Raw genomic sequence first — 40,385 nt, 5'->3', positions numbered from 1 at the left:
ACGCGCAGGCCGGGCCGGCGTCGTACGAGAGCGGCGAGGGCGGGGTCCGCGGCGAGGTGGTCGTCGACGGCCACCGGGTCGGCGTCGGCGTCGACCAGCGCGCGCATCCGGGCGACGGCGGCGGCGGTGTCACGGAGGTCGTGGAGCTGCAGCCGCAGCGGGACGTACGACGAGCCGACCCCATCGGAGTCGGCCAGCTCGACGCGGGCGACCCCCGGCCCTTGCGGCAGCTCGAGAGTGCGGGCGTACCAGCCGGTGCCGTCGGCGCGGACGTCGGCGAGCTCGATGCCGGGCACCGCCCGATCGGCCAGGAACCGCAGCAGGGCCCGGCCGGCGAAGGGCGTGCGCACCGCGATCCGCAGGTCCATCGCACCGGGGGTGGGCCGGTTCCGCCCGCGGCGGCCGCGCAGCTGGCTCGGCGTCGCGTCGTACACCTCGCGGATGGTCTCGTTGAACTGGCGGACGCTGGCGAACCCGGCTGCGAAGGCGACGTCGGCGAACCCGAGCTCCGTGCTCTCGACGAGCGCGCGCGCGGTCTGGGCGCGCTGGGTCCGGGCGAGGGCGAGCGGGCCGGCTCCGAGCTCGGCCCTCAGCAGTCTCGACAGATGCCGCGGCGAGTAGCCGAGTCGAGCGGCGAGGCCGTCGACGCCCTCCCGGTCGACCACGCCGTCGGCGATGAGTCGCATCGCGCGGCCCGCCACGGTGGCGGCGACGTCCCAGTCAGGGCTGCCGGGTGTGGCGTCGGGAAGGCACCGCTTGCAGGCGCGGTACCCCGCTGCCTGGGCGGCCGCCGCGGTCGCGTGGAACGACACGTTGCGCGGCGCCGGCGTCCGGGCCGGGCAGGACGGTCGGCAGTAGATCCCGGTCGTGCGGACGGCGGTGTAGAAGACCCCGTCGAAGCGCCGGTCCCGCGACCGGACAGCTGTGTAGCAGCGGGTGAAGTCCAGCTGCTCGCGTCGGGTCGCTGTGATCTGCATGCGAACATTCTGCTGCCCGGCACCGACAATCACTGGCGGAAATCAGACACGACCATCACTGGGATGCCCCGGTGGCCTGCCCGGGACAGCCCGGCGCGCGGACGTTCCTCGGGGCCGAGTCATTTCACCCGGTCCGGTCGCCCAGTGTTTGCATCGCGTAAGGATTTCGGGCCCTGCAGCCTGCTGCTCTCGCGCGGGATGTGTCGCCCGTCACAGGATCGGCGGATCGTGTCCGCCACCTGAAGGAGCCCGCCATGACCAGCACCACTCTCGACCGCGCTGGGACCGCGCCGCGCTGGCGCCTCGTCGGACCCGGTCTCGTGGTCGCAGCCACCGGCGTCGGGGCCGCCGACCTGGTGGCCACCCTGATCGCCGGCAGCAAGTACGGCTATGCCTTGCTCTGGGCGGTGGTGCTGGGCTGCGTGATGAAGGTCGTGCTGGTGGAGGGTGCGGGTCGGTACAGCCTCGCCTCCGGTCGCACCCTCTACGAGGGGTGGAGCAGCCTCGGGCGCTGGACGCACGTGTACTTCGGGCCCTACATCGTCATCTGGGGCTTCGTGTACGGAGCCGCGGCGATGGCGGGAACCGGGCTGGCTCTCCACGCGCTGTTCCCGGTCCTCGGCGTGAAGGCCTGGGGCATCGCCTCCGGGATCGCCGGACTCGCGCTCGTCTGGTCGGGCCGTTACAGCGTGTTCGAGAAGGCCCTCAGTGTGTTCGTGCTGCTGATGTTCGCGACGATGGTGTTCGCCGCGGCGCTGACCGTGCCCAACCTGCCCGAGCTCGCCGCGGGTCTGGCACCCCGGATCCCGGACGGCGCCCTGCTCAACGTGCTGAGCGTCGCCGGCGGTGTGGGCGGCACCATCACGCTGGCCGCCTACGGCTACTGGTTGCGCGAGAAGGGGTGGCACACCCCGGCGTTCATGCGGGTGATGAGGCTCGACAACCGCGTGGCGTACCTGGTCACCGGCATCTTCGTCGTCGCCACCCTGGTCGTCGGCGCGGAGATCCTCTACTCCGCAGGCATCGCCGTCGAGACGGGGGACGCCGGCATGCTCGACCTTTCCCGGGTGCTCAGCGACCGGTACGGCGCAGCGGCCGGAACCGTGTTCCTCGTCGGGTTCTGGGCGGCCGCGATGAGCTCGCTCGTCGGCGTGTGGAACGGGGTCAGCCTGATGTTCGCGGACTTCGCCGGCCACGTCCGGGGCCAGGCGCCCGACCACCCCGACCGCCAGGCTGGGGGCCGCTTCTACCACGCCTACCTGGTCTGGCTGACGATCCCGCCGATCGTCCTGCTGTTCGCGGGCCAGCCCGTGTACCTGATCCTCGCCTACGGGGTCCTGGGCGCTCTGTTCATGCCCTTCCTGGCGATCACGCTGCTCTGGCTCCTCAACTCGGACCGAGTGCCGGAACAGTGGCGCAACACGGCGACGTCGAACGTGATCCTGGGGCTCTGCGCGCTGACCTTCATCGTCCTTGCCTTCGACCAACTGCGCTCCGCGATCACCGCGGTGCTCTGACCACGAGCGTGGACGGGCGTCGCTGCGCGGCCCCCGGGAAACGCCCACCGAGCCGTATCGTGACCACCGTGCGAGTGCTCGTGGTCGAGGACGACGAGGGAGTCGGCGAGGCTCTCGTCGAGACCTTCACGACCGCCGGGTGGGAGACCACCCTCTGCCGGCGCGGTGACGACGGTCTGCGCCGGGTGAAGGATGTCGATGTCGTGCTCCTCGACCTCGGCCTGCCCGATATCGACGGCTTGGAGTTCCTCCATGTGCTGCGACGCGCCTCAACGGTGCCGGTGCTGGTCCTCACCGCGCGGGACGGCGACGGGGCGATGATTCTGGGGCTGCGCGCCGGCGCCGACGACTACCTCGTCAAGCCGGTGAGCCAGGCGGTGCTGCTGGCCCGGGTGCAGGCCCTGATCCGCCGCAGCCGTGTCGCGGGCGACCAGCGACCGCGTCCCCCACAGCAGTCGCTGAGCTGGGGCCGCCTGGTCGTGGACCTGCCGGCGCGCACCGTCACTCGTGAGGGGCGGCCAGTGGCGCTCACCGCCACCGAGATCGACGTGCTGACGGCGATCGCCTCCCGGCCGGGCGAGGCGGTGAGCCGGGAGGAGATCCAGCTGCAGGTGTGGGGAGCGCCGGAGGTGGGAAGGTCCCGGTCGCTGGACTTCTTCGTGGCCTCACTGCGCAGCAAGTTGGGCGAGGATCTTCCCCTTCACACGGTGCGCGGCTTCGGCTTCCGGCTCGGTCGCTGATGGAGCGTCGGGTCCGTCTCGTGGTCGGCCTGCTGCTCCTGACCACCGTCCTGTCCCTGTCGGTCCCCCTCGCGCTGACGCTCGCCGAGCGGCGCACCTCCCGACTCGCTGTGGAGCGCGACCGCCAGCTCGCCGTCCTCGCGGAGGAGGCCGCCTCGGGTGACGCCACCCAGCTCGTCGAGCGCTACCACGCGGTCTACGGCGAGCCCGTCCTCGTCGTCGACGCCGACGGTCGGGTGATCGCTGCGGCAGGTGAGCTCGACCCGTCGTCGCCCGAGGTCGCGGAGTCGATCCGGCTCGGCCTGCTCGACGACCCGAGCCGGCCACTTCCCCTCGTGTTTCCGTGGACCACGGCCGACCCGCTGCGCGGAAGCACGAGCACCGAGGGCGGCGAGGTGGCGACGCTCGCTCTGACCCGGATCGGCACCGAGCACGCGGCCAGGGACGTGCTGCGGTACTGGGCCGTGCTCGTCGTCGTCGGCGTGGCACTGCTGCTCGCCGCCGCCGTGCTCACGAGGGCGCTCTCCCGCTGGGCGATGCGGCCGGTGCACTCGCTGGAGGAGACCGCGCGCTCGATCGCCCGCGGCGGCCAGGGCGCCGCCGTGCTGGCCACCGGCCCGGCCGAGCTCCAGGAGCTGGTCGCCGAGTTCAACCGGATGGTGGCGGCGGTGCAGCGTTCACTGGACCAGCAGCGGCGGCTGGTCGCCGACGCCTCCCACCAGCTCCGCAACCCGCTGGCGGCCATCCGGCTCCGTGCCGACAACCTGCGGACCCATCTCGCCGAGACCGGGGTCCGCACGCACGCCGGACTCCTGCGGGAGCTCGACCGGCTCGAGCGGCTGCTCGACCAGCTGCTCTCCCTCGCTCGTGCCCAGGAGGCTGCGAACACCCTGGCGGCGGGGCAGGCATCGGCCACCGACACGGCGCCGCTCGACGACGTCGTCCTGGACCGCATCGAGGCCTGGGGTCCCGTCGCCCAGGAGCACGAGCAGCGGCTGACCGTGGCGGGTGCACTGCCGTCGGTACCGGTGCCCCGCGACGACCTGGGTCAGGTCCTCGACGTACTGCTCGACAACGCCACGCGCTACGCCGGACGCGGCGCCGTCATCACGGTCACCGCCCACGCCGACGACGGTGTGCACTGCGTGGTCGCCGACGACGGCCCGGGCCTGCCGGCGGATGACTGGCACCGCGCGACCGAGCGCTTCTGGCGGGGCTCGACGAGCGGTGACGGATCCGGACTGGGTCTGTCCATCGCGCGTGAGATCGTCGCTGCGCGGCAAGGGACGCTCCGGATCCGACCGGGAGACAACGGGACCGGCACGATCGCGGAGGCCCGCCTGGGACCAGGCTCCGAGCCCAGCGGGGACGGCACGCAGCCATGAGCACCCGCCGTCAGTTCCTCTCCCTGGGCCTCTGGGCACTGGCGCCTGCCGTCGCCCCCGGGCTGCTGAGCGGGTGTAGTGCTGGTCCGCGCCGCCTGCGCATCGCGGCAGGCGACGAGGGCGGCATCTACGTCGCGTTCGCTCGCCTCCTGGCCGCGCGGCTGGAGAGACGCGTGGACGGCCTCCAGGTCGAGGTGCACATCACCGACGGCACGCAGGAGAACTACGACCGACTAGCCCGCGGCGAGGCGGACCTGGGCCTGGGACTCGCCGACAGCGTGGCTGCCGCCGCCCAGGGAGACCGGGGCGAACGCGTGCGCGCGTTGGCGCGCATCTACGAGAACTACCTCCAGTTGGTCGTCGCTGCCGACGGACCGGTCCGGACGGTGACGGACCTCGCCGGGCGCCGTGCGACGCTCGGCGCGGCCGGCTCCGGCGCGGCAGTCACCGGCGCGGTACTGCTGCGGGCCGCGGGCCTGGGCACCGACGGCCCACGCGGCGTGCACGTACGGCACTCCGGGCTCGCCACCTCGCTCGACGAGCTGCAGCGTGGCGAGACCGACGCGGTGCTGTGGTCCGGCGGCATTCCGACGCCGATCCTCAGCGAGGTCGACGCACGGTTCCCGCTGCGGATGCTGGATCTGGGCGGCCTCGTGCCGGCCATGGCGACGTTGTCGGGCTACCCCTACGTCGAGCGGCGGGTGCCGCGCGTCAGCTACGCGCCCGAACGCCTGGGGGTGACGGTCGGGGTCCCGAACTTCCTTCTCGCCCGGTCGGGACTCCCGCAACAGACGGCACAGACCGTCGTCGAGGTGCTGGCCGAGGACTCCGCCCGGCTGATGCCCGAGTTCGTCCTCGGCCTGCAGTACCTCACGCCCGGGCTGATGATCCAGACGTCGCCGGTCCGGCTTCACGCGGGTGCCGTCGCGGCCTACCGTCGTCTGCACGGCTGAGTGCGTGACGACACCCCAGGTCAGCCGGAGGACCCGGCCTGCTGGGGCTCCGGGACCTCTCGGGCGATGTTCTGGTCCGCCGCGGGATGCTCGACCAGCGCGAGGATGCGGGTCGCCATGAAGCGCGCGGTCCGGACCGGCGTACCGCTGCGGGTCACCTCCGAGACCGTGACCACGCCGCGCCCGGTCTCGATCTCGACCCGGCGCCCGTTCCGGGTGGCCTCGATCACGTAGGTGCGGACCTCGCCACCCGCATCGATCACGATCTCCACGCGGTCACCACGCATGGCTTCACCGTACGCCCGCCCGCTCACCCGGCGCAGTCACTCGTCGTCATCGGCTTCGGCCTCGAGGACGGGCTCCTGACCGCAGGATCAGACGACGGCGACCGGGTCTCCGACCCGGATCGAGCCGGGCTGGTCGACGACGCCGTAGGCCCCGGCGCACGGATAGCGAGCTCCGGGCTCGAGCTCGAGCCGGTTGTGGCGCACCAGCGTGTGGAGGATGGCGTTGTCCCGGGGAAGGTCGCCCTGCGCCAGGGTCGGCATCACGCAACGCGGATCAGGCATGGCCAGCTTGACGCGTGCACCGTCACCGAGCTGGAGGTCGCGTCCGATCCAGTCGTTCTCCACGAACCCGTCCCGCTCACTTGCGATGACGACGTTCATGCGGAAACGACGGGGCTCGAACCGGCTCTCGGGCTGGAGCTGCTGAAGACGGTCCAGCGTCGAGGTGGTGATCACCGACACCGGGAACAGATCGAAGAACGCGCCGACGGGCACCGGGGACGGCGCCCCGATCTCGTCGAAGAAGGCCGAGCCCAGCTTCTGGTCGACGACGGTGTCGCGATGGCCGGCTGGATCGGCATCGGGGACGTCGGGGATGTACTGGTCGATGGTGTAGTCCTCGGGCGCCACCGAGCTGAGTCTCACCTTCCGGCCGAAGAACCTGGTGAGCACCTCGTCCCGGTCCGATGCGTCGCTCGTCGTGGAGGCGCCGTCGGGGAACGTGATCCGCACCGGCGGAGCCTCGGCTCCGACCTCCGGCGGATCCAGGTAGCCGGCCCGACAGGAGAGGATGTCCGGGAACCGCTTCGCGCTCTTGGCGCTGACCACGTTGCCGGTCTCGACATCGATGAGGGCGTACGCCCGGTCACCCACGAAGCCGCGCGACGTCAGGTCCCCTGTCGACAGGTGCTCACCCGCCATGGACTTGACCGGAAACCGCCACAAGCCGGAGATGCTTCCCACTGCTTCGTCCATGTCTCTCACAGCCTCGGTCAGGGAGCGGTTCTCCACCATAGGCCCGTCGCGCACGGCGCATGTCCCGTTTCCCGATTCGTCCGCGACGACCGCCACGTACCCGGTCTGCCCTCCCGACGGCGCACGATCGCAACCAAGCCTTCACCGCACGGAAACAACAAGGCTGTTTCCTATGAGAGGACAATGTTTCCCCACAGGATGTGAGGCCGTCGTATGGAGATCGTCACCCAGGCACCGTTCCGCGTCGCCACCGAGAGGTGGAAGAACCTCCCGCGGATGTCCGAGGCCGAGTACCCGGGCACCGAGGGCTACATCGGCGACGTCTACGAGAACCCCGAAGGCAGCGTGATGTGCTCGGGATTCTTCGAGCTCCGGCGTACCGACGAGCCCCTCTATTACGAGTACGAGTACGACGAGATGAAGGTGGTGCTCGAGGGCGAGTTCCTCCTGGAGAACAAGGAGACCGGCCAGAGCGTCGTGGCCAAGGCGAAGGACGCGATCTTCTTCCCGAAGGGCTCGAAGATCCACTTCAGCACGCCGAGCTACGCGCTCGCCTTCTACGCCGGCCATCGCGACGCCAGCCTGCTCTGAGGAACCGGCCGTGACGCAGTTGGCACACACGAGCATGCCGCGGTGGGCCCTCCCCGGCGCACGTCGGCAGCCTGACGACGCGACCATGTCCGGCGACTCCACCGGCACCTCCTACCTGTTGGTCGGCGTCGGGACCGCTTCCCTCCGGGTGCTCGACGCATGGGCGACCACCCTCGCTTCGCAAGCGCACGTCGAGGACGTCCGGATCCTGCACGCCGACGACGCAGCCGCTGCCGGCGAGGCGCTGGTCGCGGCACTGACCCTGGCACGCGTCGGGGTGCGGGTCCGCCTGGCCGGCCCGGTCAGCGCCTGCCTGGCCCTCCGTGGCAGTGCCGTGAGCACCGGGGTGGAGGACGACGAGCTCCACGTGGAGCCCACCGGGGACGACGGGTTCGACGTCTTCTGCGCGCACTGTCGCCGTCTGACCTGGTCCCCGGCGAGCATTCACGACGTCACGCCGTGCGCTGGATGCCGTCGCGACCTGGTCGTCTACCACCACGTCTCTCGGCGCTCCGGCCACGTCCTCGGCTACATGGTCGACGCCGAGGAACGGACCGAGGAACGGGCCGAGGAACGGGCCGGGCAACACGAGGTCGTCGCATGACCGCGACCGTCGCGGGCACGCTGGAGCTCAGCGTCGCGGAGATCGTCGAGGCGGCTCCGGGCGTCCGCAGCATCACCCTCACCGCCGCCGACGGCGGCGAGCTGCCCGGCTTCGTGCCGGGCAGCCACCTCGTGGTCGACGCGGGCGGCCGCGCCAATGCCTACAGCCTCACGTCGGACGGGGTCGCGCCGACGACGTACTCCGTCTCGGTGCTGCGGGTGCCCGACGGTGCCGGCGGCTCGCGCTGGCTGCACGACGAGCTGCGTCGCGGCGACACCGTGACCGCACACCTCCCGCGCAGCACGTTCGCGCCCGTCAGCCGCGCCCGCCGTCACCTGCTCGTGGCCGGCGGGATCGGGGTGACCCCGATCGTGTCCCACCTGCGAGCCGCCCGGACACGGCGCCAGGAGGCGCAGGTGCTCTACGTCTTCCGCGAGGGGTACGGCGCCCACGTCGACGACGTCGTCGCACTCACCGATGGCAGCGCCGAGCTGCTCCACGACCGCCAGGCGTTTTTCGCCCGCTTGAGGCGGGTACTGACCGAGCAGCCGCTCGGCACGCACCTCTACGTCTGCGGCCCGGCCGCGATGACCGACGCCGTCCTCGAGACGGCCGCCGCTCTCGGCTGGCCGTGCTCGCGGATGCACCACGAGCGCTTCGGGGTTGACGCGCTCGACCCGGGCGACCCGTTCACCGTCGAGCTGACCTCTACCGGCGCCACGCTCGAGGTGCCCAGTGGCACCAGCCTCCTGGAGGCGCTCGAAGGCGCCGGGCTCGACGTACCCAACCTGTGTCGCCAGGGCGTGTGCGGCGAGTGCCGCCTCTCCGTCACCGCCGGCAAGCCCCTCCATCGAGACCTGTTCCTGAGCGAGGACGAGAAGGCCGCCGCCGAGTGCGTGATGGCCTGCGTCTCCCGCGCCGACGGACCGACCCTGGAGATAGCCCTGTGAGCACCACCGTTCCCGCCCGTGCCGGGTCACTGCCCGCGTCGCTGCGTCACTTCCCGTTCCCGTTCACCGACGACGTCTACCGCTACAGCACCAACGTCGAACCCGCCGGCCGTCCGGTGGCCACGGCGGCCGGGCAGTGGGGCGAGCCGCTGGTCGACATCGACGGGCACTACCGCGAAGAGCTCACCGAGCGGGCGGAGATCCTTCGCCGCGACCCCACCCGCCACGCGGTCCTGCCGCACATGCGCGTCGCCGCCTGGGACGCTGCGCTCACGCTCCTGCGCGAGCTGGCCGCGGCCTACCCCGACGACATGACCCTCACCCGCGAGGCCGACGGGCGGTGGCGGTGGGAGAACCGCCTCCTCGGCCTCACCCAGAGGTTCGTGTACGCCGACGACGCGTCGCTCCCCGACGAGCCGCTGCGGTGGGTCTCTGGCCAGGTGCAGGAGGACATCGTGCTGCTCGACCAGCGTGACCAGCTCTACGGCGACGCGGGGGTGGTCACCTTCGCTGCCGACTGGAGCTTCGGGTTCGACGTCGGGATGAGCTTCCTGGAGATCCACGGCCCGGTCCCCCGGATCCGCCAGGAGGGCGTGATCACCCGGGCGCACGAGTTCCTCAAGCGGCTCCAGCCACACCAGCCCTACCGCCGTACGAACTGGACGTTGACCGTCGGCCGCCGGCTCGACGTGTCCACCGAGACCTACCCCGACTGGGGTCCCGACCGCGAGCTGGTGCAGCAGGTCGACAACGAGACCTTCGGCCGACTGGTGCACCTGCGCGTGGAGGTGCAGCACCTGGTGCGGCTGCCCGACTCGGGCTCGATCATGTTCCTCATCCGGACCTACCTGGTCCCCTTCGAGGATCTGGTCGCGGTCGAGCCGTGGCGGCTACGGACGGCGATGGTCCTCGCCGAGCTGCCCGAGGACATGGCCGACTACAAGGGCGTCATCAAGTACAAGGATCGCGCCGCCCGGTGGCTGCGCGACCACGGCACGCGCGGCGGCGGCGAGCATCCGGAGGCGGTGTCGTGACCGCCGACCAGGCGGCGAGGACCGGGGTCGTGCACCCGCCCGCGCTGTCACTGCCGGTCTGGCCGGACACCCCCGAGCCGGTCGACCCCACGGGCGCCAGCTACCTCGTGCTCGCTCTCGGCGGCACCCCGGAGACCGCCCGCGTGGCACGGCGATGGGTCGGCGTGGCCGAGTCGATGGCGGCCACGACCCTCGGCGTCCTGGACGGCATCGACACTCCCGCTGACCGCGAGATCCTCGACCGGCTGCTCGCCACCGCGCGTACCGGGGTGCGTCTGATGATCGTCGGAGGTCAGTACGACGTCCTGCTGACCCTCAGCGCCGCCCGGGCCGCGGGACTCGTCCCGGCGGAGCTGCGCAGCTTCGTGACGAGCACCGCCGAGCTGCCGGTGTACTGCGCCCACTGCCGCGACACCCACCGGGTCGAGGGCGCCCCCGGCGACGAGGTCACCTGCAAGGGCTGCGCGCGGGTGCTGCAGATCCATCACCACCTGGCCGGCGCGCTCGGAAGCTTCCTCGCCTCCGACGCCCGCGCGAGCGAGCTCCCCAGCGACCAGTGGGAGCCAGCCGAGAGGAGACCGCGATGACACTCACCACCGACGTCGACCTCACGACGCATCGGTTCCACGCGCACGACGCCTACCGAACCTCGGCCCGGATGATGCGGGTGACCGAGGTCCGTCCACTGACCGCGCAGATCACCCACCTGCGGTTCGTGCCGGCCGACGGCGGGCCGCTGACCGCCTACCAGCCGGGTAGCCACCTGGTCGTCACGGCAGGAACCACCCGCAACGCCTACTCCCTCGTCGACGACGGCATCAACCCCTCGTCGTACGGCATCTCGGTGATGCGGCGCGGGAGGGGCGGCGGCTCGGACTGGCTCCACGACCACGTCGCCCCCGGTGACCTGGTCGAGGTGGAGGGTCCGCGCTCGATGTTCGCGCCGGTCCTGAACCAGCGGCATGCCCTGCTGGTCGCCGGCGGCATCGGGGTCACTCCCGTGCTGTCCCACGCCCGGGCGATCGCCCGGCTGGGTGGCAGCGCCGAGATCCTCTACTCCTACCGGTCTGGCCACGCTGCCCACCTCGAGGACCTGCACGCGCTCGCCGAGACCCACGACAGCGTCACGCTGCGCGAGGCCACCACCGTCGAGGCGACCGTCGCGATGCTCACCGCGCGGTTCGCCGATCAACCGCTGGGCACTCACGCCTACGCATGCGGCCCGCTGCCGCTGCTGGAGACCTATCAGGAGCTCGCCGCTGCCGCCGGCTGGCCGCCGACCCGCGTGCACCTGGAGCGGTTCTCGGCGCCCGAGCAGGACCCGGGAAGCCCGTTCACCGCCATCGTCGCCTCCACGGGCCAACGGCTCGAGGTAGCGCCGGGCGTCTCCCTGCTCACGGCGCTCCTCGACGCCGGCCTTCCCGTACCCAATCTGTGCCGCCAGGGCGTCTGCGGCGAGTGCCGCATCTCCGTGCGGACTCCCCGCGCGGGGTCCATCGAGCACCGGGACCTGGTGCTCTCCGACCACGACAGGGCGAGCGGGGACATCCTGCTGTGCTGCGTCTCCCGCGGTGTCGAGCACTCAGAGATCGAGGTGCTGCTATGAGCGTCGCGAGCCATGCCCGAGCCGTCTCCCCGAGCTTCACCGAGGCAGAGCTCGCCGCGCTGGGCATCAACCCTCGCCGTACGCCGGCGGTGACGGCGTACCTGGCGGCACCGGCCGATCACGTCGGCACCCTGCCCTGGCCCTTCCCCGAGGATCTGGAGACCTTCCGCTACAGCGTCAACGTCGACCCGGCCCGGGTCCCGCGGAAGACCAGGGCCGGCGAGTGGGGACGGCACCTCGTCGACCTGGGTGGCTCGGACTACCTCACGATCATCGCCGAGAAGCGGACCACCCACGACCGGGATCCGCACCGGGTCAAGATCCGACCGGGCACCGAGCTGGCCTGCTGGGATCTGCTGCTCTACTACCTGCGGGACCTGTCCGTGTCCTACCCCGAGCTGATGCGCCTGACCGAGGGCGTAGGCGGGGACCGGGCTGCATTCCGCTGGGAGAACGACCTTCTCGGGACCGATCAGGGCTTCGTCGTCGGCGACTGGAGCTCGATCCCGCACGGCCCGCTGGAGTTCCTCAGCCGCGAGGTGCCTGACGACCTGCTGATGGTCACCGAGCGCGACAGCCGGCTCTACTTCGATGCCGGTGCCGTGGCGTTCGCGGCGGCCTGGTCGGTCTCCTTCGATGTCGGCATGGACATGTACGAGATCCACGGCCCGGTCCCCCGGCTGGCCGGGGAGGGCATCGTCGCCCGGGCCGAGCAGTTCCTGATGCGGCTGCCCGCCGACAAGGTCTACCGCCGGCTCAACTGGAACCTGGCCGCCTCCCCCACCCGCAAGTTCGACATCGCCCTGGAGTCGCTTCCAGAGTGGGGCACCGACATGCCTGCCCGGATGGCGGCCGGCGACGCCATCGAGAACATCCAGCTCCGGATCGAGCTGGAGCACTTCGTCCGGCTGCCCATGAGCGGTGCGGTCACCTTCAACATCCGCACCTTCATGGCGTCACTCGCCGAGCTGCGCGCCGTGCCCGCCTGGTGCGAGCAGCTTGCCGCCGTCGTTGAGGAGCTGCCCGAGGACATCGCGTCCTACAAGGGATTCCTCGCCCACCGCGGCGACGTCGTCGCCTACCTGCGTGCCGCTGTGACGGACGTCTGATCGTCACCTGGCGCCCGATTCCGAAACCAGACCTTACGCCCCGGCCGAACAGCGCAACCCGTCCGAAGTCTCCGCCCAGGAGACTGCGTCCACTTCTCTGACCATATGGAGGTCACATGACACCCGAGGACACTCTCGCCGCGATGGAGGCGGTCATCACCGACCTCTTCTACTGGGTATCGATCGCCCTCATGGTCGCGATCCATGCCGGCTTCCTCGCCTACGAGGTCGGCGCCTCCCGCTCGAAGAACGTGCTTGCGGCGGCGATGAAGAACCTGCTCACCTTCGCCGTCGTCATCGCGACGTTCTTCTTCTTCGGCTGGTGGTTCTACTACGCCTTCCCCGCCTTCCCGTTCGGCGGCATCGACTTCTCCGGAGCGGCCGCCTACCTCCCGTGGGGTGAGGAGATGGGCCCGCGGACCGACTCGGTCAACGGCATCTTCTGGGGTGCCTTCGCTCTCTTCGCCGCCACCACCGGCTCGATCATGTCGGGGGCGGTGCTCGAGCGGATCCGCACGAGCGCCTTCCTCGTCCTCACCACGCTGCTCGGCTCCGTGGTCTGGATCATCGGCGCCGCCTGGGCCTGGCACGGCAACGGCTGGATGCTCACCGAGTGGGGCTGGCACGACTTCGGCGCTGCAGGCTGCGTCCACCTGATCGCGGGGGCCTTCACGCTCGGCGTGCTGCTCAACCTCGGCCCGCGGATCGGTCGCTTCGTGGACGGGAAGGCCGTCACCATCCCGCCGCACAACCTGCCCCTCACGATGCTCGGCCTGATGATGATCTTCATCGGCTTCTTCGGCTTCCTGATGGGCTGCGTGGTCTACACCAACACCGGCTACTTCTCGATCTTCGGCAACGCGACCACCCTCTCGGCGATCGCCTTCAGCACCCTGATGGGTCTGGCCGGCGGCATCATCGGCGCCTACGTCTCCTCGAAGGGTGAGCCGTTCTGGACGATCTCCGGTGGTCTCGCGGGCGTCATCTCGGTGGCCCCTGGCATGGATCTCTACCACCCGGCACTCGCCTTCGTGGTCGCCACTGTCGGCGGCTCTCTGATCCCCTATCTCGGCAGGCTCATCGAGCGATTCGGCATCGACGACGTCGTCGGTGCAGTGACGGTCCACGGCGGCTGCGCCTTCTACGGCATCGTGGTGTCCGGGTTCCTCCTGTGGGGCTACCCGAACGTGGCGGACCTGCCCGGCATCACGCCGATGGGCCAGATCGGCGGCGCCGTGGTGCTCGCCGTGCTCGGCTTCGTGCCCGGCTATCTCGTCTCGCTCGGCCTGAAGAAGGCCGGGATGCTGCGCATCCCGCCCGAGGTCGAGCTCGCCGGGCTCGATCTCAGCGAGGTCCCGGCCGAGGCCTATCCCGAGTCCATCGGCACCGCGGGCCAGCCCGCGATCCTCTGAAGGAGCAGTCATGAGTCCTATCGATTCCTGGGACGGCGCCACCGCCGTCTTCACCGGCGCCGGCAGCACCGCCCTCCAGGTGCTGTTCGTCCTCATCGCCTTCGCCATGCTCGTCGGCTTCCTCGCGAAGATGGTGCTGCACGAGAGGCACGCCTACGCGCAGATGATCGCCCATGAGCCGGTCGAGGCCGGGCCGGCAGTGGAGGGAGAGCCGTCGGTCTACTGACCGTCTGCCCCGCTGTCGACAGGTGCGGTGAGACGCCGCCGGAGCTGGCTGCTCCGGCGGCGTCTGTGCGACCCGGCACCGTTCGTCAGCGTGGCTCTGGAGGAGCCGTCAGCTCTCCGGTGTCCTTGAGCCGGACTCCGGTGGCGCCCAGCCTGCGGGCGCCGCCGATCAAACGGGCGAGGGTGCGCGCGGCCGAGGCGTGGTCGAGCCCGTGCGGTGGCCGGATGTTGGAGACGCAGTTGCGCGCCGAGTCCTGGACACCGGGAGCCGGCGCCCAGGTGAGGTACGCGCCGAGGCTGTCACTGGAGGACAGCCCCGGGCGCTCGCCGACCAGCACCAGGACCAGCGCCGCTCGCAGGACCGCCCCCACATGGTCGCCCAACGCCACCCTGGCCTGGGTGGCGACGACCGGTGGGGCGACGGTCGTCCCGGCATCGAGCAGCGGCAGCAGCTCCCGCAGCACCGGCACCGCGTGCCGGTGGACCGCCTCGGCGCTCAGACCGTCGGCCAGGACGACGCAGAGGTCGGCCCGGTCGGCTCGCAGTGGCGGCAGCTCCCCCGGCATGCGGCCCAGGTCCGGCCGCGTGAGGTAGGTGGCCCGGTCCAGGGCCTTGGAGGGCACGTGCAGCGCCGGGCCGAGGCCGAGCGAGTCCAGCTCGGCAGCGAGGGCCGGCACGTCGAGATGCCCGTGCACCGCGTCGCGGGCGAAGGCGTGCGCCTCGGCGGCCTCGAGCACGTGCCGGGTGCCGACACCGTCGCCCACCCGGTGCAGACCGACCCGTGCAGGAGTCTCGGCGCGCAGGGCGGACCAGAAGGTCTCGGTCGTGCGGTCGCTCACGGGGCGATCTCCCTGAGCCGGCCCAACGCGGAGGCGCCCGGGTCGATGGCCCGCAGCCGGCCGTCCGGACCGAGGAGCTCCATCCGCTCCAGCCATGCCTCGAACTCCGGCGCCGGCCTCTTCCCAAGGAGGCGTCTGGCGTCGAGCGCGTCGTGGAAGGACGTCGACTGGTAGCCCAGCATCACGTCGTCGGCGCCGGGCACGGCGATGACGAAGCTGCAGCCCGCGGCGGTGAGCAGGATGAGCAGGTCGTCCATGTCGTTCTGGTCCGCCTCTGCGTGATTGGTGTAGCAGACGTCCACGCCCATCGGGACCCCGAGCAGCTTGCCGCAGAAGTGGTCCTCCAGGCCTGCCCGGGTGATCTGCTTGCCGTCGAAGAGGTACTCCGGCCCGATGAAGCCGACCACGGTGTTGACCAGCAGCGGGTCGAACGCCCGCGCCACGGCGTAAGCCCGTGCCTCGAGCGTCTGCTGGTCGACCGGGCGGCCGTCGGTACCCCGATGGGTGTCGGAGGAGAGCGCCGCCCCCTGCCCGGTCTCGAAGTACATGACGTTCTGCCCGACGGTGCCACGCTCCAGGGACCGGGCCGCCTGGTCGGCCTCCGCCAGCATCGACAGCGTCACCCCGAACGCCTCGTTGGCGCGCTGCGTCCCGGCGATCGACTGGAAGGGCAGGTCGACCGGGTGGCCGCGTTCGATCAGGTCGATCGTCGTTGTGACGTGGGTCAGCACGCAGGACTGGGTGGGGATCTCGTAGCGCTGCCGGATCTCGTCGAGCAGGTGCAGCAGCGTGGCGACCGTGGCGGGGTCGTCGGAGGCCGGGTTGATGCCGATGACGGCATCGCCCGAGCCGAGCAGCAGGCCGTCGAGCACGGTGGTCGCGATAGCACGCGGGTCGTCGGCAGGATGGTTGGGCTGCAACCGGGTCGCCATCCGTCCGGGCAGGCCGATGGTGCTCCGGAAGGAGGTCACCACGCTGGTGGCCGCGGCGACCGAGACCAGGTCCTTGTTGCCCATGAGCTTGGAGACGGCCGCGACCATCTCGGGGGTGAGACCGGGCGCGACTGCAGCCAGAACGTGCGCGGCGTCGGGCAGGACCGCAGTGGACAGCAACCACTCGCGGAGGCCGCCGACGGTGAGGTGCGCCAACGGGGCGAACGCCGTCGAGTCCTGGCGGTCCCAGATGAGCCGGGTGACGTCGTCGTCCTCGGGCGGCACGACCGGCTCGCTGAGAAAGGTCGTCAGCGGTACGTCGGCGAGTGCCCAGCGCGCAGCGGCCCGCTCGACCGCGGAGGCGGCCCCGCAACCGGCGAGGACGTCGCCGGACCGGGCGGGTGACGCTTTCGCCAGCAGGTCCACCAGGCCCTCGAAGGTGTAGCCGTGACCGCGCACCGACTGCGTGTAGCGCACCGTTCCTCCTTCCCCGCCCTCTCCGGGCCTGGTCGTAGCGTCGGGCAGGCGTGCGTCGCGGCGGTCACCGCACTGTTACATCCCGATGCCGGCCGGACGATCCGGCCGGGCGACGTGCGGAGACGAAGTCCTCACGCGACGGAAACACGGGCGAAACGCACCTCCGGTCTACTATCTGTAGACAACGATTCACTTCAGTGAACACACGGAGGCGTCATGCCGCATTCCCCCGACCTGGCCACGCTCTGCGAGGCCAACGGCACCAGGTTCGTCCTCGCGCTCTTCGTCGACCTGCGCGGCAAGCCCTGCGCCAAGCTGGTGCCGGTCGAGGCCGTCGACGAGCTCGCGACCGACGGGGTCGGCTTCGCCGGCTACGCCGTCGGGGCGATCGGCCAGGAGCCGAAGGACCCCGACCTGGTGGTTGTTCCGGATCCGGCCTCCTTCACGCCCGTGCCCTTCATCAAGGAGGGGCTGGCGCTGGTCCACTGCGACCCGCACGTCGAGGGCAGGCCGTGGCCGTTCGCGCCCCGCAACATCCTCAAGGCAATCCTGGCGCAGACCACCGATGCGGGGTTCGAGCCCTGGGTGGGCGCCGAGGTCGAGTACTTCCTGCTCAAGCGGCGGTCCGACGGCAGCCTCGTGACGGCCGACGCCGAGGACACCGCCGACCAGCCCTGCTACGACGTACGAGGGCTCACCCGGATGTACGACCACCTCGCCGGGGTCTCGACAGCGATCAACCAGCTCGGCTGGGGCAACTACGCCAACGACCACGAAGACGGCAACGGCCAGTTCGAGCAGAACTTCACGTACGCCGACGCCCTCACCACCGCCGACCGTGTGGTGACTCTGCGCTACCTGCTGTCGATGATGGCCGCCGATCGCGGGATGGTCTGCACGTTCATGCCGAAGCCGTTCTCCGACCGGACCGGCAGCGGCCTGCACCTCCACCTCTCGCTGACCAGCGGCGGCGTCCCGGTGTTCCCGGGTGACGACGCGGAGGGAGCCGACGACCCGCACGGCCTGGGTCTCTCGCCGACGGCGTACTCCTTCGTCGCCGGGCTGCTGGAGCACGCCGGCGCGCTGCAGGCAACCATTGCGCCGACGGTGAACTCCTACAAGCGCACCGGCGCCACCACGACCGCGTCGGGTGCCTCCTGGGCGCCGCGGAAGCCCACCTACGGGGGCAACGACCGGACCCACTACGTGCGGGTGCCCGATGACCAGCGGGTCGAGCTGCGCGGAGGCGACGGCTCGGCCAACCCCTATCTGGCCATCGCGAGCGCTTTGGGCGCGGGGCTCGACGGTGTCAAGCGAAGCCTGGACCCGGGTCCGGTCGGCGCGACGGCCTCCCACCTACCCGACCTGCCCCGCACCCTGCTGCACGCGGTCGATCTCCTCGACGCCGACCCGGTGATGGCCGGCGTCCTCGACGCTGCCGTGCCCGAGAACGGGCCGGTGGCTCCCGGGAGCGTCTCGACGTACTTCGCGGGGCTCAAGCGGGACGAGTTCTTCGCCTGGCACAGCACGGTGACGCCGTGGGAGGTCGACACCTACCTCACCGCCTTCTGACCACGACCCCTGGAAAGGACCTCCCATGTGCGGAATCGTCGGGTTGCACCTGCGCAAACCTGATCTCTACCCGCGGCTCGGTGCCCTGCTCGCCGGCATGCTGTGCGAGATGGAGGACCGCGGCGCGGACTCCGCCGGCATCGCCGTCTACGGCGACCCGACCTGGTCTCCGGCAGGCAGGGGGGCGATCTCCCTCATCGCGGTCGGCGCCTCGACCGACGAGGTCGCTCGAGCGCTTGCCGCCGAGCTGGGCGTCGACGTGTCCGTCCAGGCGCGCGGCACGACGTACCTCGTCAACGCCGGCGTCGACTCCGAGGAGCTGTTGGCCGCGGCCCGCAAGGCCTACCCGAAGGTACTGGTCGGCGGCTTCGGGTCCGATCTCGCCGTCCTCAAGGGCGTCGGCAGACCCACTGCGCTCGCCGAGGCGTGGGGCCTCGCCGGGGCACAGGGATGGCAAGGTGTCGGGCACACCCGAATGGCGACGGAGTCCGCGGTCACGGCCGGCGGCGCGCACCCCTACGCCGTGGGACCGGACCAGTGCCTGGTGCACAACGGCTCGTTCTCCAACCACGCCACGGTCCGCCGGGAGCTGATCGCCGCCGGCGTCGAGTTCGACTCCCAGAACGACACCGAGGTCGCGGCCCGGTTCGTGGCCCACCAGCTGGCCGCCGGCAAGGAGGTCGACGTCGCACTCAAGGAGCTGTGCACCACCTTCGACGGCTTCTACACGCTGCTGGTCTCTCACCGCGACTCCTTCGCGGTGGTCCGCGACGCGATCGCCTGCAAGCCGGCGGTGATCGCGGAGACGGACGACTGGGTCGCGATGGCGTCGGAGTTCCGTGCCCTGGCCCACCTGCCCGGCATCGAGGCCGCCCGGATCTGGGAGCCCGAGCCCGAGGTCATCTACCACTGGACCCGTGCGGAGGTCTCCGCGTGAGCCCCCATGTCACGACCTACGACCTGGCCACGACCCCTCTCCGCGCGGTCAACCAGGCCCTGCACGCCCCGGACCTCGAAGGGGAGGTCCGCATCGAGCATCCCCTCGGCGCGCACAGCGTGGCCGTCGGGGTGAACGCCCCGGTGAAGATCACCATCGCCGGCCACGTGGGCTACTACGCCGCCGGGATGAGCCAGCAGGCCGAGATCGTCATCGAGGGCAACGCCGGGACCGGCGTGGCCGAGAACATGATGAGCGGCACCGTGGTGGTCAAGGGGAACGCCTCACAGGCCGCAGGAGCCACCGCCCACGGCGGTCTCCTCGTCATCGACGGCGACGCCGCGGCCCGGTGCGGCATCTCGATGAAGGGCGCGGACATCGTCGTGGGCGGCAGCGTCGGCCACAGCAGCGCCTTCATGGCCCAGGCGGGCCGGCTCGTCGTCCGTGGCGACGCCGGCGACGGGCTCGGGGACTCGATCTACGAGACCCGGATCTACGTCCGGGGCACGGTGAGGTCGCTCGGCGCCGACTGCGTCGCCAAGGAGATGCGCCCCGAGCACCTCGAGGAGCTGGCCGGCCTGCTCAAGGCCGCCGGCCATGTGCACGACGATCCGGCGTCGTACACGCGGTACGGGTCCGCCCGGAAGCTCTACCACTTCGCCGCGACGAACACGTACTGAGCAGGAGCCACACATGACTACGAGCAACTGGGGCCTGCGGGAGTCGGCCACCTTCGACCGCGCGACGATCGCAGCGATCCGGAACGCCGCGGAGACCGGCATCTATGACATCCGGGGCGGAGGTGCCAAGCGCTCCCTTCCGCACTTCGACGACCTGCTGTTCCTCGGTGCGTCGATGTCGCGCTACCCGCTCGAGGGCTACCGCGAGCGATGCGACACCGACGTGCTGCTCGGGACCCGGTACGCGAAGTTCCCGCTCCACCTGGCCACCCCGGTGACGGTGGCGGGCATGTCGTTCGGCGCGCTCAGCGGGCGCGCCAAGGAGGCACTCGGTCGCGGTGCGTCCGAGGTCGGTACGTCGACCACGACCGGAGACGGCGGCATGACCGCCGAGGAGCGGGGCCAGTCCAAGCACCTCGTGTACCAGTACCTGCCCTCGCGCTACGGCATGAACCCCGACGATCTTCGCAAGGCCGACGCGATCGAGGTGGTGCTCGGCCAGGGCGCCAAGCCCGGCGGTGGTGGCATGCTGCTCGGCCAGAAGATCTCCGAGCGGGTCGCCGGCATGCGCACCCTCCCGCAGGGCATCGACCAGCGCTCGGCCTCGCGCCACCCCGACTGGACCGGTCCCGACGACCTCGCCATCAAGATCGGCGAGCTCCGCGAGATCACGGACTGGGAGAAGCCGGTCTACGTGAAGGTGGGCGCCACCCGGACCTACTACGACGTGAAGCTGGCCTGCCACGCCGGCGCCGACGTGGTGGTCGTCGACGGCATGCAGGGCGGTACCGCGGCGACGCAGGACGTCTTCATCGAGCATGTCGGCATCCCGACCCTGGCAGCCATCCCGCAGGCGGTGCAGGCATTGCAGGAACTCGGCCTGCACCGCAAGGTGCAGCTCATCGTCTCCGGTGGCATCCGCAACGGCGCCGACGTCGCGAAGGCGATGGCACTCGGTGCCGACGCGGTCGCGATCGGTTCGGCCGCGCTCATCGCACTCGGCGACAACGATCCGCGCTACGCCGCGGAGTACGAGAGGCTCGGCTCCGCGGCCGGCTTCTACGACGACTTCCAGGACGGCAAGGACCCGGCCGGCATCACCACCCAGGACCCCGATCTCGCGGCCCGCCTCGACCCCGTCGAGGGTGGTCGCCGGCTCGCCAACTTCATCCGCGTGATGACCATGGAGGCCCAGACCATCGCCCGCGCCTGCGGCAAGGCCCACCTCCAGCACCTCGAGCCGGAGGACCTGGTCGGCGTCTCGATCGAGGCCGCGGCGATGGCCCGCGTCCCGCTGGCGGGCACGTCGTGGGTTCCCGGTCAAAGCGGCCTCTGATCGCGGTGGACCCGCGGCGGACCGTCCTTCTCACAGCAAGGAGCACCACGTCATGTCAGGCAACCGGGTCATCGTCGTCGGCGGCGGGCTGATCGGCCTCTCGATCGCCCGCGCCCTGGCCGAGCGCGGCGTCAGCGACGTCCTCGTCCTCGAGAGGCACAGCCTGGCCAGCGGCGGCACCGGCAAGTCCAGCGGCATCGTGCGCGCCCATTACGGCGTCCCCTCGATCGCCGCGATGGCCTGGCGCAGCCTGCCCCTGTTCGAGAAGCTCGGCTCCGACGTGGGGTTCCGCCAGGTGGGCTACAGCGTGATCGTGGGCGAGGACGACGTCGCACCGCTGACGGCCAACACCAGGATGCACCAGGAGCTCGGTATCGAGGTCGATCTCATCGATCCCGAGCAGCTCGCCGGCCTGTGGCCCGGGCTCGAGATCGACGACGTGGCGGCGGCCTCGTTCGAGCCGCGCGGCGGCTTCGCCGACGCCACCCAGCTGGCGCTCTACTTCGGCCAACAGGCCCGCGAGAGCGGAGCCCGGATCTCCCAGCACACGCCCGTCACTCGGCTCTGCACCACAGGGTCGGCGGTGACCGGCGTGGTCGTCGAGAACGGTGACGTCCTCGACGCCGACCTGGTCATCGTCGCGGCCGGGTGGTGGTCGGCGACGCTGCTGTCCGAGCTCGGAGTCGACTTCCCCGTCGAGGCCTACCGCTCGGAGATCCTGATCGTCGACGCGGGCCACCCGCTTCCGGACCTGCCGGTGATCTCCGACCTGGTCAGCCTGCAGTACTGCCGGGTCGAGGGAGCGGGGCAGTTCCTCGTCGGCAACAGCGACCACACCGACTTCCGCCGCAAGCTGGTCGACCCCGACGCCTACTCGAACATCGCCGTCGAGGATGCCATCGAGTCGTACGCCGCGAAGGTGATGCACCGCTTCCCCGGCTTCCCGAACCCGTCCGTCACCCACACCTATGCCGGCGTCTACGACGTGCCGCCGGACTGGAACCCGGTCATCGCGCCGGTCGGCGGCATCGACGGGCTGGTCCTCGCGGCGGGCTTCGCCGGCCACGGGTTCAAGATCAGCCCGGCTGTCGGCGACATGGTGGCCGACCTGGTCCTCGAGGGCGACAGCGCCGACCCGCACGTGCCGGCCCGCGACTTCCGTCTCGAGCGGTTCGCCGAGGACGACCTGCTCAGCAGCCCGCATCCCTACCTGGGCGCCGGAGAGATGCGATGACCTCCGCCGTGACCCCGTCCCTAGAGACCGCCGGTGACACCGTCGCGGGGCTGCTGGCCGAGATCGCAGACCTCGGGCGCGACCCGGTGCGGGGTGGCTACTCCCGGCCGGTGCACGGTCCTGCCGAGACCGAGCTGCGGGAGTGGTTCGTCTCCCACGCCGAGCGGCGCCGGCTCGAGGTGCACACCGACCGCAACGGGATCGTCTGGGCGTGGGCGCCCGCTCACGACGGCTCCCGCGATCGAGCAGTCGTCACCGGCAGCCACCTCGACTCCGTGCCCGGTGGCGGCGCCTACGACGGCCCCCTGGGCGTCGCCTCCGCACTGGTCGCCTTCGACCAGCTGGCCGCGCGTGGCGTGGGCGCGAACCGGGCTCGGGCCATCGCGGTCTTCCCCGAGGAGGAGGGCTCTCGCTTCGGGGTGGCCTGCCTGGGCTCCCGACTGCTCACCGGCGCCATCGCGCCCGACCGGGCACTCGCACTGAAGGACGCCGACGGCCTGACCTTCGCCGAGGTGGCCCGAGACGCAGGGCTGGCACCCGAGGGGTTCGGGCCCGATCCGGATCTGCTCGGCTCGTTGGACACCTTCCTCGAGCTGCACGTCGAGCAGGGCCGGGGACTGGTCGACCTCGGCCAACCGGTCGCCGTCGCCTCCTCGATCCTCGGCCACGGCCGGTGGCGGGTGTCGCTGACCGGCGAGGGCAATCACGCCGGCACCACGCTCATGGGCGACCGGCGCGACCCCATGGTGGCGGCCGCCCGGCTGGTGGTGCGACTGCGCGACCTGGCTCGCGCCGTCCCCGACGCGCGCGCCACGGTGGGTCGGCTCATCCCGGTACCCGGCGGTACCAACGTCATCGCCTCGCACGTCGACCTATGGGTCGACGTCCGGCACCCGGACGACGGCGTGACGGCGGGCCTGGTGCGGGAGGTCCGCGAGGCAGCCGGTCTGCTGGCCGCAGAGGAGGGCTGTGCGGCCACGATGACGGAGGAGTCCTTGAGCTCCACCGTCGACTTCGACGCCGGGCTGCGCGACGAGCTGCTCTCGGTCCTTCCGAACGCCCCGGTCCTGGGCACGGGGGCAGGGCACGACGCCGGAGTGCTCGGGAGCCAGGTGCGGACCGGAATGCTCTTCGTGCGCAACCCCACCGGCGTGTCGCACTCACCGGAGGAGGCGGTCGAGGACGGCGACGCCGAGGCCGGCGCCGCAGCCCTGGCCGACAGCCTGGAGCTGCTGCTTCGCGCGTGAGCATCGGTCCGACCAGACCAGGTGGTTACGCATGCCTGCTCGGACGGTCGCCGCGCGACCAGGCGCCCTGGCACCCCGCTCGCGGCCACTGGGAGGAAACAATGTCCGCTACGGTTGGCTCATGGCTGACGAGCTGCTCCGCAACAAGGGCTTCGCCCGGAACCGCGACCCCGAGGAGCCCGCCGAGGCCTACGCCCTGGAGGAGGCGATCGCCCGCAACGTGCGCGAGCTGCGCCTGCAGACCGGGGTGTCGGTGGCCGAGATGGCCGCCCGGGTCGGGATCTCCAAGGCGATGCTGTCCAAGATCGAGAACGCCCAGACCTCCTGCTCGCTGGGCACTCTGGCCAGGCTGGCCCAGGGCCTCGACGTGCCGGTCACATCCCTCCTCCGCGGCGCCGAGGCCGAGCGGCCCGCCGCCTTCGTGCAGGCCGGCCGCGGCACCCCGATCGTGCGCAACGGCACCCAGGTGGGCCATGAGTACCAGCTGCTCGGCGGGCTGCGCGGCGAGCACAAGCGGCTGGAGTGCCTGCACGTCACACTCAGCGAGAAGAGCGAGACCTATCCCCTCTTCCAGCATCCCGGCACCGAGTTCATCTACATGCTCGAGGGAGTCATGGACTACAGCCACAGCCGCTCGGTCTACCGGCTCACTCCGGGCGACTCCCTCCAGCTGGACGGAGAGGGTGCGCATGGGCCGACCGACCTGGTCGAGACACCGATCCGGTTCCTCTCCGTCATCGCCTTTCCCGACTCGACGGTCTAGCCGGGCCACGACCTCTCCCGGCCAGCAGCTCCGGGAATGACGAAAGGGGTCCTTGTCCAGCTTTCGCTGGACAAGGACCCCTTCTCGCACTCTGTACCCCCGACCGGATTCGAACCGGCGCTACCGCCTTGAGAGGGCGGCGTGCTAGGCCGCTACACAACGGGGGCATGTCGCCTCGCGCCGTGTGGCGCTCAACAACCTGCGGAACTCTAGCGATCCTGCCTCCGCGCGGCCAAATCGGGGCCTGCGTCGACGTCTCTCGCGAGAACTCGCTGGTCTACTAGGACTCGAACCTAGACTAACTGGACCAGAACCAGTCGTGCTGCCAATTACACCATAGACCACTGCTGTACTGCGTTTCGGCCCGTTCCCACGAGGGGTGCCGGGCCGTCGGGAAACATTACACGGGGCGTCGCCGCGGCTCCAAAATGCCCTGGCCCGTTCGGGTTCGGATGCCCATGCGGCGGGCGACGAGCACCGTGAGCACGAGGAAGCTGACGGACTGCGCCAGCGTGACCGGGATGCTCCACCAGGTGCCGTCGGCCGGGTGGATGGCCTCCGTCATGTCGCCGTACGCGAGCGCCAGCGCGTAGGCCAGGAAGTTGTTCAGCACGTGCATCGCGATGCCCGCCTCGAGGCCGCCGGTGAGGATCACCAGCACACCGGCCACCAGGCCGAAGGCGAAGCGGTCGAAGAAGATCGGGGCGTCCTGTCCGATGCCGTGCGCGACGGCGAACAGCAGCGCCGGTACGACGACCGCGACGGCCGCACCCGCGCGCGGCCCCATCCGGCCGGCCAGGCCGCCGAACGCCTGGGTCAGGTAGCCGCGGAAGGCGTACTCCTCCCCTGCCGCCTGCAGCGGCGTCAACAGCAGGATCACCAGGAGGAAGTCGCGGGTGGCCGACGTCCACGCGTTGAGCGAGCCGTCCATGTCCACCGTGCCCGTCCCCTGGGCGGGCAGCAGCGACGCGACGCCGACCGTGATGGCGAGCGCGGCGACCGAGAGGCCGAGGCAGACGAGCAGCCACCGCCAGCGGATGCCGCGGACCACGGACGCGACCCAGCCGGGCGTCTGCCCGTGCAGCGCCCGGGCAACGAGCCACACGGCCGGGATCGCGGCCGCCCACCCGAGGTTGACCAACGCGAGGAAGGTCGGCGTGACCGGGTCGCCGCCCAGCCGGTCGGCCACCTGGTCGAGGTCGAGCCCGCCGAGGTAGAGGCCGGTGGACACGATCGCAGTGATGAGCAGCTGCGCCGCGAACACCAGCGCGACGAGGAACACGATCCCGGCCAGGGGGCGCCAGAGCGCACGCGGACCGAGCCGGTGCAGCTCGTCGTACCGCACCGATGGCAGCTCTGCGGCCGTCGGCGGAGCGGCGGCGTCAGGCGAGTGCACGCTGCAGCCGCCCGAGGCTGCGGTCGCGGCCGAGCAGTTCGAGCGACTCGAACAGCGGCGGCGAGATCCGGCGACCGGTGACCGCGACGCGGACGGGTCCGAAGGCGTTGCGCGGCTTCAGCCCGAGACCCTCGACCAGCGCGTCCTGGAGGGCGGTCTGGATCGCGTCGGTCGACCAGGTGTGCAGAGCCGACAGGGCGCCGTACGACGCCTTGATGACCGGCTGGCCGGCCTCGCCGAGCTGCTTCTCGGCGTCCTCGGGGTCGATGGTGAAGTCGTCCTCGTCGACGAACAGGAAGCCGAGCATCGCGCTCGCCTCGGCGAGCTTGTTGATCCGCTCCGCCACCAGCGGCATCGCCAGCTCCAGCATCTGCGCGTCGGCGTCGGACACCGGGTCGGAGAGGACGCCGTCGCGCTTCAGAAACGGGATCACGCGGTGGGTGATCTCCTCGATCGACAGCAGGCGCATGTGCGCGGTGTTGATCGCCTCGGCCTTCTTCAGGTCGAAGCGCGCGGGGTTGGGGTTCACGTCGCCGATCTCGAACGCCTCGATCATCTCGTCGAGGGTGAAGATGTCGCGGTCGCCGGAGATGGCCCAGCCCAGAAGCGCGAGGTAGTTGAGCAGGCCCTCGGGGATGAACCCGGCGTCGCGGTAGGTGAACAGGTGCGCCTCGGGGTCGCGCTTGGAGAGCTTCTTGTTCCCCTCTCCCATGATCAGCGGGAGGTGGCCGAACTCCGGCACGCCCTCGGAGACGCCCAGGTCCACCAGCGCGCGGTGGAGCGGGATCTGGCGCGGGGTGCTGGAGAGCAGGTCCTCGCCTCGCAGCACGTGGGTGATGCGCATCATGGCGTCGTCGACGGGATTGACCAGCGTGTAGAGCGGGTCGCCGTTGGCCCGGCACAGCGCGAAGTCCGGCACGAACTCGGTCTCGAACGTCACCTCCCCCCGCACGAGGTCGGTCCAGGTGATCGGACCGTCCGGCATCCGGAAGCGAACCACCGACGGGCGGCCCTCGGCCTCGAAGGCGGCGCGCTGCTCGGGGGTGAGGTCGCGGCAGAAGCCGTCGTATCCCTGCACCTTGGAGCCGGCCGCCTTGCGGCGGGCCGTCACCTCGTCAGTGGTGCAGAAGCAGTCGTAGGTGTAGGAGGACTCGGCCAGCCGGGCGAGGACGTCGCGGTAGAGATGACCGCGCTCGGACTGCCGGTAGGGGGCATGCGGGCCCTCGACGCCCGGACCCTCGTCCCAGTCGAGCCCGAGCCACTGCAGCGTCTCGACCATCGCGGCGTAGGACTCCTGGGTGCTGCGCTCCTTGTCGGTGTCCTCGATGCGGAACACGAAGGTGCCCTTGTGCTTGCGCGCGAAGACCCAGTTGTAGAGCGCGGCGCGTGCGAACCCGACGTGCGGCGAGCCGGTCGGGGACGGGCAGAAGCGGACGCGGACGTTGCTCAACGTGATGCCACCTTGTTCGTGAGGGTTCCGAGGCCTTCGACGGAGATCTCGACCTCGTCGCCGACCTGCATGGGGCCGACACCCTCGGGGGTGCCGGTGAGGATGACGTCACCCGGCAGCAGCGTCATCACGCTGCTGACATGGGCAACCAGCGCGGGCACGTCGAAGACCATGTCGGCCGTCGATCCGTCCTGGACGACCTCGCCGTTGAGGAAGGTCTGGACCCGACGGCCCTCGTTGAACGCGTGAGGGTCCAGGTCGGTCTCGATCCAGGGCCCGAGCGGGCAGAAGGAGTCGAAGCCCTTGGCCCGGGTGAACTGCCCGTCAGACTTCTGGAGGTCGCGGGCCGTGACGTCGTTGGCGATCGTGTAGCCGTGGATCACGTCGGTCGCCTGCTCAGCGGGCACGTCGCGGCAGATACGGCCGATCACGACGGCGAGCTCGCCCTCGTAGTGGAGGTCCTGGGTCTGCCGGGGGTAGAGGATCGGGTCGCCCGGACCGACGACGCTGGTGTTCGGCTTGATGAACATCAGCGGCTCGGTGGGGACGTCGTTGCCCAGCTCGGCGGCGTGCGCGGCGTAGTTGCGTCCGATGCCGACCACCTTGCTGCGCGGCAGGACCGGCGCCAGCAGCCGGATGTCCTCGAGCCGGTGCTCCTTGTCGAGGAGCTTGATGCCGACGTAGAGCGGGTCACCCGAGAGCGCGACGACGACCGCGTCCTCCGCAGGCTGCCCGTACTCGTCGAGGTCTCCGGTGAGAACGCCGTACGACGGCTCCTCTCCTGCGGTGAATCTGACGATGCGCACCTCGCGAGCCTATCGACCTAGCATCGTGGCCCGTGGAGGCGGTGACGACGGTGCTGGCAGCGGACGAGTGGTGCGTCCGGGCCGGCGCCCACGCCGCGCGGATCGACCGCTACGTCGCGCCGCACCTGGCCCGCCGCGAGAGCGGCGCCAAGCACCCGGTCTTCGACTTCCTCTTCACCTACTACTCCTACCGGCCCGCCCAGCTGCGCCGCTGGCATCCCGGGTACGGCGTCGCGCTGGCCGAGGCTCCCGAGCTGGCCGAGCACAAGGGATACGTCGGCGACCCCACTCGGGTCTCCCCGGACTTCGTGAGGTCCCAGCGCCCCCTGATCGAGTCCCGCCACCGGCTCCTGACCGCGACGGCCGGCCGCGCCGCCCACTTCGGCTGCTTCGGTCTCCACGAGTGGGCGATGGTCTACCGCCTCTCCGAGGACCAGACCCGCCACGCGGACTGGCCGCTGCGACTCGGGCCGCAGGGCACCGACGAGGTCGTCGAGGGCCACCGGGTCGCCTGCTCGCACTTCGACGCCTACCGCTTCTTCACCCCACCTGCCCGCCCGCTCAACACTCTCTCCCCCGCCCGCGACGACCGGGCCGCGTTCGAGCAGCCGGCCTGCCTCCACGCCGGGATGGATCTCTACAAGCACGCGTTCCGGCTCTCGCCGATGATCTCCTCCGACCTCGTCGCGGAGTGCTTCGAGCTCGCCTGGGACATCCGCGCGCTCGACATGCGTGCTGCGCCGTACGACCTGGCGGATCTCGGCTTCGAGCCGGTCCGGATCGAGACACCCGAGGGCAAGGCGGAGTACGTCGCCCACCAGCGTGCCTTCGCTGAGCGCGGCGCGCCGCTGCGGCAGAGGCTGATCGAGGCGTGCGAACGGCTCCTCGACATCAGTGCTCCGTAGGGCTTTGTCGGCCAGGTCGAGGCTCGCGCACGGGGCTGGCCCTCCGAACTGATCAGGAACTGGCGATCGAACGCCACTCCTCCAGCTTCGACGCGATCAGCTCGGCGCGCCCCCGTTGGTCGCCACCATCCAAGACTGCGAGATCCTCGGGCTCGGCCCGCAGGTAGATCCCGGACGTGCGCTCCCTGATCGTCGGATCGGCCTCCGCACGGGTGGTCCAGTACCCGACGGCCCGATCGACGGACTCGAGCCGGATCTCGCCAGTCCCCTCAAGCAGGGGCGCGTCGGGATCGCGGGGTCGTTCGCCGTTCCAGTAGTAGAAGATCCCGGACGGATCCGTCATCTCCTTCGATGCCTCGCTGCGGTAGCGCGCCGACAGCGTGCCGTCCTCCTGCCAGGCCCGGCCGCTCACCTCCAACCCGCCATGACGATTCCGGGAGATACGGAGCAGGCTCACGGCCGAGGGTTCCCGCTCGGTCCGAAGGGTCAGCGAATGCTGCCACCAGAGCCCCTCGATGCGTGCGAGTCTGCCTTCCTTGACGATCGCACCGCGGAGCTTCTGGTTGATCGCCTTCACCTGGGCTGGGGTCGCTTCCGCGTACCGCACGCAGGTCAGTCCGAGCAGGTCGCTGGGCAGCTTGGCGCCGTCGGCATGGAGGATGAACGTCCGTCGCATGCCCAGCACGCCACCGAACAGGCCCGCCTCGAACACCACGTTGTCGCGAGGGGACGCCTGACCCGGCACATCGCCATGGGAGGTCCAGTCGTCCTGTGCGAAGACGAACGCGGCGAAGTCGACCTCGCGAGTGACCTCGACGAGCCGCTCCAACGTGGAGGTGCCGGGACTGAAGGTGGTGGTCCAGGGCTCGACGTCGGCCACCTGCTCGAGCCCGCGAGTCAGCGACTCCAGCAACCTCGCCTGCTGACCTGACGACCCCAGGAAGATGCGTGGCTTCATCGTCGTCTCCTCCCGAACGGGCCTTGGACGTTCGGCCGTGGCAGGCATCCTAATCGCGGGCCCGCAGCAGCGCGTTGCGAGCGATAGCGGTCCTGAGGTGACCTAGGCTCCGAGCAGTCCGTATCGAGAAGTCGGCGTCGATCGCCCGTCAGCGCTGTCGCAGAGCGCGGCGGATCGTTGCGGTGTCGGTCAGGCCTACTGCTTCGGCACATTCAGGGCGAGAGGGGGTTGTCCGAAGTGATCAAGAGCCGTCCGACACCGCAAGACCCCCCGTCCCGAGATCGGGAGGTCTTGACCCGCAGGGTGGGGACCTGCGCTTTGCGTTTTGCGGATATCCGGGGATGACGGCCGCTAGCGCTTCTTCTCGGGACGAGTCAGGGACATTGACTCGTCCTATTTGCCTGAATAATACCCATTGAGTCACATTCCGTGGGGTTTTTGCGAATACTTCTAGTCAGAGACCGACCAGAGGAGAAAACCATGCTCAACATCAAGAGGATCGTCGTCGCCATCGCCATCGCGCTCGTGGCCACCATGGGCAGCGTTGCCCCCGCTGAGGCAGGAGGCCCCCAGTCCACCAAAACGGGCGGCTGGTGCTGCTGATCCTCGATCAGACCTGATCGAGGTTCGAGGTCACGACGTGCGGACCGGCTCGTTCAGCCGTACGTCGACCAGGGTGCCCGTCCGGGCCCGTACTCCCGCGGACGCCGCCGCGTTGCGGTAGGCGTCTCGCGAGGCGTCGGCGAGCCCGACACCGTCGAGCAGGTCCGCCAGCTCGAACCACTGCTGGGCGGCCGAGCGATCTGCGCCCACCCCGGTCATCGCGAGCACTGCTTGCCGAAGGCACGACGCGGCACGAGTCACGTCGCCCTGCGCCATCAAGATCTGTGCGTTCAGGGAGAGCGCCTCGCCTCGCAGCAGCGGAGCCTGGTCGCTCATCGCAGCTTCCACCCGCTGGCTCAGCTCAGCGGCGGCCGCAAGGTCGCCGGAGATCAGGAACGCTCGCGCCCGGGCCAGGTCGTTGCGCGCAACGTCGACCGGGGACGCGCTCGACCACGCGAGATCCTCGGCGGCCCGGTCGAGGTTCCGCTGCGCCTCCGTCACTTCGGGCGGGTCCAGACTGAGCTGCATCGCTCCGAGTTGGCTGCGCAGGCGAGCGAGGTTCCGGGCGTCGCGCCCTTCGGCCAGCAGGGCCAGAGCACGCTCCGCGAGCGCCACTGCGTCGCCGACGGCGCCGCGGTCGGCCTCCATCATGCTGGCGTTCCAGTACGCCGAGGCGCGTGCCGTCGAGGACTCGAGCGCCTCTGCCTTGGCCATCGCGGCCCGGCACACCCGCACGGCGTGGCCGGAGTCCCCACGCTCGAAGTAGGCGGCGGCGACGGTCACCGCGAGCTGTACGGACTCGTCGGTGCGCTCGAGAGGGGTGCCGGCCAGGCGGCCGAGGATCCGTTCGCCGGCCTCGATGGCCCGGGTCAGGTCGCCTGACTCCCGATAGCAGCGACTGAGGGCGACGCCTGCCCGGACCTCGACCAGGGCGCTCCTGGTGAGCCCGATCAGCGCCTCCAGTTCGAGGATCGAGTCGTCCAGCCGGCCCAACGCCTCGAGCGCGCGGGCGTGCAGGAGGCGGGCGCGGTCGACCATGTCCTCCAGCGACGCCGCCTCGACACGGGCCAGCACCTCGGCGGAGCGGACCTCGGCCTCGATCGGCTGCCCGGACTCCAGCGACAGCTCGGCGAAGTCGAGCGCGAGACGGATCTCGTCGAGTTCGCGAGGAGCGGCTCCGACCAGCAGCTGCTCGACCGGCGTGCCGAGTCGGGAAGCGAGCTCCGCCAGCACCTTGCCGTTGGGGCGGCGATTGCCCGACTCGATGCGGGAGACGTACCCGACGGAGACGTCCCTGCCCGCGAGCTCGGTCTGGGTCAAGCCCTTCGCGACCCGTGCAGCACGCAGTCGCCGACCAAGCGTGGCTGGGTCGATCGACCGGAGCAGTTCGGCCTGCCGGGCATCCATGCACCGATTGTGACCGATGCGGGCAGATCTGGTCACAGAAGCGCTCAGAAAAGCCGCATTCTGCGGAAAATATTCGACTAGCCGCCCAGCGCGTTGGGGTTGCGCCACTGCCGCTCGAACGGCAGCCGCCACGCGTACGGCGCGATCAGCTGGTGGATCTGGTTGGGGCCCCAGCTGCCCTGGCGATAGGGCCGCACCACCGGCGGGCTGTCCAGCAGCGGTTCGGAGACCTCCCACAGCCGCTCGATGCCCTCAGCGGAGGTGAACAGGGTCTGGTCGCCACGGGCCGCGTCGTAGATCAACCGCTCGTAGGCCTCCAGCACCGAGCCGGCCCACGTGGTGTCGGTCATCGAGAACTGCATCGAGAGCTTGTCGAGCTTCATGCCCGGACCGGGGCGCTTCCCGTAGAACGACAGGGACATCTTCGCCTTGTCGGCCAGGTCGAAGGTGAGGTGGTCGGGACCGTGGTCGCCGACTCCGGACCGCTCCGGGAACATCGACCTCGGGGGTTCCTTGAACGCGATCGAGATGATCCGCGCTCCTTCGGCCATCCGCTTGCCGGTCCGGAGATAGAACGGGACCCCGGCCCACCGCCAGTTGTCGATGAAGCACTTGAGCGCGATGAAGGTCTCGGTCTCCGATTCGGGCGCGACGCCGTCGATGTTGCGGTAGCCCTGGTACTGACCGCGGACGACGTTGGCCGGCTCGATCGGCAGCATCGAGCGGAAGACCTTGTTCTTCTCCTCCCGAATCGCGTCGGGAGCCAGGGACGTGGGCGGCTCCATCGCTGTGAACGCGAGGACCTGGAACAGGTGGGTGACCACCATGTCCTTGTACGCGCCGGTCGACTCGTAGAAGTCTGCTCGTTGCTCGAGACCGAGCTCTTCGGGGATGTCGATCTGGATGTGGTCGATGTTGTTGCGGTGCCAGATCGGCTCGAACAGGCCGTTGGCGAACCGGAACGCGAGGATGTTCTGGGCCGCCTCCTTCCCGAGGAAGTGGTCGATCCGGTAGATCTGCGACTCGTCGAAGACCCGGTGCAGCTTGTGGTTGAGGTCCTTCGCGGTCGCCAGGTCGACGCCGAACGGCTTCTCCATGATGATCCGGCTGCCCTTGGCGAGGTCGGCCTCGTCGAGCGTCCTGACCACCGACAGCGCGGCCTTCGGCGGCACGCTCAGGTAGTGGAGTCGGATCTTGTCGCCATCCCGTTCGGCCTCGGCCTTCTCCACCGCCGCGCGCAGGCCGGCCGGACCCTCGGAGCCCGGCGCCCAGTGGAGCCGCTTGGAGAACTCGGGCCAGGCCTGCATGTCGCCGTCGTTGCCCGAGAACTCCTTGACCGCCTCGTGCGCGAACGACACGAAGGAGTCGGTGGTGTGCTCGTCGAGCGAGGTGCCGATGACCTGGAGGTCGCGGAGCAGTCCGCTCTCGAACAGGTGGAGGAGCCCGGGCAGCAACTTCCGGCGGGAGAGATCGCCTGTGGCGCCGAACAGAACGACGGTCACCGGCTTCTGGGTTACCTGGGCCATGTCCTCCACAGTGCCTCCTCCGTGTTTCGTCCACGATAACCAGCGGCGAAGGCTCGGCTGCGGCGCCCTGGAGGGTCAGTCCCCGAGGCGCTGGCGCAGCCCGTCGAGCACCAGGCTCAGGCCGAGATGGAAGTCGCCGCCCTCGGCTGACGCGGACGCGTCCCCGCGCGCCTGTCGCTGCAGCTGCTCGTCGGCCACGTGGCCGAACACGAAGTGCACGAGGGTACGGGCGCCGATCCGGGCCAGATGCTCGTCGGCTCCGGCGCGCGCCAGGGCGTCGTACATCCTCCCGAGGGGCTCCTGCGCCCCGATGCCGAGCGCGTGCACGAGCGCGACGAGCGCGGCGCCGTCACGGCACGCCAGCATGGCGTCCCGCAGCTCGACGCAGGCCAGCCGCAGTTCCGCCTCCCAGGTGACGACCTCGGTCGCGCGGCGGCCGCGCGCGAGCAGCTCGTCCGCGACAGCCGCGAGCAGGGCGTCCTTGTTGGCGAAGTGGTGGTAGAGCGCACTGGGCTGGACGCCGAGGTCGGCGGCGAGCTTGCGCATGGAGAGCGCGTCGAGGCCGTGCTCGTCGAGCACGGCGATCGCCCGGTCGACCACATCGGCCCGCCTGTACCGCACCTGCACTCCGCTCACTTTGACCTCTGTCTCTCAGCGACCCTAACCTGAACACCGTTCACCAAGCGCCAGGCCCGGCGTCCATCCCTTGTGAGAGTGACCCATGAATCGTCGTACCCCCACGACCGACGTCGCACTGATCGCCGGCTTCGCCGCCCTCATCGCCGTCTGCGCCATCCTGCCGGACATCAAGACCGGCATCGGCGTCCCCTACTCGCTCCAGACGTTCGGCGTGCTGCTCGCGGGAGCCGTGCTCGGCCCGGTCCGCGGGTTCCTGACCGTCGTCCTCTACCTCGTGGCCGGGCTGGTACTGCCCATCTACTCCGGCGGCGCGTCCGGTGCGTCCCACTACAGCGGCGTGACCGCGGGCTACCTGGTCGCCTTCCCGCTCGCGGCGGCGCTGTGCGGCTACCTGGTCTACCGCAACCGGGATCGCGCCACGCAGTTCACGCTGGTGTTCACGGCGGGCCTGCTCAGCAGCTTCCTCTTCATCCACACCCTGGGGCCGCTGAACCTCGCGTGGCGCGCGGACCTGAGCCTCAAGGACGCGTTCATCTTCGACACCGCCTACTTCCCCGGCGACATCGCGAAGAACGTCGTGATGGCGCTGGTGGCGACCGCTGTGCACCGCGCGTTCCCGGACCTGGCGGGGCGGCGCTCGCGTGGCGACGCCGCGGTCGAGCGCGCGGAGGAGCCCGCCGCGGACTCCGCGTGAGCCGGATCGAGCTCGACCAGGTCGTCGTCCGGGCCGACACCCCCGGCGGCCCGGTGCCCGAGGTCACCGTCCTGCAGGAGACGACCCTGGACCTGACGGAGCAGCGGATCGCCCTGATCGGGCCCAACGGCTCCGGGAAGTCCACGCTCGCGAGACTGGTGAACGGGCTGGTCGAGCCGACCGCGGGTCGCGTCGTCGTCGACGGCCTCGACGTGAGCAGGAAGGGCCGAGAGGTACGACGCCGCGTGGGCTTCGTCTTCACCGACCCGACCGCGCAACTGGTGATGCCGACGGTCGCCGAGGACGTCGGACTCTCGCTGCGACACCACGTGAAGGACCGGCACGATCGGGCGGCCGCGGCGCTCGCCGTACTCGAGTCCTACGGCCTGTCCGAGCTGGCGGACCGCAGTGTGCACACACTGTCCGGCGGCCAGCGACAGCTGCTGGCGCTGGCGGGCGTGCTGGCGACCGACCCCGCCATCCTGGTGGCCGACGAGCCGACCACGCTGCTCGACCTGCGCAACGCGCAGAAGATCGGGGACCTGCTCTTCGGGCTGCCGCAGCAGCTCGTGCTCGCGACGCACGACCTCGACCTCGCCCTGCGGTGCGACCGAGCGATCCTGATCGACGAGGGCACGGTCGTGGCGGATGGCGCACCCGCCGGGGTGGTCGCCCACTACCGCGCCATGGTGGGTTGAGGTTGCTGCCATGGCTGTGAGCCCGGTCGGCGAGTACCAGCCAGGCACGACCGTGCTGCACCGACTCCCCGTCGGCACGAAGCTGCTCGGGCTGGTCGGACTGAGCATCGTCGCCGTGGCGTTCCGCGGCCCGTGGACCACCGGCGGACTGCTCGTGCTGGCCGTGGCGTTCTCCCTCGCGGCACGGGTGCGCCTGGCCCGGGCGGCGCGCGCGCTGCGTGGGGTGCTCGTCGCGATGAGCCTGCTGGCGGCATGGCAGGTGTGGCAGCGGGGCTGGGAGCACGCGTTCGTGGTCGTCGGCGCACTGGTGGCGCTGGTGCTGCTCGCAACCGTCTTCACGACGACCACCTCGGTGGAGCGGATGATCGACGCCGTCACCCGCTGGCTCAAGCCCCTCCGCCGGTTCGGCGTGCGGCCCGACCTCGTGGCGCTGGCGTTCTCGCTGATGATCCGCGGGATCCCGCTCACCCTCGAGATCGCCGCCGAGACCCGCGACGCCGCCCGCGCCCGCGGCCTCGAGCGGAACCCGCGGGCCTACCTGACTCCCCTGGTGATCCGGGTCGTCGCCCACGCGCGGGCCACCGGCGACGCCCTCCACGCCCGCGGCATCGGCGACGACTGATCCCGATGGAAGCGCCGCCCTCCGTTGGTGCGGTGTGAGGGAGCTTTGATGCTTTGCGCGTCCGACTGGTGGATCTGACGGTGTGCCGGCATCACCCCCGTGGCATAGTGACGCAGCCTGTCTAGACCTGTCTAGGCCATCTCGGTGCGGCGATTTCAGATGACCGACCGACTTGGAGGTACCGCTCATGTCGAAGGGACGTCACAGCGCTGGTTACGCTGCCGGCCGGCGTCGAACCATCACCGGCTTGCGCAGGACAGTGCCGGGCGCCCGGAAGGCGACGCCCGAGGCACCCAGAGCGTCGCCCGCGCGCGCTGGCGGGGGAACAGTGGCGGGGCGCCCCGTGGCAGACGGAGCCGGCCGTCAGGGCGTCCTGACCGCGCTCGGCCCGCGTGAGAAGGTCCTCGCCCTGCTGCCTTTGGCGATCCTGTCCGTGGCCTCGGCCGCCACACTGGCGTTCAGCGGCGACGACGGCCCCGTGCCGCCGGCGTCACCTGCCGGTTCGGGCTCACCCGCCGCTTCAGCTTCACCTGCCGCTTCTGGTTCGGCTGCCGCTTCACGCTCACCCGCCGTTTCACGTTCGGCCGCCGGTCGGGCCGAGGATGAGGCCGCCCCTCCCCACGTCGTGGAGCACGGGACTCTCCCGTCGGCGTGGCCCCCGGCCTCGAAGACCGCGTCACCGGACGTCGTGGGACGGATCCGAGGTTCCGACGCGGTCGACGAGGGCCGCGCGTCGACGGACGGTTCGTCGACGGAGCACCCGATCGAGCCCGCGACGGGATCCGCGACGGATTCGGCGACGGGATCCGCGACGAACTCGGCGACGGCGTCCGCGACGGAATCCGCCGATCCTCCGACCGAAGAGAAGTCCGAGCGCCCCAGTCCGACCGCGGGGCGGAGCAGCGCGTTGCATCGTGATCCGCTCACAAAGGCCGAGGCAGCCGCGCGTTGTCGGGAATCCGGCATCAGCACGCTCGACCTCGACGCCCTAGAGACCTGCATGGACGAGCTGCTCAGCTGACGTTCCGGACGTGTACCCTCCCTCCTGAACACCGTTCAGGTAACACGATGCGCGCCGTCCCAAGGAGCCTCCATGACGACCGAGTTCGACCAGATCGCGACCCGCATCCTCGCCGGCGGCCAGGCCACCGAGGCCGACGCACTGGCCGTGCTCCAGGCCCCCGACGCCGAGCTGATGCCGCTGGTCGCAGCGGCCGGGCGGCTGCGCCGGGAGCACTTCGGCAACACGGTGAAGGTCAACTATCTGGTCAACCTCAAGTCCGGCCTGTGCCCCGAGAACTGCAACTACTGCTCCCAAGCGCTCGGCTCGGACGCGCCGATCCTGAAGTACTCCTGGCTCTCCACGGACGAGACGCTCCAGCAGGCGGGTGCCGGCTTGCGCGGTGGTGCGACCCGAGTCTGCATGGTCTCCTCCGGCCGCGGGCCCTCGAACCGTGACATCGACAAGGTCGCGGAGATGACCGAGGCACTCAAGGAGGAGTACCCCGAGGTCGAGGTCTGCGCGTGCCTGGGCCTGCTCAAGGACGGCCAGGCCGAGCGGCTCAAGGCGGCCGGCGTGGACGCCTACAACCACAACATCAACACCGCCGAGTCCAATCACGACAACATCGTCCAGACCCACACCTACGGCGACCGCGTGGACACCATCGGCAAGGTCAAGGACGCCGGTCTCTCCCCCTGCTCGGGGCTGATCGCGGGCCTCGGCGAGACCGACGAGCAGCTGGTCGAGGCCCTGTTCGCGCTCAAGGAGCTCGACTCGGACTCGATCCCGGTGAACTTCCTGATGCCGTTCGACGGCACCCCGTTCGAGAACACCTGGGAGCTCTCACCGATCCGCTGCCTGAAGATCCTTGTGATGGCACGGTTCGTCTGCCCGGACCGGGAGATCCGGATCGCGGGCGGTCGTGAGATGCATTTGCGCTCACTGCAGGCGATCGCCCTGCAGGTCGCGAACTCGATCTTCCTCGGTGACTACCTCACCTCCGAGGGCCAGGACGCCAAGGCGGATATCGCGATGATCCGGGACAACGGGTTCGTCATCCTCGGCGCGGAGGACGAGTTCGCCGGCGACAGCGGCGAGCCGTCGATCCGCCGCCGCGGCGCGGGCACCGAGGTCCCGGCCAACGCGTGACCCAGGCATGACCGTCACCGCAGCCACCGACCTGCTCGCGTTCGACCGCGAGCACCTCTGGCATCCCTACGCCTCGATGACCGAGCCGGGGCCGGTGCGGCTCGTGACCGGCGCGGCGGGCGCCGTACTGACGCTCGGGGACGGTCGCGAGGTCGTGGACGGGATGTCGTCCTGGTGGGCCGCGATCCACGGCTACAACCACCCCGCGCTCACCGCAGCCCTCACCGAGCAGGCGTCCCGGATGAGCCACGTGATGTTCGGCGGCCTGACCCACGAGCCGGCCGTCGAGCTCGGCCGCCGGCTGGTCGAGATCACACCGCCGCCGCTCGAGCGCGTCTTCCTCGCCGACTCCGGGTCGGTGAGCGTGGAGGTCGCGCTCAAGATGGTGCTGCAGTACCAGCGCGGCGTCGGGCACCCCGAGCGAACCCGGATGCTCACGGTCCTCGGGGGCTACCACGGCGACACGTTCGACTGCATGTCCGTGACCGACCCCGTGGGCGGCATGCACTCGATGTGGCGCGAGCTCCTTCCCCAGCAGGTGTTCGGTCCCCAGCCGCCACCGCGCGACGCGTCCGAGGCGGCGATCGAGGCCTGGGCCCGGGAGCTCCGTCGGCTGGCGGCCGCGCACGCGCACGAGCTCGCCGGGGTGATCGTGGAGCCGCTCCTCCAGGGCGCGGGCGGCATGCACCCCTATCCCGAGGCGTGCCTGCGGGTCCTCCGCGAGGTCGCCGACGAGCACCGACTGGTGCTGGTCTTCGACGAGATCGCGACCGGGTTCGGTCGCACCGGTCACCTGTTCGTCAGCGAGCTCGTCTCCCCCGACATCCTCTGCGTGGGCAAGGCGCTCACCGGTGGTTACCTGTCGATGGCCGCCGTCCTGACCACGGATACCGTCGCCCGCGGCATCTCCGCGAGCGACTCCGGTGTGCTCATGCACGGGCCCACCTTCATGGGCAACCCGCTGGCCTGCGCGGTCGCGAGCGCGTCGATCGACCTCCTGCTGTCGCAGGACTGGCGGGGCGAGGTCCGTCGGATCGGCGCGCGCCTGGCCGCAGGGCTCGCTCCCCTGCGGGACCTCCCGGGCGTGACCGACGTCAGGACTCTCGGCGCGGTCGGCGTCGTACAGCTCGACCATGCGGTGGACGTCGTGGCGGCGACCGACGCCGCGGTGGAGGCGGGAGTGTGGCTGCGCCCGTTCCGCGACCTGGTCTACGCGATGCCGCCCTACGTCATCTCCGAGGACCAGCTCGACCTGCTGGTCGCCGGGATGCGGGCGGCGGTGGAGGTCGGATGACGCAGTGGAGCGACTGGCTGACGGCGCAGGCCGAGGCCCGGGACCGGGCCGGGCTCACCCGGCGACTGCGGTCGCGCCCGGTGGACGACCCGACCATCGACCTCGCCGGCAACGACTACCTCGGACTCGCGCGTGACCCGGCCGTCACGCGCGCTGCGGCCGACGCGGCGCTCGCCTGGGGGGCGGGCGCCGCGTCATCGCGGCTGGTGACGGGCACGCTGGACCTGCACGCGGAGCTGGAGTCGGAGCTCGCCGAGTACCTCGGGCAGCCGGCCGCGCTCGTGCTCTCGACCGGCTACCAGGCGAACCTCGCCGTGGTGACCGCGCTGGCCGACCGGACCACGCACGTGCTGTCGGATGCGCACATCCACGCCTCGCTCGTCGACGCCGTACGGCTCTCTCGGGCCCAGCTGACGGTGGTCCCCCACAGCGACATCGGCGCGGTGGTCACCGGGCTCGAGGCCGCGGCCGCCGCCGGAGAGCGGGCCATGGTCCTCGTGGAGTCGGTCTACTCCGTCCTCGGCGACGCGGCGCCGCTCCGCAAGCTGGCCTCCCTCTGCCTGGAGTACGACGCCCTGCTGATCGTCGACGAGGCGCACGGGCTGGGGGTGCACGGGCCGGGACTCGTCGCGTCGCTCGAGCTCGCCGGACTGCCCCATGTCGTGGTGACCGCGACGCTGTCGAAGTCGCTGGGTGCACAGGGCGGTGCGGTGCTCGGGTCGGTCGCGCTGCGGGAGCACCTGGTCAACCGGGCCCGCCCGTTCATCTTCGACACCGCGCTGGCGCCGGCCGCGACCGCCGGCGCGCTCGCGGCGCTGCGACAGCTCATCCGACGCCCGGAGCTGGCCGACGT

40 protein-coding genes and 2 tRNA genes are annotated in these 40,385 nt (G+C 70.7%); 28 read left to right on the top strand and 14 right to left on the bottom strand.

Translation table 11 applies throughout. The annotated features are described in order from the left end of the window. On the bottom strand, window positions 1–977 hold a 977-nt coding region (locus tag E7Z54_RS10820), incomplete at its 3' end, for a bifunctional transcriptional activator/DNA repair enzyme AdaA (protein WP_136433583.1). A gap of 254 nt (window positions 978–1,231) precedes the next feature. Between E7Z54_RS10820 and E7Z54_RS10815 the strand changes: the two genes are divergently transcribed. From E7Z54_RS10815 to E7Z54_RS10800, 4 genes are read left to right on the top strand one after another with little or no spacing between them, the layout of a single operon-like run. Beyond that, window positions 1,232–2,494: an Nramp family divalent metal transporter gene (locus E7Z54_RS10815; RefSeq protein ID WP_136433581.1), complete on the top strand. Its 1,263-nt coding sequence runs from the start codon at window positions 1,232–1,234 to the stop codon at window positions 2,492–2,494. Between the two features lie 59 nt (window positions 2,495–2,553). After that, window positions 2,554–3,234 (top strand): response regulator transcription factor, encoded by a 681-nt coding sequence (locus tag E7Z54_RS10810; RefSeq protein WP_206056133.1) that lies wholly within the window; start codon window positions 2,554–2,556, stop codon window positions 3,232–3,234. Then, window positions 3,234–4,619 (top strand): sensor histidine kinase, encoded by a 1,386-nt coding sequence (locus E7Z54_RS10805; protein WP_136433579.1) that lies wholly within the window; start codon window positions 3,234–3,236, stop codon window positions 4,617–4,619. The genes E7Z54_RS10810 and E7Z54_RS10805 overlap by 1 nt, the downstream gene beginning before the upstream one ends. Next, the gene (locus E7Z54_RS10800) at window positions 4,616–5,572 is read left to right on the top strand and encodes a TAXI family TRAP transporter solute-binding subunit (RefSeq protein WP_136433577.1); all 957 of its coding nucleotides are present in this window, start codon (window positions 4,616–4,618) and stop codon (window positions 5,570–5,572) included. Before E7Z54_RS10805 ends, E7Z54_RS10800 begins: the two co-directional genes overlap by 4 nt. 20 nt (window positions 5,573–5,592) lie before the next feature. Here the strand turns inward: E7Z54_RS10800 and E7Z54_RS10795 are convergent, their stop codons facing one another. Both E7Z54_RS10795 and E7Z54_RS10790 read right to left on the bottom strand, forming a co-directional pair. Continuing rightward, window positions 5,593–5,859: a hypothetical protein gene (locus tag E7Z54_RS10795; RefSeq protein ID WP_136433575.1), complete on the bottom strand. Its 267-nt coding sequence runs from the start codon at window positions 5,857–5,859 to the stop codon at window positions 5,593–5,595. Window positions 5,860–5,946: 87 nt separating this feature from the next. Continuing rightward, window positions 5,947–6,834 (bottom strand): MOSC domain-containing protein, encoded by an 888-nt coding sequence (locus E7Z54_RS10790; protein ID WP_168798273.1) that lies wholly within the window; start codon window positions 6,832–6,834, stop codon window positions 5,947–5,949. Window positions 6,835–7,047: 213 nt separating this feature from the next. On the opposite strand from E7Z54_RS10790, the gene E7Z54_RS10785 reads away from it, so the two are divergent. The 9 genes from E7Z54_RS10785 to E7Z54_RS10750 all read left to right on the top strand — a co-directional run bounded on the left by E7Z54_RS10785 (window position 7,048) and on the right by E7Z54_RS10750 (window position 14,366). After that, window positions 7,048–7,425 (top strand): cupin domain-containing protein, encoded by a 378-nt coding sequence (locus E7Z54_RS10785; protein ID WP_136433571.1) that lies wholly within the window; start codon window positions 7,048–7,050, stop codon window positions 7,423–7,425. A gap of 10 nt (window positions 7,426–7,435) precedes the next feature. Beyond that, the gene (locus tag E7Z54_RS10780) at window positions 7,436–8,029 is read left to right on the top strand and encodes a dimethylamine monooxygenase subunit DmmA family protein (protein ID WP_136433569.1); all 594 of its coding nucleotides are present in this window, start codon (window positions 7,436–7,438) and stop codon (window positions 8,027–8,029) included. After that, the gene (locus E7Z54_RS10775) at window positions 8,026–8,979 is read left to right on the top strand and encodes a PDR/VanB family oxidoreductase (protein WP_136433567.1); all 954 of its coding nucleotides are present in this window, start codon (window positions 8,026–8,028) and stop codon (window positions 8,977–8,979) included. Before E7Z54_RS10780 ends, E7Z54_RS10775 begins: the two co-directional genes overlap by 4 nt. Continuing rightward, a complete protein-coding gene (locus E7Z54_RS23160) occupies window positions 8,976–10,013 on the top strand; it encodes a heme-dependent oxidative N-demethylase family protein (protein ID WP_240769623.1) in 1,038 nt (345 codons plus the stop codon). The genes E7Z54_RS10775 and E7Z54_RS23160 overlap by 4 nt, the downstream gene beginning before the upstream one ends. Then, on the top strand, window positions 10,010–10,600 hold the full coding sequence (locus E7Z54_RS23155) for a dimethylamine monooxygenase subunit DmmA family protein (protein WP_206056132.1): 591 nt from the start codon (window positions 10,010–10,012) through the stop codon (window positions 10,598–10,600). Before E7Z54_RS23160 ends, E7Z54_RS23155 begins: the two co-directional genes overlap by 4 nt. Next, window positions 10,597–11,619: a PDR/VanB family oxidoreductase gene (locus tag E7Z54_RS10765; protein WP_136433565.1), complete on the top strand. Its 1,023-nt coding sequence runs from the start codon at window positions 10,597–10,599 to the stop codon at window positions 11,617–11,619. Before E7Z54_RS23155 ends, E7Z54_RS10765 begins: the two co-directional genes overlap by 4 nt. Then, window positions 11,616–12,728 carry a heme-dependent oxidative N-demethylase subunit alpha family protein gene (locus E7Z54_RS10760; protein WP_136433563.1) on the top strand — a complete coding sequence of 371 codons (1,113 nt, stop codon included), beginning with the start codon at window positions 11,616–11,618 and terminating at the stop codon, window positions 12,726–12,728. Before E7Z54_RS10765 ends, E7Z54_RS10760 begins: the two co-directional genes overlap by 4 nt. Window positions 12,729–12,844: 116 nt before the next feature. Continuing rightward, window positions 12,845–14,140 carry an ammonium transporter gene (locus tag E7Z54_RS10755; RefSeq protein ID WP_136433561.1) on the top strand — a complete coding sequence of 432 codons (1,296 nt, stop codon included), beginning with the start codon at window positions 12,845–12,847 and terminating at the stop codon, window positions 14,138–14,140. 10 nt (window positions 14,141–14,150) lie between these two features. Next, a complete protein-coding gene (locus E7Z54_RS10750; protein WP_136433559.1) occupies window positions 14,151–14,366 on the top strand; it encodes a hypothetical protein in 216 nt (71 codons plus the stop codon). 85 nt (window positions 14,367–14,451) lie between these two features. Here the strand turns inward: E7Z54_RS10750 and eutC are convergent, their stop codons facing one another. Then, window positions 14,452–15,204, bottom strand: a complete 753-nt coding sequence (gene eutC, locus E7Z54_RS10745; protein ID WP_240769622.1) for an ethanolamine ammonia-lyase subunit EutC — start codon at window positions 15,202–15,204, stop codon at window positions 14,452–14,454. After that, complete coding sequence (locus E7Z54_RS10740; protein ID WP_136433555.1) at window positions 15,201–16,613, bottom strand: ethanolamine ammonia-lyase subunit EutB; 1,413 nt, start codon at window positions 16,611–16,613, stop codon at window positions 15,201–15,203. The genes eutC and E7Z54_RS10740 overlap by 4 nt, the downstream gene beginning before the upstream one ends. A 216-nt stretch (window positions 16,614–16,829) precedes the next feature. Here E7Z54_RS10740 and glnT point away from each other — a divergent pair, with 216 nt between their 5' ends. The 7 genes from glnT to E7Z54_RS10705 all read left to right on the top strand — a co-directional run bounded on the left by glnT (window position 16,830) and on the right by E7Z54_RS10705 (window position 24,382). After that, window positions 16,830–18,185 carry a type III glutamate--ammonia ligase gene (glnT, locus tag E7Z54_RS10735; protein WP_136433553.1) on the top strand — a complete coding sequence of 452 codons (1,356 nt, stop codon included), beginning with the start codon at window positions 16,830–16,832 and terminating at the stop codon, window positions 18,183–18,185. 25 nt (window positions 18,186–18,210) lie between these two features. Continuing rightward, complete coding sequence (locus tag E7Z54_RS10730) at window positions 18,211–19,122, top strand: glutamine amidotransferase (protein WP_136433552.1); 912 nt, start codon at window positions 18,211–18,213, stop codon at window positions 19,120–19,122. After that, window positions 19,119–19,802 (top strand): protein glxC, encoded by a 684-nt coding sequence (locus E7Z54_RS10725; protein WP_206056131.1) that lies wholly within the window; start codon window positions 19,119–19,121, stop codon window positions 19,800–19,802. Before E7Z54_RS10730 ends, E7Z54_RS10725 begins: the two co-directional genes overlap by 4 nt. Window positions 19,803–19,815: 13 nt before the next feature. Continuing rightward, complete coding sequence (locus E7Z54_RS10720; protein WP_136433550.1) at window positions 19,816–21,138, top strand: FMN-binding glutamate synthase family protein; 1,323 nt, start codon at window positions 19,816–19,818, stop codon at window positions 21,136–21,138. 52 nt (window positions 21,139–21,190) lie between these two features. After that, the gene (locus tag E7Z54_RS10715; RefSeq protein WP_136433548.1) at window positions 21,191–22,372 is read left to right on the top strand and encodes an NAD(P)/FAD-dependent oxidoreductase; all 1,182 of its coding nucleotides are present in this window, start codon (window positions 21,191–21,193) and stop codon (window positions 22,370–22,372) included. Between the two features lie 8 nt (window positions 22,373–22,380). Continuing rightward, a complete protein-coding gene (locus E7Z54_RS10710; RefSeq protein WP_240769621.1) occupies window positions 22,381–23,619 on the top strand; it encodes an allantoate amidohydrolase in 1,239 nt (412 codons plus the stop codon). A gap of 121 nt (window positions 23,620–23,740) precedes the next feature. Beyond that, complete coding sequence (locus tag E7Z54_RS10705; RefSeq protein WP_136433544.1) at window positions 23,741–24,382, top strand: helix-turn-helix domain-containing protein; 642 nt, start codon at window positions 23,741–23,743, stop codon at window positions 24,380–24,382. Between the two features lie 94 nt (window positions 24,383–24,476). Here the strand turns inward: E7Z54_RS10705 and E7Z54_RS10700 are convergent. The 5 genes from E7Z54_RS10700 to E7Z54_RS10680 all read right to left on the bottom strand — a co-directional run bounded on the left by E7Z54_RS10700 (window position 24,477) and on the right by E7Z54_RS10680 (window position 28,034). After that, window positions 24,477–24,549: transfer RNA gene (locus E7Z54_RS10700), tRNA-Glu, on the bottom strand. A gap of 105 nt (window positions 24,550–24,654) precedes the next feature. After that, window positions 24,655–24,726: transfer RNA gene (locus E7Z54_RS10695), tRNA-Gln, on the bottom strand. 56 nt (window positions 24,727–24,782) lie between these two features. Beyond that, the gene (locus E7Z54_RS10690) at window positions 24,783–25,778 is read right to left on the bottom strand and encodes a CPBP family intramembrane glutamic endopeptidase (protein ID WP_240769620.1); all 996 of its coding nucleotides are present in this window, start codon (window positions 25,776–25,778) and stop codon (window positions 24,783–24,785) included. After that, entirely contained in the window at window positions 25,765–27,228 is a 1,464-nt protein-coding gene (gltX, locus tag E7Z54_RS10685; RefSeq protein WP_206056130.1) for a glutamate--tRNA ligase, read from the bottom strand. Before gltX ends, E7Z54_RS10690 begins: the two co-directional genes overlap by 14 nt. Then, the gene (locus E7Z54_RS10680; protein ID WP_136433540.1) at window positions 27,225–28,034 is read right to left on the bottom strand and encodes a fumarylacetoacetate hydrolase family protein; all 810 of its coding nucleotides are present in this window, start codon (window positions 28,032–28,034) and stop codon (window positions 27,225–27,227) included. The genes gltX and E7Z54_RS10680 overlap by 4 nt, the downstream gene beginning before the upstream one ends. A 32-nt stretch (window positions 28,035–28,066) precedes the next feature. On the opposite strand from E7Z54_RS10680, the gene E7Z54_RS10675 reads away from it, so the two are divergent. Next, on the top strand, window positions 28,067–28,939 hold the full coding sequence (locus E7Z54_RS10675) for a 3-methyladenine DNA glycosylase (RefSeq protein WP_136433538.1): 873 nt from the start codon (window positions 28,067–28,069) through the stop codon (window positions 28,937–28,939). A 52-nt stretch (window positions 28,940–28,991) separates the two neighbouring features. Here the strand turns inward: E7Z54_RS10675 and E7Z54_RS10670 are convergent, their stop codons facing one another. Next, on the bottom strand, window positions 28,992–29,897 hold the full coding sequence (locus E7Z54_RS10670; protein ID WP_136433536.1) for a TIR domain-containing protein: 906 nt from the start codon (window positions 29,895–29,897) through the stop codon (window positions 28,992–28,994). Window positions 29,898–30,377: 480 nt separating this feature from the next. Here E7Z54_RS10670 and E7Z54_RS24190 point away from each other — a divergent pair, with 480 nt between their 5' ends. After that, window positions 30,378–30,500, top strand: a complete 123-nt coding sequence (locus E7Z54_RS24190; protein ID WP_276606218.1) for a hypothetical protein — start codon at window positions 30,378–30,380, stop codon at window positions 30,498–30,500. 30 nt (window positions 30,501–30,530) lie between these two features. On the opposite strand, the gene E7Z54_RS10665 is transcribed toward E7Z54_RS24190, so the two are convergent. From E7Z54_RS10665 to E7Z54_RS10655, 3 genes are all read right to left on the bottom strand, one after another. After that, window positions 30,531–31,907, bottom strand: coding sequence for a helix-turn-helix transcriptional regulator (locus tag E7Z54_RS10665; RefSeq protein ID WP_136433534.1), 1,377 nt, complete (start codon window positions 31,905–31,907; stop codon window positions 30,531–30,533). Between the two features lie 77 nt (window positions 31,908–31,984). Beyond that, window positions 31,985–33,433, bottom strand: coding sequence for a glucose-6-phosphate dehydrogenase (zwf, locus tag E7Z54_RS10660; RefSeq protein ID WP_136433533.1), 1,449 nt, complete (start codon window positions 33,431–33,433; stop codon window positions 31,985–31,987). Between the two features lie 75 nt (window positions 33,434–33,508). Further along, complete coding sequence (locus E7Z54_RS10655) at window positions 33,509–34,069, bottom strand: TetR family transcriptional regulator (RefSeq protein WP_240769619.1); 561 nt, start codon at window positions 34,067–34,069, stop codon at window positions 33,509–33,511. An 85-nt stretch (window positions 34,070–34,154) separates the two neighbouring features. Between E7Z54_RS10655 and E7Z54_RS10650 the strand changes: the two genes are divergently transcribed. The 6 genes from E7Z54_RS10650 to E7Z54_RS10625 form a co-directional block, all read left to right on the top strand. Next, complete coding sequence (locus E7Z54_RS10650) at window positions 34,155–34,766, top strand: biotin transporter BioY (RefSeq protein WP_136433532.1); 612 nt, start codon at window positions 34,155–34,157, stop codon at window positions 34,764–34,766. Continuing rightward, entirely contained in the window at window positions 34,763–35,464 is a 702-nt protein-coding gene (locus E7Z54_RS10645) for an energy-coupling factor ABC transporter ATP-binding protein (RefSeq protein WP_136433531.1), read from the top strand. Before E7Z54_RS10650 ends, E7Z54_RS10645 begins: the two co-directional genes overlap by 4 nt. Before the next feature lie 10 nt (window positions 35,465–35,474). After that, window positions 35,475–36,086 carry an energy-coupling factor transporter transmembrane component T family protein gene (locus tag E7Z54_RS10640; RefSeq protein ID WP_136433530.1) on the top strand — a complete coding sequence of 204 codons (612 nt, stop codon included), beginning with the start codon at window positions 35,475–35,477 and terminating at the stop codon, window positions 36,084–36,086. Between the two features lie 1,093 nt (window positions 36,087–37,179). Further along, entirely contained in the window at window positions 37,180–38,238 is a 1,059-nt protein-coding gene (gene bioB, locus E7Z54_RS10635; RefSeq protein WP_136433529.1) for a biotin synthase BioB, read from the top strand. A gap of 7 nt (window positions 38,239–38,245) precedes the next feature. Then, window positions 38,246–39,532: an adenosylmethionine--8-amino-7-oxononanoate transaminase gene (bioA, locus tag E7Z54_RS10630; RefSeq protein WP_136433528.1), complete on the top strand. Its 1,287-nt coding sequence runs from the start codon at window positions 38,246–38,248 to the stop codon at window positions 39,530–39,532. Further along, the coding region (locus E7Z54_RS10625; protein ID WP_136433527.1) for an aminotransferase class I/II-fold pyridoxal phosphate-dependent enzyme at window positions 39,529–40,385 on the top strand (857 nt) is incomplete at its 3' end. The genes bioA and E7Z54_RS10625, both read left to right, overlap by 4 nt.

Source organism: Nocardioides sp. (genome assembly GCF_004803405.1).
Taxonomy (GTDB): Bacteria; Actinomycetota; Actinomycetes; order Propionibacteriales; family Nocardioidaceae; genus Nocardioides; species Nocardioides vastitatis.
The sequence above is the reverse complement of the archived record's forward strand: the minus strand, read 5'-3'. Positions and strand labels throughout refer to the sequence as shown.

Coding starts and splice junctions, on each gene's coding strand:
- E7Z54_RS10640 (WP_136433530.1), top strand. CDS start 35,475: ATGGCTGTGAGCCCGGTCGGCGAGTACCAGCCAGGCACGACCGTGCTG.
- E7Z54_RS10815 (WP_136433581.1), top strand. CDS start 1,232: ATGACCAGCACCACTCTCGACCGCGCTGGGACCGCGCCGCGCTGGCGC.
- E7Z54_RS10805 (WP_136433579.1), top strand. CDS start 3,234: ATGGAGCGTCGGGTCCGTCTCGTGGTCGGCCTGCTGCTCCTGACCACC.
- E7Z54_RS10755 (WP_136433561.1), top strand. CDS start 12,845: ATGACACCCGAGGACACTCTCGCCGCGATGGAGGCGGTCATCACCGAC.
- E7Z54_RS10715 (WP_136433548.1), top strand. CDS start 21,191: ATGTCAGGCAACCGGGTCATCGTCGTCGGCGGCGGGCTGATCGGCCTC.
- E7Z54_RS10750 (WP_136433559.1), top strand. CDS start 14,151: ATGAGTCCTATCGATTCCTGGGACGGCGCCACCGCCGTCTTCACCGGC.
- E7Z54_RS10650 (WP_136433532.1), top strand. CDS start 34,155: ATGAATCGTCGTACCCCCACGACCGACGTCGCACTGATCGCCGGCTTC.
- glnT (WP_136433553.1), top strand. CDS start 16,830: ATGCCGCATTCCCCCGACCTGGCCACGCTCTGCGAGGCCAACGGCACC.
- E7Z54_RS10775 (WP_136433567.1), top strand. CDS start 8,026: ATGACCGCGACCGTCGCGGGCACGCTGGAGCTCAGCGTCGCGGAGATC.
- E7Z54_RS10795 (WP_136433575.1), bottom strand. CDS start 5,859: ATGCGTGGTGACCGCGTGGAGATCGTGATCGATGCGGGTGGCGAGGTC.
- E7Z54_RS10665 (WP_136433534.1), bottom strand. CDS start 31,907: ATGGATGCCCGGCAGGCCGAACTGCTCCGGTCGATCGACCCAGCCACG.
- E7Z54_RS10670 (WP_136433536.1), bottom strand. CDS start 29,897: ATGAAGCCACGCATCTTCCTGGGGTCGTCAGGTCAGCAGGCGAGGTTG.
- E7Z54_RS10730 (WP_136433552.1), top strand. CDS start 18,211: ATGTGCGGAATCGTCGGGTTGCACCTGCGCAAACCTGATCTCTACCCG.
- E7Z54_RS10800 (WP_136433577.1), top strand. CDS start 4,616: ATGAGCACCCGCCGTCAGTTCCTCTCCCTGGGCCTCTGGGCACTGGCG.
- E7Z54_RS10790 (WP_168798273.1), bottom strand. CDS start 6,834: ATGGACGAAGCAGTGGGAAGCATCTCCGGCTTGTGGCGGTTTCCGGTC.
- E7Z54_RS10705 (WP_136433544.1), top strand. CDS start 23,741: ATGGCTGACGAGCTGCTCCGCAACAAGGGCTTCGCCCGGAACCGCGAC.
- E7Z54_RS10760 (WP_136433563.1), top strand. CDS start 11,616: ATGAGCGTCGCGAGCCATGCCCGAGCCGTCTCCCCGAGCTTCACCGAG.
- E7Z54_RS10785 (WP_136433571.1), top strand. CDS start 7,048: ATGGAGATCGTCACCCAGGCACCGTTCCGCGTCGCCACCGAGAGGTGG.
- E7Z54_RS24190 (WP_276606218.1), top strand. CDS start 30,378: ATGCTCAACATCAAGAGGATCGTCGTCGCCATCGCCATCGCGCTCGTG.
- bioB (WP_136433529.1), top strand. CDS start 37,180: ATGACGACCGAGTTCGACCAGATCGCGACCCGCATCCTCGCCGGCGGC.
- E7Z54_RS10720 (WP_136433550.1), top strand. CDS start 19,816: ATGACTACGAGCAACTGGGGCCTGCGGGAGTCGGCCACCTTCGACCGC.
- zwf (WP_136433533.1), bottom strand. CDS start 33,433: ATGGCCCAGGTAACCCAGAAGCCGGTGACCGTCGTTCTGTTCGGCGCC.
- bioA (WP_136433528.1), top strand. CDS start 38,246: ATGACCGTCACCGCAGCCACCGACCTGCTCGCGTTCGACCGCGAGCAC.
- E7Z54_RS10765 (WP_136433565.1), top strand. CDS start 10,597: ATGACACTCACCACCGACGTCGACCTCACGACGCATCGGTTCCACGCG.